Annotated in this window: 53 protein-coding genes (2 of these 53 running past the window's edge); 31 read left to right on the top strand and 22 right to left on the bottom strand. The window is 70.6% G+C overall.

Annotation, left to right across the window (positions count from 1 at the left end):
• Positions 1–668, top strand: partial view of a hypothetical protein gene (locus OG792_RS29585; RefSeq protein WP_329104411.1) — the 3' portion only. It extends 622 nt beyond the left edge of the window; the window shows 668 of its 1290 coding nt (coding positions 623–1290); its start codon lies off the left edge, out of view; the stop codon is at positions 666–668.
• Positions 669–721: 53 nt separating this feature from the next.
• Here the strand turns inward: OG792_RS29585 and OG792_RS29580 are convergent, their stop codons facing one another.
• Positions 722–2311: an acyl-CoA carboxylase subunit beta gene (locus OG792_RS29580; RefSeq protein WP_329104409.1), complete on the bottom strand. Its 1590-nt coding sequence runs from the start codon at positions 2309–2311 to the stop codon at positions 722–724.
• A gap of 293 nt (positions 2312–2604) precedes the next feature.
• Here OG792_RS29580 and OG792_RS29575 point away from each other — a divergent pair, with 293 nt between their 5' ends.
• Both OG792_RS29575 and OG792_RS29570 read left to right on the top strand, forming a co-directional pair.
• Positions 2605–3492, top strand: coding sequence for a biotin--[acetyl-CoA-carboxylase] ligase (locus tag OG792_RS29575; protein ID WP_329104407.1), 888 nt, complete (start codon positions 2605–2607; stop codon positions 3490–3492).
• Between the two features lie 139 nt (positions 3493–3631).
• Positions 3632–4201: a PH domain-containing protein gene (locus OG792_RS29570; protein ID WP_329104405.1), complete on the top strand. Its 570-nt coding sequence runs from the start codon at positions 3632–3634 to the stop codon at positions 4199–4201.
• A 35-nt stretch (positions 4202–4236) separates the two neighbouring features.
• Here OG792_RS29570 and OG792_RS29565 read toward each other — a convergent pair whose 3' ends face one another.
• The 3 genes from OG792_RS29565 to OG792_RS29555 all read right to left on the bottom strand — a co-directional run bounded on the left by OG792_RS29565 (position 4237) and on the right by OG792_RS29555 (position 6135).
• Positions 4237–4848 (bottom strand): MaoC/PaaZ C-terminal domain-containing protein, encoded by a 612-nt coding sequence (locus tag OG792_RS29565; RefSeq protein ID WP_329104403.1) that lies wholly within the window; start codon positions 4846–4848, stop codon positions 4237–4239.
• Entirely contained in the window at positions 4845–5525 is a 681-nt protein-coding gene (locus OG792_RS29560) for a GtrA family protein (RefSeq protein ID WP_329104401.1), read from the bottom strand. Before OG792_RS29560 ends, OG792_RS29565 begins: the two co-directional genes overlap by 4 nt.
• A 67-nt stretch (positions 5526–5592) precedes the next feature.
• Entirely contained in the window at positions 5593–6135 is a 543-nt protein-coding gene (locus tag OG792_RS29555; RefSeq protein WP_329104399.1) for a GtrA family protein, read from the bottom strand.
• A 476-nt stretch (positions 6136–6611) separates the two neighbouring features.
• Between OG792_RS29555 and OG792_RS29550 the strand changes: the two genes are divergently transcribed.
• The 3 genes from OG792_RS29550 (at position 6612) to OG792_RS29540 (ending at position 10624) form a co-directional block, all read left to right on the top strand.
• Positions 6612–8453: a phosphoenolpyruvate carboxykinase (GTP) gene (locus OG792_RS29550; protein WP_329104397.1), complete on the top strand. Its 1842-nt coding sequence runs from the start codon at positions 6612–6614 to the stop codon at positions 8451–8453.
• A 230-nt stretch (positions 8454–8683) separates the two neighbouring features.
• Complete coding sequence (locus OG792_RS29545; protein WP_329111509.1) at positions 8684–9805, top strand: NAD(P)/FAD-dependent oxidoreductase; 1122 nt, start codon at positions 8684–8686, stop codon at positions 9803–9805.
• Between the two features lie 48 nt (positions 9806–9853).
• Positions 9854–10624: an isoprenyl transferase gene (locus tag OG792_RS29540; RefSeq protein ID WP_329104395.1), complete on the top strand. Its 771-nt coding sequence runs from the start codon at positions 9854–9856 to the stop codon at positions 10622–10624.
• A gap of 470 nt (positions 10625–11094) precedes the next feature.
• Here the strand turns inward: OG792_RS29540 and otsB are convergent, their stop codons facing one another.
• The 3 genes from otsB to OG792_RS29525 all read right to left on the bottom strand — a co-directional run bounded on the left by otsB (position 11095) and on the right by OG792_RS29525 (position 12940).
• On the bottom strand, positions 11095–11919 hold the full coding sequence (gene otsB, locus OG792_RS29535) for a trehalose-phosphatase (RefSeq protein ID WP_329104393.1): 825 nt from the start codon (positions 11917–11919) through the stop codon (positions 11095–11097).
• Positions 11920–11972: 53 nt separating this feature from the next.
• Positions 11973–12338 (bottom strand): hypothetical protein, encoded by a 366-nt coding sequence (locus OG792_RS29530; protein WP_329104391.1) that lies wholly within the window; start codon positions 12336–12338, stop codon positions 11973–11975.
• A gap of 161 nt (positions 12339–12499) precedes the next feature.
• On the bottom strand, positions 12500–12940 hold the full coding sequence (locus OG792_RS29525; protein WP_329104390.1) for an XRE family transcriptional regulator: 441 nt from the start codon (positions 12938–12940) through the stop codon (positions 12500–12502).
• Between the two features lie 263 nt (positions 12941–13203).
• On the opposite strand from OG792_RS29525, the gene OG792_RS29520 reads away from it, so the two are divergent.
• From OG792_RS29520 to OG792_RS29495, 6 genes are all read left to right on the top strand, one after another.
• Positions 13204–13545: a hypothetical protein gene (locus OG792_RS29520; RefSeq protein WP_329104388.1), complete on the top strand. Its 342-nt coding sequence runs from the start codon at positions 13204–13206 to the stop codon at positions 13543–13545.
• 34 nt (positions 13546–13579) lie between these two features.
• Positions 13580–13918, top strand: coding sequence for a hypothetical protein (locus OG792_RS29515; protein ID WP_329104386.1), 339 nt, complete (start codon positions 13580–13582; stop codon positions 13916–13918).
• A gap of 433 nt (positions 13919–14351) precedes the next feature.
• Complete coding sequence (locus OG792_RS29510) at positions 14352–15764, top strand: PhoH family protein (RefSeq protein ID WP_329104384.1); 1413 nt, start codon at positions 14352–14354, stop codon at positions 15762–15764.
• A gap of 286 nt (positions 15765–16050) precedes the next feature.
• Positions 16051–16737, top strand: a complete 687-nt coding sequence (locus tag OG792_RS29505) for a lytic transglycosylase domain-containing protein (protein ID WP_329104382.1) — start codon at positions 16051–16053, stop codon at positions 16735–16737.
• A 98-nt stretch (positions 16738–16835) separates the two neighbouring features.
• A complete protein-coding gene (locus OG792_RS29500; RefSeq protein WP_329104380.1) occupies positions 16836–17486 on the top strand; it encodes a rhomboid family intramembrane serine protease in 651 nt (216 codons plus the stop codon).
• A gap of 126 nt (positions 17487–17612) precedes the next feature.
• Positions 17613–18581, top strand: a complete 969-nt coding sequence (locus OG792_RS29495; RefSeq protein WP_329104378.1) for an NAD(P)/FAD-dependent oxidoreductase — start codon at positions 17613–17615, stop codon at positions 18579–18581.
• Positions 18582–18603: 22 nt separating this feature from the next.
• Here the strand turns inward: OG792_RS29495 and OG792_RS29490 are convergent, their stop codons facing one another.
• Complete coding sequence (locus OG792_RS29490; protein WP_329104376.1) at positions 18604–19314, bottom strand: TetR/AcrR family transcriptional regulator; 711 nt, start codon at positions 19312–19314, stop codon at positions 18604–18606.
• Positions 19315–19456: 142 nt separating this feature from the next.
• Here OG792_RS29490 and OG792_RS29485 point away from each other — a divergent pair, with 142 nt between their 5' ends.
• On the top strand, positions 19457–20386 hold the full coding sequence (locus OG792_RS29485; RefSeq protein WP_329104374.1) for an NAD-dependent epimerase/dehydratase family protein: 930 nt from the start codon (positions 19457–19459) through the stop codon (positions 20384–20386).
• On the opposite strand, the gene OG792_RS29480 is transcribed toward OG792_RS29485, so the two are convergent.
• Positions 20383–21375, bottom strand: a complete 993-nt coding sequence (locus tag OG792_RS29480) for a DMT family transporter (RefSeq protein ID WP_329104372.1) — start codon at positions 21373–21375, stop codon at positions 20383–20385. The two genes, OG792_RS29485 and OG792_RS29480, sit on opposite strands and share 4 nt — an antisense overlap.
• Positions 21372–22403 carry a class II fructose-bisphosphatase gene (glpX, locus tag OG792_RS29475; protein ID WP_329104370.1) on the bottom strand — a complete coding sequence of 344 codons (1032 nt, stop codon included), beginning with the start codon at positions 22401–22403 and terminating at the stop codon, positions 21372–21374. The genes OG792_RS29480 and glpX overlap by 4 nt, the downstream gene beginning before the upstream one ends.
• Positions 22404–22562: 159 nt before the next feature.
• On the opposite strand from glpX, the gene OG792_RS29470 reads away from it, so the two are divergent.
• From OG792_RS29470 to OG792_RS29430, 9 genes are all read left to right on the top strand, one after another.
• Positions 22563–23240: a DUF4245 domain-containing protein gene (locus tag OG792_RS29470; protein WP_329104368.1), complete on the top strand. Its 678-nt coding sequence runs from the start codon at positions 22563–22565 to the stop codon at positions 23238–23240.
• A 139-nt stretch (positions 23241–23379) separates the two neighbouring features.
• A complete protein-coding gene (locus OG792_RS29465; RefSeq protein WP_329104366.1) occupies positions 23380–24045 on the top strand; it encodes a GntR family transcriptional regulator in 666 nt (221 codons plus the stop codon).
• A gap of 161 nt (positions 24046–24206) precedes the next feature.
• Entirely contained in the window at positions 24207–25493 is a 1287-nt protein-coding gene (locus OG792_RS29460; protein ID WP_329104363.1) for an allophanate hydrolase, read from the top strand.
• A 44-nt stretch (positions 25494–25537) separates the two neighbouring features.
• The gene (locus tag OG792_RS29455) at positions 25538–26413 is read left to right on the top strand and encodes an allophanate hydrolase-related protein (RefSeq protein ID WP_329104361.1); all 876 of its coding nucleotides are present in this window, start codon (positions 25538–25540) and stop codon (positions 26411–26413) included.
• Positions 26410–27099, top strand: a complete 690-nt coding sequence (gene biuH, locus OG792_RS29450; RefSeq protein WP_329104359.1) for a biuret amidohydrolase — start codon at positions 26410–26412, stop codon at positions 27097–27099. The genes OG792_RS29455 and biuH overlap by 4 nt, the downstream gene beginning before the upstream one ends.
• An 89-nt stretch (positions 27100–27188) precedes the next feature.
• Positions 27189–27875, top strand: coding sequence for a cysteine hydrolase family protein (locus OG792_RS29445; protein WP_329104357.1), 687 nt, complete (start codon positions 27189–27191; stop codon positions 27873–27875).
• A 12-nt stretch (positions 27876–27887) separates the two neighbouring features.
• On the top strand, positions 27888–29510 hold the full coding sequence (locus OG792_RS29440; protein ID WP_329104356.1) for a regulator: 1623 nt from the start codon (positions 27888–27890) through the stop codon (positions 29508–29510).
• Positions 29511–29651: 141 nt separating this feature from the next.
• On the top strand, positions 29652–30209 hold the full coding sequence (locus tag OG792_RS29435; protein WP_329104354.1) for an AtzH-like domain-containing protein: 558 nt from the start codon (positions 29652–29654) through the stop codon (positions 30207–30209).
• 147 nt (positions 30210–30356) lie between these two features.
• Positions 30357–31163 (top strand): hypothetical protein, encoded by an 807-nt coding sequence (locus tag OG792_RS29430; protein WP_329104352.1) that lies wholly within the window; start codon positions 30357–30359, stop codon positions 31161–31163.
• Positions 31164–31264: 101 nt separating this feature from the next.
• On the opposite strand, the gene OG792_RS29425 is transcribed toward OG792_RS29430, so the two are convergent.
• Positions 31265–31504, bottom strand: a complete 240-nt coding sequence (locus tag OG792_RS29425) for an exodeoxyribonuclease VII small subunit (protein ID WP_329104350.1) — start codon at positions 31502–31504, stop codon at positions 31265–31267.
• 159 nt (positions 31505–31663) lie between these two features.
• Positions 31664–32884 (bottom strand): exodeoxyribonuclease VII large subunit, encoded by a 1221-nt coding sequence (gene xseA, locus OG792_RS29420; protein ID WP_329104348.1) that lies wholly within the window; start codon positions 32882–32884, stop codon positions 31664–31666.
• A 122-nt stretch (positions 32885–33006) separates the two neighbouring features.
• Between xseA and OG792_RS29415 the strand changes: the two genes are divergently transcribed.
• Together OG792_RS29415 and OG792_RS29410 are read left to right on the top strand one after the other, a co-directional pair.
• Positions 33007–34035, top strand: a complete 1029-nt coding sequence (locus tag OG792_RS29415; RefSeq protein ID WP_329104346.1) for a 4-hydroxy-3-methylbut-2-enyl diphosphate reductase — start codon at positions 33007–33009, stop codon at positions 34033–34035.
• 125 nt (positions 34036–34160) lie between these two features.
• A complete protein-coding gene (locus OG792_RS29410) occupies positions 34161–34610 on the top strand; it encodes a hypothetical protein (RefSeq protein WP_329104344.1) in 450 nt (149 codons plus the stop codon).
• Between the two features lie 83 nt (positions 34611–34693).
• Here OG792_RS29410 and OG792_RS29405 read toward each other — a convergent pair whose 3' ends face one another.
• Positions 34694–37951, bottom strand: coding sequence for a S8 family serine peptidase (locus tag OG792_RS29405; protein WP_329104342.1), 3258 nt, complete (start codon positions 37949–37951; stop codon positions 34694–34696).
• Positions 37952–38106: 155 nt separating this feature from the next.
• A complete protein-coding gene (locus tag OG792_RS29400) occupies positions 38107–39282 on the bottom strand; it encodes a DNA recombination protein RmuC (protein WP_329111508.1) in 1176 nt (391 codons plus the stop codon).
• Between the two features lie 79 nt (positions 39283–39361).
• Here OG792_RS29400 and OG792_RS29395 point away from each other — a divergent pair, with 79 nt between their 5' ends.
• Both OG792_RS29395 and OG792_RS29390 read left to right on the top strand, forming a co-directional pair.
• Positions 39362–40231, top strand: a complete 870-nt coding sequence (locus OG792_RS29395; protein WP_329104341.1) for a hypothetical protein — start codon at positions 39362–39364, stop codon at positions 40229–40231.
• Positions 40232–40406: 175 nt separating this feature from the next.
• Entirely contained in the window at positions 40407–41057 is a 651-nt protein-coding gene (locus OG792_RS29390; protein WP_329104339.1) for a hypothetical protein, read from the top strand.
• Positions 41058–41101: 44 nt separating this feature from the next.
• On the opposite strand, the gene valS is transcribed toward OG792_RS29390, so the two are convergent.
• The 5 genes from valS to OG792_RS29365 all read right to left on the bottom strand — a co-directional run bounded on the left by valS (position 41102) and on the right by OG792_RS29365 (position 49512).
• A complete protein-coding gene (gene valS / locus OG792_RS29385; RefSeq protein ID WP_329104337.1) occupies positions 41102–43681 on the bottom strand; it encodes a valine--tRNA ligase in 2580 nt (859 codons plus the stop codon).
• A gap of 117 nt (positions 43682–43798) precedes the next feature.
• Positions 43799–45667: an ABC transporter ATP-binding protein gene (locus OG792_RS29380; protein ID WP_329104335.1), complete on the bottom strand. Its 1869-nt coding sequence runs from the start codon at positions 45665–45667 to the stop codon at positions 43799–43801.
• A complete protein-coding gene (locus tag OG792_RS29375; RefSeq protein ID WP_442932322.1) occupies positions 45664–47472 on the bottom strand; it encodes an ABC transporter ATP-binding protein in 1809 nt (602 codons plus the stop codon). Before OG792_RS29375 ends, OG792_RS29380 begins: the two co-directional genes overlap by 4 nt.
• 37 nt (positions 47473–47509) lie before the next feature.
• Positions 47510–48022, bottom strand: coding sequence for a methylated-DNA--[protein]-cysteine S-methyltransferase (locus OG792_RS29370; RefSeq protein ID WP_329104332.1), 513 nt, complete (start codon positions 48020–48022; stop codon positions 47510–47512).
• Complete coding sequence (locus OG792_RS29365) at positions 48019–49512, bottom strand: DNA-3-methyladenine glycosylase 2 family protein (protein ID WP_329104330.1); 1494 nt, start codon at positions 49510–49512, stop codon at positions 48019–48021. The genes OG792_RS29370 and OG792_RS29365 overlap by 4 nt, the downstream gene beginning before the upstream one ends.
• Before the next feature lie 106 nt (positions 49513–49618).
• Between OG792_RS29365 and ychF the strand changes: the two genes are divergently transcribed.
• On the top strand, positions 49619–50704 hold the full coding sequence (gene ychF / locus OG792_RS29360; RefSeq protein ID WP_329104328.1) for a redox-regulated ATPase YchF: 1086 nt from the start codon (positions 49619–49621) through the stop codon (positions 50702–50704).
• A 40-nt stretch (positions 50705–50744) separates the two neighbouring features.
• Here ychF and OG792_RS29355 read toward each other — a convergent pair whose 3' ends face one another.
• Positions 50745–51326, bottom strand: a complete 582-nt coding sequence (locus tag OG792_RS29355) for a Uma2 family endonuclease (protein WP_329104325.1) — start codon at positions 51324–51326, stop codon at positions 50745–50747.
• A gap of 999 nt (positions 51327–52325) precedes the next feature.
• Here OG792_RS29355 and OG792_RS29350 point away from each other — a divergent pair.
• Positions 52326–53513 (top strand): helix-turn-helix domain-containing protein, encoded by a 1188-nt coding sequence (locus OG792_RS29350; protein ID WP_329104323.1) that lies wholly within the window; start codon positions 52326–52328, stop codon positions 53511–53513.
• Between the two features lie 46 nt (positions 53514–53559).
• A complete protein-coding gene (locus OG792_RS29345) occupies positions 53560–54387 on the top strand; it encodes a class I SAM-dependent methyltransferase (protein WP_329104321.1) in 828 nt (275 codons plus the stop codon).
• A 650-nt stretch (positions 54388–55037) separates the two neighbouring features.
• Here the strand turns inward: OG792_RS29345 and OG792_RS29340 are convergent.
• Complete coding sequence (locus tag OG792_RS29340; RefSeq protein ID WP_329104320.1) at positions 55038–55403, bottom strand: PH domain-containing protein; 366 nt, start codon at positions 55401–55403, stop codon at positions 55038–55040.
• Positions 55404–55489: 86 nt separating this feature from the next.
• Here OG792_RS29340 and OG792_RS29335 point away from each other — a divergent pair, with 86 nt between their 5' ends.
• Positions 55490–56683, top strand: coding sequence for an FUSC family protein (locus tag OG792_RS29335; RefSeq protein ID WP_329104317.1), 1194 nt, complete (start codon positions 55490–55492; stop codon positions 56681–56683).
• Between the two features lie 20 nt (positions 56684–56703).
• On the opposite strand, the gene OG792_RS29330 is transcribed toward OG792_RS29335, so the two are convergent.
• Positions 56704–57018 carry a 4a-hydroxytetrahydrobiopterin dehydratase gene (locus OG792_RS29330; protein WP_329104315.1) on the bottom strand — a complete coding sequence of 105 codons (315 nt, stop codon included), beginning with the start codon at positions 57016–57018 and terminating at the stop codon, positions 56704–56706.
• Positions 57019–57200: 182 nt separating this feature from the next.
• Here OG792_RS29330 and OG792_RS29325 point away from each other — a divergent pair, with 182 nt between their 5' ends.
• Positions 57201–57510: the 5' portion of a (deoxy)nucleoside triphosphate pyrophosphohydrolase gene (locus tag OG792_RS29325; RefSeq protein ID WP_442932515.1), read on the top strand. The gene runs 167 nt beyond the window's last position; only the first 310 of its 477 coding nucleotides appear in the window; the start codon lies at positions 57201–57203; its stop codon lies off the right edge, out of view.

Below are 57510 nucleotides of genomic sequence, written 5' to 3'. Positions count from 1 at the left end.
GGCCGTTCCGGCTCGCCCAGAGCTGCCCGGCCTACGCCGGGCTGCGCCTGACCGGCTACCAGGATCACCGGTACAGCCGTGGGCGCACCGTTGGCGGCGACACCGAGGACGGCCGCTGGCAGTCACTGGCACAGCAGGTGACCCGGTACGCCGACGGCGCTGCCGCCCGGACCGTGGTGGACGACGTCCGTCGGGTGGTCGAGGCGTGCCGGACGTACGACGCCCCACCGACGGTCTCGACCCTCTACGCCACCCCGCCCCCCCCGGCCACCCCGACCGCGCCGGCTTCCCCGGCCGACCCGACCGCGCCGGCTTCACCGGGAAAGCCGACCGCGCCGGCCTTTCCGCCCGGTTCCACCCGCTCGGTCCCTCCCGGCGCCACGACGGGGCCGGCCGCCACGGGTGCCAACGCCACCCGGCACGCCTGGCGGGTGCTCGGCGACGGGTTCGCCGGCAACCAGTCGCTGCTGGTCCGGCAGGAGGTCAGCGCGCCGACGGGCCCGGTGGGCACGGGACCCGCCAGCGGCACCGTCACCCTCTACGCCGTGGTACGCGTCGGCGACCTGGTCGCCGTGCTGGAGTCGTACGACTACGACGACGCGCGGATGCGCCAGCTCGCCGACCGGGCCGCCGCCTGGCTCTGCCCATTCGCGAACCCGCGCTGCTGACCGGCCGACCCGCGCCGCTGACCGGCCGACCCGTGCTGAAAACCAACCGCGGGCTACAGCGGGATGTTGCCGTGCTTCTTCGGCGGCAGCGTCTCCCGCTTGGTCCGCAGCACCCGTAGCGCCCGGACGATCTGGGTACGCGTCTCGGCCGGTGCGATGACCGAGTCGACGTAGCCGCGCTCGGCGGCGACGTACGGGTTGGCCAGCGTCTCCTCGTACTCGGCGACCTTTGCGGCGCGGACGGCGGCCGGGTCCTCGGCGGCGCCCAGTTCGGCGCGGTAGAGGATGTTCACCGCGCCCTGGGCGCCCATCACCGCTATCTGTGCGGTCGGCCAGGCGAAGTTGAGGTCGGCGCCGAGGTGCTTGGAGCCCATCACGTCGTACGCTCCGCCGTAGGCCTTCCGGGTGATGACGGTGACCTTCGGGACGGTCGCCTCGGCGTAGGCGTAGATGAGCTTCGCGCCCCGGCGGATGATGCCGTCCCACTCCTGCCCGGTGCCGGGCAGGAATCCGGGTACGTCCACAAAGGTCAGTACGGGGATGTTGAACGCGTCGCAGGTGCGGACGAACCGGGCGGCCTTCTCCGAGGCGGCGATGTCCAGGGTGCCGGCGAAGTGCATCGGCTGGTTCGCCACCACGCCGACCGGGCGCCCCTCGACCCGGCCGAAGCCGACCACGATGTTCTGCGCGTAGAGCGGGTGGACCTCAAGGAACTCGCCGTCGTCGAGCACGTGCTCGATCACCGTGTGGATGTCGTACGGCTGGTTCGCCGAGTCCGGGATCAGGGTGTCCAGTTCCCGGTCGGCGTCGGTGATCTCCGGGTCGGCGTCGGTGGCGTACGTCGGCGGCTCGTCCAGGTTGTTCGCCGGCAGGTACGACAGCAGCGCCTTGACGTAGTCGATCGCGTCTTCCTCGTCGCTGGCGAGATAGTGCGCGTTGCCGCTGCGGGTGTTGTGCGTACGCGCCCCGCCGAGTTCCTCCATGCCGACGTCCTCGCCGGTCACCGTCTTGATCACGTCGGGTCCGGTGATGAACATGTGCGAGGTCTGGTCGACCATCACGGTGAAGTCGGTGACCGCGGGGGAGTAGACCGCGCCGCCCGCGCAGGGCCCCATCACCAGCGAGATCTGCGGGATCACGCCGGAGGCGCGGACGTTGCGGAAGAAGATCTCCCCGTAGAGGCCGAGGCTGACCACGCCCTCCTGGATCCGGGCGCCGCCGGAGTCGTTGATCCCCACCACCGGGCAGCCGATCTTCATGGCCAGGTCCATCACCTTGACGATCTTCTGGCCGAAGACCTCGCCGAGGGAACCGCCGAAGATGGTGAAGTCCTGGGCGAAGACGCAGACCTGCCGGCCGTCGACGGTGCCGTACCCGGTGACCACGCCGTCCCCGTACGGGCGGGTGCGGTCCAGCCCGAAGTTGGTGGACCGGTGCCGGGCCAGTCCGTCCAGCTCGACAAAGGAACCGGGGTCGAGCAGCAGTTCGATCCGCTCACGGGCGGTCTTCTTGCCCCGCGCGTGCTGCTTCTCCACCGCGCGGGCGGATCCGGCGTGCACCGCCTCGTCCACCCGCCGTTGCAGGTCCGCCAGTTTCCCGGCGGTGCTGCGGGTGTTGATCTCGACCTCGCTGCTCGCGCTCACGTTCGGTGCCTGCCTTTCCTCGCGACTGCGGGGCCAGCCTCGTTCGCTGCTCGCGCTCACGGTGCCCGTGCACGCCCGGCGCTTCCTGCACGCAGGCCCAGTCCTGGATCGTAACGATGCGCCCGCCCGGCCGTCGCCGACCGCCGGGGTGGGCTTGGCCTCACCGCTGTGACCGTGGCCGGTGAGCGGTGCTCGTCGGCGACCTGGTCGGCCGCTGCCTTGGCCGAGGTCGCGCTCCACCGGCTCGGCGGGCTCCGCCCCGGGCCCCGGTGTGGCGGCCGTAGGCTGGCCTGATGCCGGGCTCGCCGTACACCGATCTTGACCGTCCCCCGCTCGACGCCCGTGGGCTGCGGCGGGCGCTGATCGTCCCGGACGGCCTCTGGACCCGGCTGGACCTGCGCGCCGAGACCGGTTCCACCAATGCCGACGCGGTCGCCGCGGCCACCTCCGGCGAGCCGGAGGGGCTGGTGGTGGTCGCCGAGACACAGACCGCCGGGCGCGGTCGTCGGGGCCGTAGCTGGCAGTCGCCACCCCGGGCCGGGATCGCGGCCAGCGTCCTGCTCCGGCCGGGGGAGCAGGTCGAGGCCCGTGGCTGGCCGGGCGTGACCCCCGCGGCGTACGGCTGGCTGCCGCTGCTGGCCGGAGTCGCGCTGGTCGAGGCGGTGACCCGGATCGGGGAGCTGCCCGACGGGCTGGCGGTCGGCCTGAAGTGGCCGAACGACCTGCTGCTCGGCGCGGCGAAGGGTGCCGGCATCCTGGCCGAGGCGGTGCCGGCGGCCACGGTCGGCCGGCCGCCGGCGATCGTGGTCGGGATCGGGCTGAACGTGACCCTGCGGGCGGACGAGCTGCCAACCAACCCGACCGGCCTGGTGGCCACCTCGTTGCGGTTGGCCGGGGCGTCGGTGGTCGACCGCGATCCGCTGCTGCGGGCACTGCTGCGCGGCCTGGCCGACTGGTACGCGCGCTGGCGGCTGGCCGGCGGCGACGCCGAGGCGTCCGGCCTGCGCGCCGCCTACCTGCGGCACAGCGCGACGGTCGGCGAGCCGGTACGGGTGCTGCTGCCGGGCGGCGACGAGCTGGTCGGCTCGGCGAGCACGGTCGATCCGGAGGGCCGGTTGGTGGTCCGGGCAGCCGACGGTGAGCACCGGGTGGCCGCCGGTGACGTGCTGCACCTGCGCTGACGCCCGGATCCGAGTCGGACAGCGGGGGCGGAACAACCACGCTCGTCACGTCGGGGGAGTGTCGACGATCAGGTGACGCGCCCGGTAACCCGGAGCCGCTACGGTCAGCGCGAACACCGACGTATCCCAGGAGGTTTGCGTGGCTTTCCCCGAAGATGTGCTCACCGCGGACGAGCACGTCGTGCTGCATCTGCACCCGCACTGGAAGGCCCTGATCCGGCCGGTACTGGTGCTGGTGCTGGCCGTCGCCGCCGTGATCGTCGGGGCGGTGCTGCTGCCCGACGGCAATGCCGGCTCCATCGGCCTGTACGTGATCGCGGCGCTCGGCCTGGTGCTCGTACTGTGGCTCAGCCTCTGGCCGTTCCTGGTCTGGCGGGCCACCCACTACCTGTTCACCAACGAGCGGGTGGTGCTGCAACAGGGTGTCTTCCACCTGGACCGGCGGGACATCCCGCTCGGCCGGGTGAACGACCACACGATGAACCAGCACTTCGTCGAGCGGCTGCTCGGCTGCGGCACGCTGACCATCGAGTCGGCGGGCGAGCGGGGACAGACGGTGCTCACCGACATCCCGCACGTCAGCCAGGTGCAGACCCGGCTCTACGAGCTGGTCGAGGCCGACCACGACAAGCACTCGCTCGGTGAGGGCGAGCTGCGCGAGGTGCTCGCCGACGTCAGCGAGGGCAAGCCGCTGCGCGAGAAGCCCTGACAACTTCCGGCCGGCCGGATCGCCGGCACCGGGTGTCAGCGCCCGGTGCCGTCACCGTCAGCGTCACTGTCGCCGGATGTGGTCGTGGCCGGCTCGCGGAGCACGAACCAGCCCCGGAACCTGGTCCGTAGCACCTCCTGTTCCGGCTGGCCGTCAGCGTCCAGCCGGATCATGGTGGCGCTCAGGGTGACCGTGCCGAGTCCGGGTCGGGCGGTGGAGTGTTTGCGGCCGACCACGTCGAGTCGGGTGGCCAGCCGGTCACCGGCCCGGACCGGGGCGAGCCAGCGCAGTTCCTCCAGTCCGGGGGAGGCGTCGGCGGCGGCCCGGGACAGTACGTGGTCGACGTACGCGCGCATGAACAGGCTCACCGTGAAGAAGCCGCTGGCGATCATCCCGCCGTAGTGACTCTGCCGGGCGAGTTCCGGGTCGAGGTGGTACCACTGCGGGTCGAAGCGCTCGGCGAAGGCAACCATCTCGGCCTCGTCGACGGTGGTCACCCCGAGTTCGAAGGTCCGGCCGGGGCTCAGGTCCTCGAAGAAGAGGTCGGCCGGCGCGCCGGTGCCCGACCGGATCCCCGAGCCGGTCACCGGGCTGTCGGTCGACGGGCCGGAGGTCAACGGGCTGCCGGTCGATGGGCCGGAGGTCAACGGTTTGCGGGGCGTTGGGCGGTGGCCGCCCGTAGTTCGTCGGCGAACTCGGCCGTGAGATCGTCCCTGGCGGCCAGCAGGTTGTCGCCGGCCGCCGGGCGGTCGCCGTTGGTGCGGCCGTCCGGCGCGGACTGGGGCCGGTGGGACGCCTCCTCCAGCTCCGTGACCGCCTCGGCCAGTTCGGCCACCGGGTCGAGCTCGACCAGCCCGTCGGCGGCGTGCTCGTGCCCGTCGGCGTGGTTCGTGGCCGGCCGGAAGACGAACGTGCGGTACGACCAGAAGCGGAACACCGTGGCCAGGCCAACCCCGACGGTCTTGGCGACGTTCAGCGCGAGCAGGCCGTGGATGCCCAGGCCGTACTTTGCCGCGGCCAGCACACCGAGTTCGATGGCGAGCCCGGTGGTGTTGAACAGGAAAAACAGTAGATATTCGCGACGCATCGCTGATTTCGGGCGATCTCGGTACGTCCAGTACCGGTTCATCAGATACGAGCTGATCGCGGCGATAACGGTCGCGATGACCGTTGCCTTGAGCTGGCCGTTCTCGAAGACCGTCAGCGCCAGCGCGTTGAACACCGCATAGTTGATGACGGTGTTGACGCCGCCGACGATGCCGAATTTAGCGGCCTCGTGGGCGAACTTCTGCCAGCGGTCGGGGAGCAGCCGGACAAGACGCATTTGGTTACCTTAGGGCAGGACCACACCGACCGGGAGCGGCCGGCACGCAGGTGGGCGCCAGGTCACGCTACTGATCACTCTTGGTGATGACATCCGGGGCATCCTGTGCCGCCGCACCGACGAAGACAAACCGCCGATAGGACCAGAACCGGAACAGAGTGCCCAGTGCGGCACCGACCAGGTTGGCGGCGATGTTGTCGGCGAGCAGTGACTTGAACACGCCCGGCCAGACGCTGCCCAGGCCGTAGTGGCTGATGCCCAGGCAGGCCAGCGCGATGCCCAGGCCGACGGTGTTGAAGAAGAAGTAGAGCCCGTACTCGCGGGCCATCCCGGTGCGTTCGCGGTGCCGCCAGGTCCAGAACCGGTTGCCGACGAAGGCGATCGTCGCGGCGATGACGGTGGAGACCGTCTTCGCGCTGAGCGTCTCCATCTCCCAGCCCTCGCGGGCGACGTTGAACACCGCCAGGTCCACGGCGAACGCGACCCCACCGACCAGACCGAACTTGCCCAGCTCGCGGACGAGGTGGCCGAACCGGTTGAAGAGGGTGCGGAAGAAACCCTGCCGGGTGCCCGAGGGAGAGGGCTGATCGCCGGTAACGGTGGCTGACACAGGTCGAGCCTACCGGCTCCGGGGTCGCCGTGACTCCCGGCTACCGCGAGTCGTCGCCGGGCGCGCCGGTACGCGTGAAACCCCTGTAGGGCAAGGCGTCCACTGTCAACCAACGGTGACAACGGGACCACGGCGGACGCACGGTACGGCTGGGATCCAACCCCGTGCGCCGTACCCGGTTCTCGCACCCGCCGTGAATCGTCGCGGCGGCGCATCCGGCGGCACATCCGACCCCCACCCGTCGGAGGTGCTCGCAAAGATTTGCGTGAAACTGCGCGCGGAAGCGGGGGATTGCTCGCCTTACCGCAAAACCACGATATGTTGTGCAGTTCTTCACAACCGGTCTCGCTGCCCCGATCGGCAATTCGGTTTAGGCTGGTGGAAATCCCAGGCTTTTACACCGGCGAGCATCTCCAGCCCGTCGGGTGTCGCTCCACCCCTCATATCGGTCAGCGTCGACCACAAGGAGATTCGTCATGTCTGCTCCGGCAACCATCCGGGGGCTCGATCAAGCTCCGACCTCCCACTCGAAGATGCTCGCCTGGGTCAAGGAAGTCGCCGAGCTGACCCAACCCGAACGGGTGGTCTGGGCGGACGGCTCCGAGGCGGAATGGCAGCGGCTCACCGACGAGCTGGTGCAGGCCGGGACACTGGTCCGGCTCGATCCGGAGCTCAAGCCCAACTCCTTCTGGGCCCGTACGGATCCCTCGGACGTGGCGCGGGTCGAGGACCGCACCTACATCTGCTCGGTCGACGAGGCCGACGCCGGTCCCACCAACAACTGGATGGCGCCGGCCGAGATGAAGCGGACGATGACGGACCTCTACCGCGGATCAATGCGCGGACGCACCATGTACGTCATCCCGTTCTGCATGGGCCCGCTGGAGGCGGAAGACCCCATGTACGGTGTGGAAATCACCGACAGTGCGTACGTGGTCGCGTCCATGCGCATCATGACCCGGATGGGTGCGACGGTGCTCGACGCGATGGGCAAGAACGCGAACTTCGTGCCCGCACTGCACTCACTCGGCGCGCCGTTGGCGCCGGGCGAGCAGGACTCGTTCTGGCCGTGCAACGAGACCAAGTACATTTCGCACTTCCCCGAGAGCCGCGAGATCTGGTCGTACGGATCCGGTTATGGCGGCAACTCGTTGCTGGGCAAGAAGTGCTACTCGCTGCGGATCGCCAGCGTCATGGCCCGGGACGAGGGCTGGCTCGCCGAGCACATGCTGATCATGAAGGTCACCTCGCCGGAGGGGAAGGTGCACTACATCGCCGGTGCCTTCCCGTCGGCCTGCGGAAAGACCAACCTGGCCATGCTGGAGCCGACCATCCCGGGCTGGAAGGTCGAGACCATCGGTGACGACATCGCCTGGATGCGGTTCGGCGAAGACGGCCGGCTGTACGCGGTCAACCCGGAGTTCGGCCTGTTCGGGGTGGCGCCGGGCACCGACTGGAAGACCAACCCGAACGCGATGCGCACGCTCGACCGGGGCAACTCCATCTTCACCAACGTCGGCCTCACCGACGATGGTGATGTCTGGTGGGAGGGGATGGGCGAGCCGCCGGCGCACCTCACCGACTGGAAGGGCAACGACTGGACGCCGGACAACGGCGAACTGAGCTCGCACCCCAACTCGCGGTTCTGCACCCCGTTGGCCCAGTGCCCGATCCTGGCCGACGAGTTCAACGACCCGAACGGGGTCCCGATCGACGCGATCCTCTTCGGTGGCCGGCGCAAGGACACGATTCCGCTGATCACCGAGGCCCGGGACTGGGTGCACGGGGTCTACATGGGAGCGACGCTCTCCTCGGAGACCACCGCGGCGGCGGCCGGCAAGGTCGGCGTGGTGCGGCGGGACCCGATGGCGATGCTGCCGTTCATCGGCTACAACGCCGGTGACTACTTCGGACACTGGATCGAGATGGGCAAGGGCACCGACGGGGACGCGGACAAGCTGCCGAAGGTGTACTACGTCAACTGGTTCCGCAAGGACCAGGACGGCAACTTCCTCTGGCCCGGCTTCGGCGAGAACTCTCGGGTGATCAAGTGGATCGTCGAGCGGTTGGAGGGGCGCGGCGCCGCCGTCGAAACCCCGATCGGGATGGTGCCGGCGCAGGACGCGCTCGACGTCGAGGGGCTGGGGCTCACCCCGGAGGATGTCCGGATCGCGCTGAAGGTCGACGTTGACGAATGGCGCGACGAGCTGCCCCTGATCAACGAATGGTTCGAGAAGTTCGGCGACAAGCTGCCGGCCGTGCTCTGGGCCGAGCTGGACGCGCTACGCGCCCGGCTGGACGCCGAGCAACCCGCCTGAGAAGCCGAGCAGTTCGCGCCTGAGAGGCCGAGCAGCCCACCTCGGTCGACGGCGGGACACGCCCGGCGTGACGGGACAAGCTATCCGTCCCGCCCCGAACCGGGCATTATCAGCAGCATGACAACGGCCGTCGGGACCCATGCCCGGCGGCCGTTCTGCTGCCCACCCGCCACACCGCCGACGGCCGGACCGGTCGAGCTCGTGTCGACCGGCGGACCGGACCGGTGACCATGGACTCCTACGACGTCGCCGTGATCGGCGCCGGTCCGGCCGGTGCGAGCGCCGCGCTGGCCGCCCGCCGAGCCGGGGCGAGCGTGCTCCTGCTGGACCGGTCCGACTTCCCCCGGGACAAGGCGTGCGGCGACGGCATCGCCGCACACACCCTCGACGTACTCGCCGAGCTCGGGGTCCGGGACGCGGTGAGCGGGTTCGCGCCGGTGCCCGCGCTGCGCCTGGTCGCACCCGGCGGGGGCCAGGTCACCCGGGCACTGCCCCGGCCCGCGTACACGGTCCCCCGGAAGGTCTTCGACGCCCGTCTGGTCGCCGCGGCGGTCGCCGCCGGTGCCGACCTGCGCCGGCACACCGTACGCCGGATCGAAAGCCGGCCGGACCGGGTGGTGCTCGACCGGATGCTGTCGGCGCGGGCGGTGGTCGGCGCCGACGGCGCCGGCTCCGTAGTCCGCCGGGCGCTCGGCCACGGCAACAACCCCGACGGACACCTCGCCATCGCCATCCGGGGCTACGCACCCGCCGGCAACGGCCCGGTCCAGCAGCAGATCATCACCTCCGGCAGTGGGTGGCCGGCCTACGCCTGGTCGTTCCCGATCGGCGACGGCCGGGCCAACATCGGGTACGGCGAAGTCCTGCGCGGCACCCCGGTCAGCCGATCCCGCCTGCTCGACGGCCTGCACACCCTGCTGCCCGAACTGGCCGCCGACACCGTGACCGACCTGCGCGCCCACCACCTGCCGCTGTCCACCAGCCGACCGGCGCCCGGCCGGAACCGGATAGTGCTCGCCGGTGACGCGCTCTCCCTGATCAACCCGTTCACCGGGGAGGGCATCTTCTACGCCGTCCTCTCCGGCGCCCTCGCCGGTACGGCCGCGGCCACCTCCCCCCACCGCGCCGCCGACCGGTACGCCCACGCACTGCGCCGCCGACTCGGCCGCCACCTGCGGCACAGTTCGGCGGTCGCCCGGCTCGCCCGGCGCCCGGTCATGGTCGACGCGGCCATCCGAGCGGCCCAATCCGACCAGCGGGTCTTCGGCGTGATGGTGGAACTGGGCCTCGGCGACGGCCTGCTCGACCTACGCACCCTGCGGAAGATCGGGCGCGGACTAGTTGTCCGCTGATGGGCGCCCCCGGCTCGCCCCACGATTTAGGTCGCTAGTCTGCAAGGGATGACTCTGCGGGACCTGGTCTACTCAGCGTACGAACGGCGGTTGGCGGCGAAGCTGGCCGGTAAGCCCGTGCCACAACACGTCGGCGTGATGTGCGACGGCAACCGAAGATGGGCCCGCGAGATGGGCTACGTCGACCCCAACGACGGCCACCGGGTCGGCGCCGCCAAGATCAAACACGTCCTGGAGTGGTGCGACCAGGCCGACATCGGGCACGTCACGCTCTACCTTCTCGCCACCGACAACCTGCGCCGGCCCGCCAGCGAACTGGACCCGCTGCTCCAGATCATCGAAGACCTCGCCGTCGAACTCGCCGAAGAAGGCAACCCCTGGCGACTGCGGATGGTCGGCGCACTCGACCTGCTACCGGCACAAACCGCTACCGCGCTCAAGGCCGCCGAGGAACGTACCCAGGAACGAGCCGGCGGCGCCCAGGTCAACATCGCCGTCGGGTACGGCGGCCGCCGCGAGATCGCCGACGCCGTACGCTCCCTGCTCTACGAACACGCCGCCGGCGGCGGAACCATCGAGGAACTCGCCGAGGTCCTCGACGTCGAACACATCGCCGAACACCTCTACACCCGCGGCCAGCCCGACCCCGACCTGGTCATCCGCACCAGCGGCGAACAGCGCCTCTCCGGCTTCCTGCTCTGGCAGTCCGCCCACTCCGAGTTCTACTTCTGCGACGCCAACTGGCCCGACTTCCGCCACGTCGACTTCCTCCGCGCCCTCCGCTCCTACGCCAGCCGCCAACGCCGATACGGCGCTTGATTCGACCTCCCTCCCCTCCCCTCCCCCTCCCCTCCCCTCCCCCCTCCCCCTCCCCCCGAGTAGCGCGGCGATCTTGCAGTTGTGGTTGCTCATGAATCGGGGCGAGTGTTGTAATTCGGGCGCCACAAGTGCAAGATCGCCGACGGGATCGGTGGGGAGGGCATCGGCGAGGGTAGGGGCTGGTTTTCTGGGCGTGGTGGGGCGGGGTGGGGCTGGGTGGGGCGAGGCGCAACGGCTGCTGGCGTACCCGGGCAGCAAGCCGGACCAGCGACCAGAGCAACCGGCCGGCGAAGAAAGCGAAAGTCTGTAGTAACCGTAACGAAGGTCGCGAGTCGACCGAGCGCCGCCGCGGTGACTTCGTCCGAGGACGGCGCGGCGAAGCCGTCGCCGCCCGCAGGGCGAAGTCACCGCATTGGGCGGCGCGAAGCGGAGCGAGCCAGCGACGGCGAAGCCGTCGCCAGCCAGCACAGTCAGTTAAACCTGTGCACCGCTTCGGTCAGGAAGTCGCCCAGGGCTTCGGGGGAGTCGATGGTGAGGTCGGCCGCGGTGGCGACTTCTTCGCCGGTTTCGGGGTTGGCGACGGCGACGCAGACGCCGAAGAAGTCGGGGTGGGTCTCTTCGCGGGCGCGTAGCGCGGCGAAGGCCTTGATGTCGGAGACGTCGTCGCCGAAGTACCAGGCGCAGCCGGCGCCCTGTACGGCTTCGCCGATGACCATGCCCTTGTCGCGGTCGACCGGGGGCTTGATCTCGATGACCATCCGTCCGATCTGTACGCGCAGGCCGCGTCGTTCGGCCTGGTCGCGGCCCCAGGATTCGATGGTCTTGGCGAGTTGTGGGGCGGTGCGGTAGTGCAGGGCGACGGAGAGTCGCTTGTATTCGACGAGGGTGCCCTCGGGTAGTTCGTCGCGGGCCTGTTGGGCCAGCTCGGCCATGGTGGGCACCCATGGCAGTGCGGTCGGCTCGGTCACCGTCTCGCCGGATCCGTGGCTGTGTTCCAGTCCATAGAGTCCATAGAGGTCGACGTCGGTCAGCCCGGTGAAGTGGTCGCGGAGGAACTCGACCGGGCGGGCCGAGACGATCGCCACCCGCTGGACGACGCTGGCGAGGGCGTCGAGGGCCGCGAGGACCTTCGGTGCCGGTTGCACAGCGGTGGGGTCGTCGTGGACCGGGGCGAGCGTGCCGTCGAAGTCGAAAAAGAGCACGCACTGCCCGGCCCGGCCAGTGGTGGCCTGCCAGGCCTGTTCCGCTGTCAGGGGTCGGGTCGGGCGCTGATTGCCCGTGTTGATCGGCCGCACGGGCGTCAGCGTACCCCGGTCGTTACGGTCTTAGATGGCGTCCAGCTGAACCTTCAGTCGTCGCCGCCGAGCATGACCCGGCGACCGTGCATCCGTGGGCCGATCGGTACCACCGCCGGGTCGGGGTGGCTGAGCAGGTAACCCTCGACAAATCCGGTGTTGCGGTCGCCCGCGTGGCTGTCGAGTTCGTTCAGGCGGGCGATGAGGAATTCGGTGAGCGCGGTGACCCGCTCGTTGAGTCGTTCGTGCAGATCGGCGACCACGGCGAGAACGGTCGCGACCCCGGTGGCGGTGATGGCGATCATGTTCACCACGACCGGAAGTTCCGCTCCGTTGACGGTGCCGAGCACCACGTTGGCGGTCACGCACAGTGTCACTGACACGGCCGCGACCATGACTGCCGTCCATTTCAGGGTCATGGCTAGACCCCTCCTTCTGTCCCGCAGGGCTGGGTTCGGCTTTGTCCCGTCCCCCCGCCGACGACGAGCCCAAGCAGTACGAAAAGGCACGTTAGCGCGCGTATTAGGGTGCTGGTGCGGTACGCATGTGAAGCATGGTGATTCTTGCGCTATTTGAGGAACTAGCCTGCTCGTTTACTACCTTTTCGGACATCTCCCGGCAAGGTGGGCCGGTATGCCAGATATCTGATTGTCTCCCTGATGTGAAATTTCTCCGCCTCGGAGACATTCGGATCCACCAGTCGGCGGAGCAGCGCCTCGACGTCCGGGTCCATCGGTGGAGCGCTCGGAGTGGGTCGCGCGGAGGTGGCCCGGTCCCAGCCGAGCACCCCGAAGGCGGTGGTCGGGCTGATGTTGAGCCCCTCACAGAACGCAACGACGCGTTCGGCCTCGGGGTCGCTGGCCCACTCGCCGCGGACCCAGCGGTTGATGGTCTGGCGGGAGACGCCGGTACGCCGGGAGACCTCCGTGCCCGACCACGCGCGGGTGGCGCGGGCGTCATCGAGGGCCTTGCGTACGAAGGCGGCGAAGGCGATCTTGCGCCCGTGGGCACTGTCCGGCACCCGGTGACGGTACGGCCAGTCGTCGGATTCCGCCGGGGCCGGTGTGCTTCCGTGCCGTGCACGTGACACTTGGGTGGGGATTCCGGTAAACGACTTCGTGCTCGTGTTGAGGGGTATCACGTGGTCAGACTAGTGGTACGCAGGTCTGGGGGTAATCAGACGAAAAGGTGATACTGTCACGTACGTGGGACGATCTAACGTGTGTCACGTGCTTGAGACCATCGGTGCTCACGCGGGTCACTTCTCGTGACAGGAGGGATCCGGTGACCGAACTCGCAACCCGTGCCCAGGCATTCGGGTTGATCGCCGACGGGGTGGCCGCCGGGCTCAGCGCCCCGTGGCGCCTCTATCTGGCCCGGGGTTGTCGCTACCTGTCGCTGAACGTCGGCGACCGGGCCGAGTGGAACTCGTGGCGGACCCACCTGGGCTGCCCCGAGCTGAGCGTGCGGGTCTACGACGCGGGCGGGGAGATCCGCCGGGCCTCCGTGGCCGAGGTCGTGCTCGACGGCTGCCGGATCAGTGTCGAGCTGGTCGAAGAGGTGAGCACGGACGATCTCGATCGGCTGCTCATCGCCGATCCCGCCCCGACCGAGTCGGAGGACTGATGAACGGGCGACACGTACCGGCCGGGGTGGTCCGATGAGCCCCTTCTTCGCGGTCTTCCTCGTACTCCTGCTTGGTTCGTCCAGCTATGCCGCGGGCCGGCTGCACGGCCAGCTCAGTTACCGGGTCGGTTACCGGTTCGGCTACCGCCAGGGCTACTTCGACGGCGACCGGGGGGCCTGGAACCGCCGTCGGCGGGAGGCCCAGGCCGCCATCGCCTCCGTGTTGTCCGGGCCACCGGCCGGCGCGACCGACACCGCCCCGGATTCCGTGGCCGGGGACCAGGGCACGACGTACACGGGTTCTTCTTTCGCGGGGACCGCGACCAACGGCGGACGGCACTCCACCGACGCGTACGCCGGCCGGAACGCTTAGCCGGTGGCGCGGTGGGGTGAGCGGTCACCCGCGATCACGGTGCGTCGTCCGCGGCGGACACGCACCGGCGGGATCACGTCAGACCGGTGACGGTGATCCCACCGGCCGGGGTGCGCGCAGGGGGCATGCATCCCGGCCGGTCTCCGTACCGTCGGGCCGGGGGTCGATCGGACCCCCGGCCCGACGGGGTTTGGATCTCGCCCGTCACCGGCGCCAACGGGACGGGCGGGCTATGGCGAGTTGCATTCGGCATGCCCTAGCCGCGTCGCCGTCGGGCGGCTAGCGTCAAGGCATGGCGAGGGGTCCTCCCACGCCAGCCGGCCGGCCCGGACTCTGCGTACTGATCCATGGGGCCCGCATCCGACCCCGTGGTTCCGGGCACCGGACGAGGCGGAACGCGGGTGGACCGGGTGCACACCCGCCGGAGCAGCCTGTGACCACTCGCCGTACCAACTCCAGGGCCGACCAGGACCCGGGCGCGACTGTCGCGACCGGCCGTGCAAAGGGCGGACGGAGGGCCACCACGGCCCCGGCCGCCGGTCTGGAGCCCGCACCAACCGGCCGTGCCTACGTTCTGGACACCTCGGTGTTGCTCTCCGACCCGGCCGCGTTCCACCGGTTCGCCGAACACGAGGTCGTGCTTCCGCTCGTGGTGATCTCCGAGCTGGAGGGGAAACGACACCATCCGGAGCTGGGCTGGTTCGCCCGCCAGGCCCTGCGCATGCTCGACGAACTGCGGATCAAGCACGGCCGGCTGGACCAGCCGGTGCCGACCAACGACGTCGGCGGCACGCTGCGGGTGGAGCTCAACCACGCCGACGACTCGGTGCTCCCGCCCGGTTTCCGCAACGAGTCCAACGACACCCGGATCCTCTCGGTGGCGCTCAACCTGGCCGCCGAGGGCCGCGAGGTCGTCCTGGTCAGCAAGGACATGCCGCTGCGGGTCAAGGCCGCCTCGGTCGGCCTCACCGCCGACGAGTACCGGCACGGCCAGGCCAGCGACCCGACCTGGACCGGCATGGCCGAACTGGAGCTGGGGGAGGAGCAGATAAACCAGCTGTACGGCGGTGAGCCGCTGGACCTGGACGAGGCGGCCGGCATGCCGTGCCACACCGGCCTGGTGCTGCACTCGCCCCGGGGCTCGGCACTGGGCCGAACCGCCCCGGACAAGACCGTACGGCTGGTCCGCGGTGACCGGGAGGCGTTCGGGCTGCGCGGCCGCTCGGCGGAGCAGCGGATCGCCCTGGACCTGCTACTGGACGAGTCGATCGGGATCATCTCGCTCGGTGGCCGGGCCGGCACCGGAAAGTCCGCCCTGGCGCTCTGCGCCGGGCTGGAGGCGGTGATGGAGCGCCGCCGGCACAAGAAGGTGATCGTGTTCCGCCCGCTCTACGCGGTCGGTGGCCAGGAGTTGGGCTACCTGCCGGGGTCGGAGTCGGAGAAGATGTCGCCGTGGGCGCAGGCGGTCTTCGACACCCTCGGCGCGGTGGTGCACGACAACGTGATGGACGAGGTGCTCGCCCGCGGGATGCTGGAGGTGCTCCCGCTCACCCACATCCGTGGTCGCAGCCTGCACGACGCCTTCGTCATCGTGGACGAGGCGCAGTCGCTGGAGCGCGGGGTGTTGCTCACCGTGCTGTCGCGGGTGGGTCAGGGGTCCAGGGTGGTGCTCACCCACGACGTCGCCCAGCGCGACAACCTGCGGGTCGGCCGGCACGACGGGGTGACCGCGGTGATCGAGGCGCTCAAGGGGCATCCGCTCTTCGCGCACGTCACGCTGACCCGGTCGGAGCGGTCGCCGATCGCCGAGGTGGTCACCGATCTGTTGGAGGACATCCCGCTGTAGCGGCGACGTGCTGGGGTTTTTGGCCTGGTTTAGAGTGATAATTTGAGTGGCCCAGGTCACAATCGTGGTTGTTGGTTTCCCAGCCGGCTCACTGTGCGCGATGGTGTGCTTCGAGCAACTCCAGTCCCAGGGGCATCGGTAATGGTCGGTGTTCCGGGGGCAAACGGGACGGATGACCACGAGTCGCCCGGCCCGGAGATCCGGTGGATCTGGGATGCTCGTGGCGCGCGGACGCCGGCTCCGGCCGGTTCGCGCCGGACCTTGTCCCCGACGAAGGGATCACTTCGTGAGTCGGCTGTGGACCCGCTTCGGTGTCCGGACACTCGCGGTTGCACTGCTGGTGACGGGTGTCACCGGTGGATATTTCCTCGGCCAGGACCGGGAAACCCAACAGGTCGCGATCAACGCCCAACTCGTCGCCGACGCCGAGCGCGCGGAGTTCGAGTTGCTGCGTGAGCGCAACGCCGCGCACAAGCTGGCGATGGCGGCCCAGTTGGCCGCCGAACGGGAGGCCGCCCGCAAGGCGGCGGAGACCGCGAAGGCGGCGGCCGAGCGGGCGCGCAAGGCCGACGCGGCGGCGGACCGCAAGAAGCGGGAAACCAAGGCGGCCAATGCGGCGGCCAACGCGCCGGCCAAGCCGTACGACGGGCCGATCCCGGACTCCTGCAACGAGTACAGCGGCAACCGGGCGGTCGGCTGCGCGCTGATGCTTCAGGCCGGCTTCCCGCTGGCCGAGATGCCCTGCCTGGAGAAGCTCTGGACCAAGGAGAGCGGCTGGAACCCCAAGGCGAGCAACCCCTCGGGCGCGTACGGCATCCCGCAGGCCAAGCCCGGCAGCAAGATGAGCAGTGCCGGCTCGGACTGGCAGAACAGCGCTGCCACCCAGATCAAGTGGGGGCTGGGCTACATCAAGGGGCGGTACAACACGCCCTGCGGTGCGTGGTCGTACTTCCAGAGCAAGGGCTACTACTGACCGGTGGCGACGTCGAAGGGGTACGGACTGCGAGAGTCCGTACCCCTTTCGTCTGAGTCGGGTGGCGGTTGCCGGCGATAGCTGATAGCTAGTTGAGGGTGACATTCGATTCCCGTAGCGGCGGCGACCCGTACCTGTTCGGCACCGACGCCTTCTACGCGTCCCTCGGTCGCGCGTTCGTGGCCATGTGCGCGGTCGTGCCGGTGCTCTTCGCCATCGAGGGGATCGACTACTGGCTGGGCATGGGGCTGGACGCGACGGCCGGGATCATCCCGCACCGGATCGACGGCCTGGACGGCGTCTTCTTCTCGCCGTTCCTGCACCACGGCTTCAACCACCTCTACAGCAACAGCGTGCCGCTGATCCTGCTCGGTACGTTCGTGCTCGCCGCCGGGTCGCGTCGGTTCCTCTACTCCACCCTGGTGATCATTCTGGTCAGCGGGCTCGGGGTGTGGTTCACCGGCTCGGCGAACTCGGTGGTGGTCGGCGCCAGCGGCGTCATCTTCGGTTACCTGGGGCTGCTGATCATGCGCGGCATCGTCGAGCGGAGCTGGTGGAACTTCGCGGTGGTGCTGCTGGTCGGGCTGCTCTACGGCGGGCAGTTGTTCGGCGTACTGCCGACCGACGAGCCGATCTCCTGGCAGGGTCACCTGTTCGGTCTGATCGGCGGACTGGTGGCGGCGATCCTGTTCCGCCGCCGCCCGCAGCGCGATCCCTACTCGGCCGAGTCGACGCTGAGTTTTCCCTGATCAGTGACCTGTTCGGCCGGCGGCCGGCCGGATTCGGAATGGGATGTGTCTTGCCTCGGGCTCACCCGGCGCCCTACGGTCGAATCAGCAGATGTTGATCCGTAGGCGGAAGACGACGGTGAGTACATGCGTGAGGTCGATGTCGCCATAATCGGGGCCGGTCCGACCGGCCTCTTCGCCGCCTACTACGCCGGCTTCCGGGGCCTGTCCGTCGCGCTCGTCGACGCGTTGCCCGAGCCCGGTGGTCAGGTCACCGCGATGTACCCGGAGAAGGTCATCTACGACGTGGCGGGCTTTCCAGCGATCAAGGGTCGGGACCTGGTGGCCAATCTGGTGGTGCAGGCCGCCGCGTTCGAGCCCGAATACCTGCTCGGCGTACGGGCCGAGAAGCTCTCGTACCAGGCGGAGCGGCCGGTGCTGGGCCTGAGCGACGGAACCTCGCTGCACTGCGGGTCGGTGCTGATCACCGGTGGGCTGGGCAGCTTCACGCCCCGGCCGCTGCCGGCCGCGGACAGCTTCGTCGGGGACGGCATCGTCTTCTTCGTACCGCACCTGGCCGACCTGGCCGGCCACGACGTGTTGATCATCGGCGGCGGGGACTCGGCCTTCGACTGGGCGCTGGCGCTGGCACCACTGGCCGAGTCGATCACCCTCGTGCACCGCCGGGAGAAGTTCCGGGCGCACGCCGCGACCGTGGAGCGGGTACGCAAGCTGCCGGTGCGGATCGTCACCAACGCCGAGGTAACCAAGATCCACGGCGACGGTACGGTCACCGGCGCGGACATCGTGGTCAAGGGCGGGACGGCCGAGACGGTGCCGGTCAACACGGTGGTGGCCGCGCTCGGCTTCACCGCCGACCTCGGTCCGCTGGCCGAGTGGGGACTGACCCTGGACAAGCGGCACATCCTGGTCGACAGCACCATGCTGACCAACCTGCCGAGGGTCTTCGCCGCCGGTGACATCACCGAATATCCGGGCAAGGTCCGGCTGATCGCCACCGGCTTCGGCGAGGCGGCCACCGCGGTCAACAACGCCGCCGTGGTGATCGACCCGGCCGCCCACCTGTTCCCCGGCCACTCCTCCGACGCCGGCTGACACCCCGAACCCCGATCGGCGGTCAGGGGAGACCGGCGAAATCGGCGGTCAGTCGTATCTGGTGGTCGAAGTAGGGCTCGCACCGCTCGACGACCTGTTCCAGGCGGCCGAAGATCTCGAAGCTGACCAGGCCGAAGAGCTGGCTCCAGCCGGCCAGACCACGGGCGAGTTGCTCCTCGGTGAGGGCGCCGGCCGGCTCGTCGCGAGGTTCGATACGGGACGCGATCAGGCGGGCCAGGTCGGCGCGTACCGGGGGTGGGGGTGCCGAGGCGGGCGGCGGGGTGAGCCGGCCGGCGCGAGCCGCGTCGGTCAGGATGCCGGTCAGGGTCAGTGCCACCCGCTGGGCGAGCGCGGTGGTGTCCGCCGGGGCGGCGTACCCGGGCACCGGACTGCCGTACAGCAGGGTGTACTCGGCCGGGTGGCGCAGGGCCCACTGCCGGACGGCGTGGCAGACGGCGAGCCAACGTCCGCGCAGGTCGGTGTCGGTCACGGCGGCGTCGGCGTCCTCGGCGGCGTCGCCCAGGGCCCGGTACGCGTCCAGGATCAGTGCGGTGAGCAGCTCGTCCCGGCTGGCGAAGTAGCGGTAGAGCGCGGAGGAGGCCAGTCCCAGGTCCCGGGCGACGGCGCGGAGCGACAGGTTGGCGCCCTCGGTGGCCAGGTGTCGCCGGGCCACCGACTTGATCTCCTCGGTGAGTTCCGCGCGTACCCGGGCGCGGATCGACGGTGCGGTCATGGTGCCAGCCTGCCACATTAGAGAGCGGCTATCAAAAGCGAGAGCACTGCTCTTGACTGTGGTGTCGGATCCGTGCCAGGCTGCGTCGAGCAACGAGAGCACTGCTCTCGAAATGAACGCATGATCTGGAAGGCGGGCAAGCATGTCCCTGCACGTTATCGTCGGCGCCGGTCCGGTCGGCTCCGCCACCGCCACCCTGCTCGCCGAGCGGGGCGACCGGGTCCGCCTGGTCACCCGTCGCGGCTCCGGCCCCGAACACCCCGCCATCGAACGGATCGCCGCCGACGCGAGCGACCCCGACCGGCTGACCCGGCTGGCGGCCGGCGCGACCGCGCTCTACAACTGCGCCAACCCGGCCTACCACCGCTGGCCCACCGACTGGCCGCCGCTGGCGCACGCGTTGCTCCGGGCGGCGGAACACTCCGGTGCCGTGCTCGCCACCGTCGGCAACCTCTACGGCTACGGCCCGGTGGACGCCCCGATGACCGAGGCCACCCCGTTGCGGCCGAACAGCGTCAAGGGCGGCGTACGGGTCCGGATGTGGCAGGACGCGCTGGCCGCGCACCGGGCCGGCCGGATCCGGGCCACCGAGGTACGCGGCTCCGACTACCTCGGCGCCGGCGCCCAGACCACCCTCACCCTGCTGGTGCTGCCGAAGCTGCTGGCCGGGCGGCGTGCGGTCGTACCGGCTGACCTCGACGCCCCGCACACCTGGACGTACGTCGGTGACGTCGCCCGTACGCTGGTCGCCGCCGCCGGGAACGAGCGTGCCTGGGGTGGGGCCTGGCACGTGCCGAGCCTGCCCGCCGAGTCGATCCGGCAGGTCGCCGCCCGGATCGCGGCACTCGCCCAAGCCCCCGCCCCACGGCTGACCCGGATGCCGGCCCCGGTGCTCTGGCTCGGTGGCGTGTTCGACCCGACCGTACGCGAACTGCGCGAGGTCGCGTACCAGTTCAACGCCCCGTTCGTGCTGGACTCGTCGGCCGCCACCGCGCTGTTCGGCATCGAGCCCACCCCGCTGGACGACGCGCTGCGGGAGACGATCGCAGCGGCGACCGCCGGTCCGGCCTAACCGTTCGGAGCGGCCCGTGCGGTCCGGCCCCGGCGGCCGGCGACCACCACCGCGACCAGCGTCAGCACCGCGCCGAGCACGGTGAACGGCCCCGGCCGGGCGGCACCGCCGGGGGCGGCCAGGTCGATCAGCACCGCGCCCACCACCTGCCCGGCGATCGTGGCCAGGCTGAGCAGCAGGACCCCGGTGAACCGGACCAGGGCGGCGGCGACCGCGATGAACATGATCCCGATCGGGCCACCGAGATAGAGCCACGGCTGCGTCGGCAGCGCGCCGGACGGCCAACCACGGAAGGCGAGGCTGATCGCGAAGGCGGCCAGCAGCGCCGTCGCGCCGACCGCGAAGTTGACGAACGTCGCGGTCAGCACGCTGCCCGAGGCGGCCCGTACCCGGCCGTTGACCGCCTGCTGCCAGGCCAGGCCGAGCCCGGCGAGCAGCGGCAGCAGGGCCAGGACCAGACTGGTCGGATCGTCCGGGCGGTCACCGACAGCGAGGAACACCGCCGGTACGGTGAGTGCCGCCCCGGCGAGCCGGGCCGGGGTGACCCGTTGCCGGCCGCCCGGGCCGATCCCCGCCCGGTCGACCACCAGGCTGCTCGCCGACTGCCCGGCGACCACCGCGACGGTGAACACCGCCACCCCCAGCCGGCCGACGGTGAGCCCCTGGTTGGCCACCATGAACGCACCGCAGGCGCCGCCGAGGCACTGCCACGGCCGCAGCGTGCCGTCCCGCAGGGCGGAGCGGAACACGTTGAGGTGCCGGCGCCCGGCGCGACTGCCGGAGACCAGCACGGTGAGCACGACCAGGCCGAGACCGAACGAGACCACCGCGGCGGCGATGCCGTCGTGCAGCCGTACGCCGAGCTCGCCGTTGATCCGCGACTGCACCGCGACCGCGCTGCCGGAGACGACGGCGAGCCCGACGGCGCCGGCCCGGCAGCGGGTGTTCGGTACGGGTGGTGCGGCGGTACGCGTGTCGAGCAGGCTCATTCCTGCTCGGCCAGCGGACGGCCGTCGTAGTCGACGGCCGAGTAGAGGTTGAGCTTCTCCAACCGGTGGTAGGAGTCGATCACGCGGATCGTGCCGCTCTTGGACCGCATCACGATCGACTGCGTGTACGCCCCGCCGGAGCGGTAGCTGACCCCGCGCAGCAGGTCACCGGAGGTGACCCCGGTCGCCACGAAGAAGCAGTTGTCCCCGGTGACCAGGTCGTCGGTGAACAGCACCCGGTCGAGGTCGTGCCCGGCGGCCAGCGCCTTGGCCCGCTCTTCGTCGTCGCGCGGCCAGAGCTTCGCCTGCATCGCCCCGCCCATGCACTTGAGCGCGCAGGCGGCGGTGATGCCCTCGGGGGTGCCGCCGATACCCATCAGCACGTCGACGCCGGACTCGCCGCGGGCGGCGGCGATGGCACCGGCGATGTCGCCGTCGGAGATGAACCGGATCCCCGCTCCGATCCGGCGGATCTCCCGAATCAGCCCGTCGTGCCGGGGCCGGTCGAGTACGCAGACCGTGACGTCGGACACTTCGGTGTCCTTGATCTCGGCGATCCGGCGCAGGTTGTCGGCCACCCCGGCGTTGATGTCGATCACGTCGGCGTACGCCGGGCCGACCGCGATCTTCTCCATGTAGAAGACCGCGCTCGGGTCGAACATGGCTCCCCGTTCGGCCACCGCGAGTACGGCGAGCGCGTTCGGCATGCCCTTGCTCATCAGCGTGGTGCCGTCCACCGGGTCGACCGCCACGTCGACCTCGGGACCGGTCCCGTCGCCGACCACCTCGCCGTTGAACAGCATCGGCGCGTTGTCCTTCTCGCCCTCACCGATCACCACCACCCCGCGCATCGGGATCGAGTTGATCAGCTTGCGCATGGCGTCGACGGCGGCGCCGTCGCCGCCCTCCTTGTCGCCCCGGCCGACCCAGCGGCCGGCGGCCATCGCCGCGGCCTCGGTCACCCGGACCAGGTCCAGTGCGAGGTTACGGTCCAGGTCCTGGGGGATTCGAGTCCTGGTGACGGTCATGGCGGGGCTCCTCCTCGCGACGGTGCGGGGTGAACCGGCAGCAGGCCGAGCCTTGCCGCCGGCCATGTCATAGATCCTGGCACGGTTCCGAACGTTGATCAGGTCCGGGGCGCGGGTGGTCCGGGTCGCGGCAGCCGGAGCGGCTGCCAAGATGGGTACGTGGACTCCGCTGCGCCTACCGACCGTGACTCGTTCGACGGCACCCCGACCGACCGTACCCAGAGTGACCGCGCGCCGGGCGGGCTCGGGTCAAGTGACCGCACTCCGAGTGACCAGTATCGGGCCGATCCGGACGACGTCGCCACGGAAGAGGTTGTGGCGGCCGCCACCCGCTCCGAGCGTTCACCGAAGGACATGGCGACCTCGCTGCTCGTACTCCTGATCCCGATCGCGTTGCTGATCGGGTTCTACCGGGTGTTCCTCGGTGGTGACCAGGCGGCCGAGATCGACCCGTCGCCGACCGTCGCGCAGGCCCGCTCGATCAACGCGTTCCCGGTCGGCGAGCCGACCGGACTGGCCGACGGCTGGCGCAGCGTGACCGCCACCCTCCAGCGGCCGGACGGCGCGGTGACCCTGCGGCTGGGCTACCTGAGCCCGGACGGCGGCGGTGTCCAGCTCGTGCAGAGCAACGTGCCGGCCGAGCGGCTGTTGCCGACGGAGCTGACCGAGAAGGGGCAGCCGCAGGGCCCGACCGAGGTCGCCGGGCGTAGCTGGCAGACGTACACGGCACGGGCGGGGGAGCGGGCGCTGGTGCTGATGGAGCCGGGACGTACGGTGATCGTGGTCGGTTCGGCCCGCGAGAGTGAGCTGCGCGACCTGGCCGGTTCACTGCGCTAGGACCGAGCCGGTCCGCCGCGCCGAGGCTCGTCCGGTTCACCGAGCCGGGGGTCCGGTTCCTCGCGCCGCAACCGGGTCCGAAATCGCCGCCGGCGGCGGGCCGGGGGTAGATCGGGCGTGGAATGGCAGACTCGTCCATGTGAGCGACGTGGCCGCATCGCCGGTGGATGGTGAGCTGGAAAGCTTCAGCCTGGTGGAGTTGGCCGTGCTGCGGCTGAGCCGAGAGATCCTGAGCGGCAAGAGTGATCCGGGCCAGCGACTGGTCGAGGAGCAGCTGACCCGCCGGCTGGGGATCAGCCGGGCACCGCTGCGGGAGGCGCTGCGGCTGCTGGCCCAGCAGGGGCTGGTCGAGCACGTGCCGCGCCGGGGAGCCAGGGTGGCCACCCTCTCCGACCGGGACGTGGCGGAGCTGTACGCCGTACGGGACGTGCTGGAACGGTTTGCGGTCACCTCGGCGCTGCCGGTCGCCCGAGACACCGACCTGACCGGGCTGCGGGACGCGATCGAGCGGATGCGTACGGCGACCGGGGCCGGGGACCGGCTGGGCGTGGCCGAGGCGCACCGGGCGTTCCACGTGGCGGTGGTGGCGTTGGCCGGCAACCGGCAGCTCACCGTGATCTACGAGTCGATCCTGGTTCGGTTGCAGCTCTACATGGCGGTCAACCTGCGCCGCGAATCCGAGAACGCGCAGCCGTCGGACGCCGTACGCCGACACGAACGGCTGCTCAAGGTGGTTGCGGCGGGGGGGCCGGCAGCCGTGATCGCCGAGTTGGGGGCGCACGGGGGTCGTTCGTACCTCGACTGAGCGGTGGACGCCGACCATGTGCTCGGCATCGATGGGGCGTCGCCCCGAGCTCGGCCGGTTGACCGGACCGGCCGGGGTGGTCGGCGACCGGAGTGATCCGCGACACATTCTCGTTACGTTTCCCGCCGTTGCCGGAAACAGAACTGTCGACAATCGACCGTATGGCAGCCCAGACATCCCCGCTGACCGACCTGCGGCAGGCGTACACCACCGGCCGGCGGACCACCGCCGACACGGTGGAGCAGGTCCTGACCGAACTGGCCGGCGGGGACGACCGCCACGTCTGGATCAGCACCGTCGCCGAGGCCGACCTGCGGGCCCGCGCGGCGCAACTGCACGGCGTACGGGACCGAATCGACCGGCTGCCGCTGTACGGGGTGCCGTTCGCCGTCAAGGACAACATCGACGTGACCGGGCTGCCCACCACCGCCGGCTGCCCCGAGTACGCCTACCGGCCCGAGCGGACCGCCCCGGTCGTCGCGCGCCTGCTCGACGCCGGAGCGATCCTGGTCGGCAAGACCAACCTCGACCAGTTCGCCACCGGACTGACCGGATCGCGCTCGCCGTACGGCAGCGTCGAGAGCGTCCTCGGCGGCGGTCTCGTCGCCGGCGGCTCCAGCTCCGGATCGGCCGTCGCGGTCGCCGCCGGCTCGGTCGCCTTCTCCCTCGGTACGGACACCGCCGGCTCCGGCCGGGTGCCGGCCGCGCTCAACGGCATCGTCGGCCTCAAACCCACCCGCGGCCTGCTGAGTACGACCGGCGTGGTGCCGGCCTGCCGGTCGCTGGACTGCGTCTCGATCTTCACCGCCGACGTGACCGACGCCGCCACCGTGCTGGGCGTCGCCCACGGTGTCTGCCCGGACGACCCGTGGAGCCGCCCGCTGCCGGCACACCTGGTCGAGCCGCGCGACCCGGCGACGCTCCGGCTCGGTGTGCCGCCCGCCGGACAACTCGACTTCTTCGGCGACTCCGGCCAGGCCGACCGGTACACCCTCGGCGTGGCCGAGGTGACCCGAGCCGTCGCCGGCACGCTCCCGATCGAGCCGGGGCCGCTGCTCGAAGCCGGCGACCTGCTCTACCAGGGGCCCTGGGTCGCCGAACGACTGGCCACCCTCGACGAGTTCCTCCGGGCGCGGCCGGACGCGTTCCTGCCGGTCACCCGTACCGTGCTGGAGAGCGGCCGGCGGTTCGACGCGGTCGACACCTTCCGGGCCCTGCACCGGCTGCGCGAACTGCGCGCGTGGACCGACCGGCTCTGGGACCGGGTCGACGTGCTGGTGCTGCCGACCATCGGGACCACGTTCACCCTCGCCGAGATCGCCGAGGAACCGATCGCCCGCAACCTGGTGCTCGGCCGGTACACCCAGTTCGTCAACCTGCTCGACCTGGCCGCGGTGACCATCCCGAACGGCTCACCCCGGACGGCCGCCCGGCCAGCCTCACCCTGATCGGCCCGGCGTTCAGCGACACCACCCTCGCCCGACTGGCCGCCGTGGTCACCGCGCCGAACCGGCCGGCGGCCGTGGTCACCGCGCCGAACCGGCCGGCGGCCGTGGTCACCGCGCCGAACCGGCCGGCGGCCGTGGTCACCGCGCCGAACCGGCCGGCGGCCGTGGTCACCGCGCCGAACCGGCCGGCGGCCGTGGTCACCGCGCCGAACCGGCCGGCGGCCGTGGTCACCGCGCCGAACCGGCCGGCGGCCGTGGTCACCGCGCCGAACCGGCCGGCGGCCGTGGTCACCGCGCCGAACCGGCCGGCGGCCGTGGTCACCGCGCCGAACCGGCCGGCGGCCGTGGTCACCGCGCCGAACCGGCCGGCGGCCGTGGTCACCGCGCCGAGCCAGCCGGCGGCCGTGGTCAGCGCACCGGAGCGGTCGGCGGGGCTTGCCGTGCAGCCCCGGTCCGGTGGGGTGGACGGGGGCGACCGCGACGCCGAACCCGCGCTGCTGGTCGCCGTGGTCGGTCGACACCTGACCGGGGAGTCGCACAACGGTGAGCTGGTCGAACGCGGAGCGGTGCTGGCCGGTACGGCGTACACGGCGCCGCTGTACCGGCTCTACCGGCTGCCCACGCCCGACGACAGCGGGCTGCCCGGCCTGGTCCGGGTGAGCGCCGCCGACCACACCGGCATCGGGGCGTCGATCGAGGTGGAGCTCTGGCGACTGCCGCCCGCCGCGCTCGGCGGCCTGCTGGCCGGGGTGCCCGCCCCGCTCGGCCTGGGCTGGCTCCGGCTGGCCGACGGGCGGGAGGTGCTCGGCTTCCTCTGCGAGGCGTACGCCGCCGGACCCGAGACCGAGGACATCAGCGCGACCGGCGGCTGGCGGGCCTACCGCCAGACGGTCGCGGCGACGACGAGGAGGACCACATGACGAGCATCGGGCCGGTCAAGGCCGACCCCTACCCCTGGCCGTACGACGGTTCGGCTCCGGTCGAGCGCACCGCACTGCTCTGCATCGACTGGCAGACCGACTTCTGCGGGCCGGGCGGCTATGTCGACGCGATGGGCTACGACATCGGCCTCACCCGAGCCGGCCTGCCGGCCACCGCCCGGCTGCTCGCCCACGTCCGGGCGCTCGGCATGCTGGTCGTACACACCCGGGAGGGGCACGACCCGGACCTGTCCGACCTGCCGGCCAACAAGCGCTGGCGGTCGGCCCAGATCGGGGCCGAAATCGGCGCGCCCGGCCCGCGCGGGCGGATCCTGGTCCGGGGCGAGCCCGGCTGGGAGATCGTGCCCGAGGTCGCACCGGCGCCGGGCGAGGTCATCGTCGACAAGCCCGGCAAGGGCGCGTTCTACGCGACCAACCTCGACCTGGTGCTGCGTACGCGCGGCATCACGCACCTGATCCTCACCGGCATCACCACCGACGTGTGTGTGCACACCACGATGCGGGAGGCCAACGACCGGGGCTACGAATGCCTCATCCTCGCCGACTGCACCGGGGCCACCGACCCGACCAACCACGCCGCCGCGCTGCACATGGTCACCATGCAGGGCGGCGTCTTCGGTGCCGTCGCCACCGCCGACGACGTCATCAACGCCACCACGGCCTGAACTGCGCCCCTACGGCCTGAACTGCGCCCCTACGGCCTGATCCGCGCCATTACGAGCTGATCCGCGCCACCACGAGTCGAGGAGTGGTCATGCCCAGCGTCGACGCGCGCCCTTCCCCGTACACCTTCGACCCCGCGACCACCGCGCTGCTGGTGATCGACATGCAGCGCGACTTCCTGGAACCCGGCGGCTTCGGCGAGAGCCTCGGCAACGACGTCGCCGAACTCCGGCGCACCATCGCGCCGCTGGCCGCGCTGCTGACCGACGTCCGGGCGGCCGGGCTGACCGTGATCCACACCCGCGAGGGCCACCGGCCCGACCTGTCCGACTGCCCACCGGCGAAGCTGCACCGGGGCGCACCGAGCAAGCGGATCGGCGACCCCGGACCGAACGGCCGCATCCTGATCCGCGGCGAGTACGGCCACGACATCATCGACGAACTCACCCCCGCCGCCGGAGAACCGGTGATCGACAAGCCCGGCAAGGGCGCCTTCTACGCCACCGAACTCGAACCCCTGCTCGCCGAGCGGGGCATCCGCAGCCTGCTGGTGACGGGGGTGACCACCGAGGTCTGCGTACACACCACGGTCCGGGAAGCCAACGACCGAGGGTACGAGTGCCTCGTGCTCGCCGACTGCGTCGGGTCCTACTTTCCCGAGTTCCAACGGGTCGGACTCGACATGATCGCCGCCCAGGGCGGCATCTTCGGCTGGGTCGCGGACTCCGCCGACCTGCGCCACGCACTGCGCACCACGTCCGTGTTGCAAACCTCCTGACCGGGAGCAGTCATGGTCAAGACCTCCTCACCTGCCGTCCCGCTGCCGTACTGGGTGCGCGGCGACACCAACGCATTCTTCGGCTTCGGCGTCAACGTCCTGGTCAACGTACTCACGTTGACCGGGCTCTGCCTCGGAGTGATCAAACTCGGCTCCGGCGACGTGTTCGGCACGATCCTGCCCGCGCTGGGCATCGCCCTCGTCGCCGGCAACGTCTACTACACCCTGCTCGCCCGCCGGCTGGCCCGCCGGGAGAACCGGACCGACGTCACCGCACTGCCGTACGGGCCGAGTGTGCCGCACATGTTCATCGTCATCTTCGTCATCATGTTGCCGATCTACCTGCGTACGCAGGACCCCCGGCAAGCCTGGCAGGCCGGTGTGGCCTGGGCGTTCATCATCGGCGTGATCGTGCTGATCGGCGCGTTCGTCGGCCCCTACATCCGCCGGTACGCGCCCCGCGCGGCACTGCTCGGCACCCTGGCCGGCATCTCCATCACCTTCATCTCGATGAACCCGGCCGGTCAGATGTGGCGGATGGCCTGGATCGCCCTGCCGGTGCTGGCGCTGCTGCTGATCGGCCTGCTCACCGACGTCAAACTCCCCGGCAACATCCCGATCGGCCTCGCCGCCCTGCTGGTCGGTACGGCCATCGGCTGGATCGGCGGGGCGATGTCGGTGCCGGACGTGAGCGCGGCCGCGCGGGACATCGCGCTCGCCGTACCGTCGTTCGAGTTCGGGCTGCTGGTTGACGGGCTCACCGACATGGCGCCGCTGCTCGCCACCGCCATCCCGCTCGGGGTCTACAACTTCACCGAGGGCATGACGAACGTGGAGAGCGCCGCCACCGCCGGTGACAACTACAACCTGCGCAGCGTACTGCTCGCCGACGGTGCCGGTGCGGTGGTCGGTGCGGCGCTCGGCTCCCCGTTCCCGCCGGCGGTCTACGTCGGGCACCCGGGCTGGAAGGCGGCCGGCGGCCGGAGCGGCTACTCGATGGCCACCGGAGTGGTGATCGCCCTGCTCTGCTTCCTGGGCATGTTCGGGTTGCTGGCCACCATCTTCCCGACCGCGGCGATCGTACCGATCCTGCTCTACATCGGACTGCTGATCGGTGCCCAGGCGTTCCAGGCGACCCCGAGGGCGCACGCGGCGGCGGTGGTCGCGGCGCTGATCCCGAACATCGCCGCGTGGGCCACCGGCCAGATGGACAACGCCCTCGCCGCCGCCGGTACGAGCGCGGCCGAGGTCGGCGACGCCGCGCTGGCCGGCGCCGGGGTGGTGTACGACGGCCTGCTGGTGCTGGGTCAGGGTGCCATCCTCGCCGGGCTGGTGCTGGGCGCGCTGGTCGCGTTCATCATCGACAAGCGTTTCTGGCAGGCGACGATCACCGCCGCAACGGGCTCGGTCCTCTCCTTCATCGGGCTGATCCACGGCGCCCAGATCGAGTGGAACGCCAACGGCCAGGTCGCCCTCGGCTACCTCTTCGTAGCACTCATCTGCACCCCCTTCGCCCTAGCCAAAATCCCCCCACGCACCCCCACCCCCGAAGACCACCCCTCAGACCTCCCACCCCCCACCCCAGAACCCACCCCCACCCCTCCCCCTCCCCCCACCCCTGCCTCGTCGATCTAGGGCAAATACGTGCTTGTTGATCTCCAATCACCCCCATATGCCCTAGATCGACGAGGCGGGGGGCGGGGGCGGGGCGGGGTGGCGGGGGGAGGGGCGGGGGTGGGGAGAGGTAGAGGGAGAGAGGGAGAGAGGGAGGAAGGGATGGGTGTGGATGTGGGGGTTGGGTTGGTGGTGGATCGGGGGGAGGTGGTGGCCGAGGTGAGGGCGGCGTTTCTCGGGTACGAGGAGGCGCTGGTGGCGGGCGACCCGGAGCGGATCGTCGGGTACTTCTGGGATGCGCCGCAGACGGTGCGGTTCGGTGTCGCCGACCACCAGCACGGCATCGAGGAGCAGCGGGCCTGGCGGGCCGCCCAGCAGCCGTTGCCACCGGGCCGGTGGCTGCGGGGGACGCGGGTCACCACGTTCGGTGCCGACCTCGCCGTGGTGACCACGTTCTTCGGGTACGCCGACACGGACGCGACCGGACGTCAGTCCCAGACCTGGGTACGCCTTCCGGTCGGTTGGCGGATCGTCAGCGCGCACGTCTCCGAGCCGCAGCCGGGATCGCATTCGGGACCACAGCTGGAATCGCGTCCGCAGTCGAGGCTGGAATCCCGGCCGGAGTCGAAACCCGATTCACGGCTCGAATCGCAGCCCGGATCGGAACCCGGTCCACAGCCCGGATCGGAACCCGGATCGGAACCGGATCCCAGTCGGTAGGAGGGTGGTGATTGGCGGATTTATGGTAGACCTGGGCTAGGTTTATGTAATACTTAAGGGTTCTCTGTCGGAGATGTCTAGGCGTTAGGCTACGGCGTTCAACCGGCGTCGTAATTGACGCCGGAGACATCCTGAAGGGGATTTCACGTGAGAATTCGGCGCTCAAGCGTCATCGTTCTCGTCAGCGCGGTCCTGTTCGTCCCCGGGCTCGCCGCGTGCGAGCCGGGGGGCGTCAAGACTGCCGCGTCGCAGAGCCCGGCCACCTCCACCGACCCCAAGCAGGCCCTGCTCGCCTCCACCCTGGAGATCGCGAAGGGCAACTTCAGCTTCGCCATGAGGGGTGACGGCCTCGCGGGCGAGGGGGTGGTGCACCTGCCCAGCAACGGTGCGCGGGTGCAGTTGACCACCGGCGACGCCGGCAGTGCGGACTCCGTCCTGGCGATGGACATGATCTATCTCGGGTCGGACAGCTGGATCAAGATCAAGGGAGCGGGACTGGAGAGCGTGCCGGGGCTCGGGCAGCTCGCCACCGGCAAGTACCACCATCTCGACAAGACCAAGATCAAGGGGATCGCGGCGCTGGACTTCGACTTCCAGGATGTCGACCCGGCGGGTGCCGCGCAGCTCACCCAGGCCGTCGTCGACGTGCAGAAGACCACCGCCGACACCTTCACCGGCAACATCGACCTGACCAAGGCGACCGATTCGCGGCTGGTCGAGCAGTCGGTCATCGAGAATCTCGGCGCGCAGGCGACCAAGCTGCCCTTCGAGGCGAAGGTCGACCCGCAGGGCCGCCTGGTCCAGCTGACCGTCAAGGTGCCGGCGGTCGGCCAGACCGCCGCACAGGACCTTCAGGTCACCTACTCCGACTACGGTTCGGCCGCTCCGCCGGTCGCCCCGCCGGCCAGCGAGGTCGTCGAGACGCCGGCCTCGGTGTACGACCTGTTCAAGTAAGCCCGCCTCTGCACTAGGCAAATTCTGAGCGTTCCGCCCGACGAGGGGGCGGCGCGACGCGACGGGGGCGGCCAGGTGCCGCCCCCGTCGCGTACCGGGGGTCAGGCGGGGGTGTTGCTCTCCCGGGCCCGGCGGGCGGCGTCGATCCGGTCCCGGGCACCGTCCAGCCAGCGCTGGCAGATCTCGGCCAGCCGTTCGCCGCGCTCCCAGAGCGCCAACGACTCCTCCAGCGACGTACCGCCGGTCTCCAGGCGCTCGACCACCGACGCCAGTTCGGCCCGGGCCTGCTCGTAACTGAGCCGCTCGTCCGGCGCGGCGGTCCGCTTCTTCTCGTCAGTCATGATTTCCCATCTCGGCAGGAGTACGGCTCGGCAGGAGTACGGCCGGTCACGGCACGCAAATGGCTCTGGGGCGGTACGACGGCGGCGTCAGCGCTGTCGCACCGGGGGTGGACATCACGGCACGGCAGGGCGGGCCACGGCAGTTCGCGGGAGCACCGGTCAGCCGTTCACGGTGGCGGACAGCTCGCCCTCGGCGAGGCGGATCCGGAGCGGGTCGCCGTCGGCCACCTCGCCCGCCGCGCGTACGACCCGGCTGTCGGCGCGCTGCACGATGGCGTACCCGCGCTCCAGGGTCGCGGCGGGGGAGAGAGCCCGCAGCCGCGCCACGGTCTGGCGCAGCTCGCCGGTCGCGGTCCCGAGCCGGTGGTCCAGGCAGCGGCCGGCGCGGTCGCGCAGCGCGCCGAGGTCGGCCGCACGCTGGTCGAGCATGACCTCCGGCCGGGCCAGCACCGGTCGGGAGCGCAGACCGTCGAGCCGGTGCGCCTCCCGGTCGAGCAGCCCGCGTACGGCGCGGTCCAGCCGGTGCCGGGCCTGGCCGATCAGCCGCTGCTCCTCGGCCAGGTCGGGCACGATCCGCTTGGCGGCGTCGGTCGGCGTGGACGCCCGCAGGTCGGCGACGTAGTCGACCAGGGGCGCGTCGCTCTCGTGCCCGATCGCGCTGACCACCGGCGTACGGCAGCCGAAGACCGCCCGGCACAGCGCCTCGTCGGAGAAGGGGAGCAGGTCCTCCACCCCACCGCCGCCCCGGGCCAGCACGATCACGTCCACGCTCTCGTCCGCGTCCAGGACCCGCAGCGCGTCGAGGATCTGCGGCACCGCCGTCGGCCCCTGGACGGCCACGTTGATGGTCCGGAACTCCACCGCCGGCCAGCGGCGCTGGGTGTTGAGCAGGACGTCCCGTTCCGCCGCCGACGCCCGTCCGGTGATCAACCCGATCCGGTTCGGCAGGAACGGCAGGCGCCGCTTGCGGGCGCGGTCGAAGAGCCCCTCGGCGGCGAGCAGCTTCTTCAGCTTCTCCAGCCGGGCCAGCAGCTCACCGAGCCCCACCTGGCGGATCTCGTCGGCGCGCAGGCTGAGCGTGCCGCGCCCGGCGTAGAACTCCGGTTTCGCGTGCAGGATCACCCGGGCACCCTCGGCGAGTTCGGGTGCCCCGGTGTCGAGCACGTCCCGGCTGGCGGTGACGGTGAGGCTGAGGTCGGCCGACGGGTCGCGCAGGGTGAGGAAGACGGTGGCGGCGCCGGGGCGACGGCTGATCTGGGCGATCTGCCCGTCGACCCAGACCCAGCCCAGTTTGGCGATCCAGGCGCTCACCTTCTGGCTGACCACCCGGACCGGCCACGGCTCTTCGGGGGTGCTGCGTCCAGCGCCGGCCTCGGTCATCCGGTCAGCCTACGGCCGGCCGGACCGAGTCCCGGCCCGCCCCGCCCGATCGCCGGGGCCGCGCCGGGGGGCGCTGCGGCGGCCCGCTGCCCCGAGCCGGATGGGCACGTAGACTGACCCCTGTGATCGAGGCTGAGGCGACTCCCCAGACCCGCAAGCGTGTGCTGCTGGCCAAGCCGCGCGGCTACTGCGCCGGCGTCGACCGGGCGGTGCAGACCGTCGAGGAGGCGCTGAAGCTCTACGGCGCGCCGATCTACGTACGCAAGCAGATCGTGCACAACAAGCACGTGGTCTCGACCCTGGAGCGGCAGGGCGCGATCTTCGTCGAGGAGAACGACGAGGTGCCCGAGGGCGCAACCGTGATCTTCTCCGCCCACGGGGTCGCCCCGGAGGTGTACCAGCAGGCCAAGGACCGCTCGCTGCGGGCGATCGACGCCACCTGCCCGCTGGTCACCAAGGTGCACCACGAGGCGCGGCGGTTCGCCGCCGACGACTACGACATCCTGCTGATCGGCCACGAGGGTCACGAGGAGGTCGTCGGTACGGCCGGCGAGGCGCCCGCGCACGTCCAGCTCGTCGACGGGCCGGACGGCGCCGACCGGGTGACCGTACGGGACCCGTCGAAGGTGGTCTGGCTCTCCCAGACCACGCTGTCGGTGGACGAGACGATGGAGACGGTGGCCCGGCTGAAGGCCCGGCTGCCGCTGTTGCAGTCGCCGCCCAGCGACGACATCTGCTACGCCACCTCGAACCGTCAGCACGTGGTCAAGCAGATCGCCGCCGACTGCGACGTGGTGATCGTGGTCGGTTCGCGCAACTCGTCCAACTCGATCCGGCTGGTCGAGGTGGCCGTCGGCGCCGGTGCCCGCGCGGGTTACCTGGTCGACTACGCCTCGGAGATCTCCGACGAGTGGTTGACCGGCGCCACCACGGTGGGGCTGACCTCCGGTGCCAGCGTCCCGGACGACCTGGTCATGGAGGTGCTCGACCACCTCGCCGAGCGGGGCTTCACCGACGTGGCCGAGATCACCACCGCCGACGAGCGGCTCACCTTCTCCCTGCCGCAGGATCTGAAGCGCGACATGAAGGCCGCCGCGGCGGCCCGGTCCGTCGAGGCCGCCGCGCTCGCCGCCAGCGCCGGCAACGGCTGACCGGGTACGCGGTGCCGGCCGACGGGTGTCCGACGGGGACCGCACCGGGTCCCGCCGCGTACGCGGTGCGGGCCGGATCGTCGCGCCGGTGGAACGGGTCGGGACCGGGCGCCGTCCCATCCCACATGAAGTCGATCCGGATCGGATTCCTCGCGGTCGCCGCCTGCCTGGTCCTCGGCGCCTGCGGGGAGTCCGGCAACGCCCCCTCGGTCAACCCGTCAGGAGGACCGTCGTTGTCATCCGTGAAGCCCAGTGACCCCAACGCCGAGCCGCCGGTGCCGCCGGCCAACTCGACCGCCCCGGCCAGCCCGACCCGGTCCGCGCCGAGAGGTCCCGGTCCGAGCAAATCGCCGGGTGCGCCCGCCTCGGCCGGTGCGCTGACCCTCACCGGTGTGATCGTGGCCGGGGTGGAGCCCAACTGCCTGCTGCTCGACGGCTACCTGCTGTTGAGCGGCCCGCGCGACCAGCTGCGCGGCGGTGCGCGGGTGACGGTGACCGGCCGGGTGCAGCCCGGCATGATGACCACCTGCCAGCAGGGCACCCCGTTCGTGGTGGAGAGCGTCAAGCCGGCCTGACCGCCCCCGCCGACAATCGAGGCGTACGCGTAGAGCCCGCCCCCTGCCGGGGACGGGCTCTACGTCTTACAGCGGTACGACGGTCAGCTGACCGAGCCGATCGCCACGTTGCCGCGGCCGACGACCGCGCCCTCGACGGTCTCGACCAGCAGCTCACCGAAGAGCTCCCGACCGGCGGCCGGTGCGCTCAGGGCGGTCACCGAGCCGGTGATACCGGCGGTGGCGCCGGTCTTGGGCAGGGTCACCTGCGCCTCGGAGGCCGAGACGCTGCCCAGCGCGGGCGAGTAGAACACGTCCCGGTAGTCGTACGCGGTCGTGCCGGCGGGTACGGCGTACCCGTCGATCTCGATCGTGTAGACCCCGGCGGCCGGGTTGACCAGCGACACCGATTCCTCGGAGTCACCATCGGCTTCCTGGCCGACGAGGACGCCGTTGCGGTAGACGAACAGGTCCAGGTCGGCGCCCGGATCGCTGGTGTTGCCGATCACGGCGTCGAACCGGGTGGCACCGGCCGGCACCGTCACCTCGAAGCTCTGCACCTCGTGGTTGGCGATGGTCGGACGCTCGGACACGGCGCTACCGAGCGGACCGCCCCGGCCGGCGACGGTGACCGGGCCGTAGGTGTTGGTCAGCGACCAGGTGACCGGGCTCGGCTGTCCGGCGGTGACGCTGGGCAGTTCGACCACGGCCGGCTGCACCGCGACACCCTGGATCCGGGCCTGCAACGCGAACGGGTTCTCCAGCAGCGGAGACGTACGGCGGGACTCCACCTCGAACTCCCAGACACCCGGCAGCGGGTTCTGGTACGACCGCTCGCTCGACTTGCAGGACGCCTCGTCCGAGAAGTTGCTGAAGCACACCAGGCTTGAGGTGCTCTCCACCGGAAGGCCGTACGGGTTGATCGAGATGAACCGGGTCTGCGAGCCCGGGGCGATCCCGCTCAGGTTGACCTGCAACGCCGGCGCGCCCTCGGGCACGGTGACGAAGAAGGACTTGGTCAGGTTGCGGTCGACCGTGCCGCTGGTGGCGAAGTCGAAGGTCGGCTTCGCCGGCGTGTTGGGGACAACCACCGTGTTGAGGAAGGCGAAGTCGACGATCGGCGTCGCCGGGTCGTCCACCTGCATGATCGCGCTGTGCGTGCCGAAGTCGGCGCGCGCCTCGATCGTGAAGGTCACGGTCTTGTTCAGCGGGAGGATCAGGTTCTTCGGCGCGTTACGGAAGGTGCCGTCGTTGCCGACCCAGCGGACCGTGTGCTTGATGTCCTTCTTGGCCCCGGTGGTACGGGTGACCTTGACGGTGTAGTTCTTCGCCACGTTCGGCCGCTGACCGCCCTCGGACACCGCGCACCGGTTGTAGATCCCCAGACCCTTGTCCGGCGTCGCCAGGAAGTCGGACAGCGGGCTGCACACCGGAGCGCTGGCCTCGTAGCCGCGGACCTCGAAGCTACCCGCGAGCAGGTCCCAGGCACCCGGCACGTTGAACTTGCCGTGGCCCTGGCCCTGCGCGCTGATCCCGTCGATCCAGGTCGCGGAGGAGTAGATCGCCTTGCGGAGCTTGGCCGGGGAGGCGTCCTTGCCGGTGGCCTTGGCCGCCGAGAGCAGCAGCGCGGCCGCGCCGGTGGCCTGCGGCGAGGACATCGAGGTGCCGTTGAGCATCTGGATGCCCGGCGGGAGCGGGTAGCCGGCCTCGGCCACCGGGCCACCCGGCTGCCACACCGGCGTGGTCGACAGCGCCGACCCCGGTGCGGTGATTTCCGGCTTGAGTGCGCCGTCCTCACGCGGTCCACGCGAGGAGAAGTAGAACAGCTGGTACGGCGTACGGGTCTCCGAGCCGTAGTTGGCCAGGTAGGTCTCCTGGCTGATGCCGGCCGCCACGCTGACCACGTCGGTCGCGGTGGACGGGTCGCCGAGGGTGTTCACGCCCGGGCCGTCGTTGCCGGCCGAGATGAACAACTGCACGCCGTAGTCCTGGATCAGCCGGGTGTAGAGCTGAGCGCGGGCGTTGTTGCCGTCGTTCAGGGCCGGCAGGCCGCCGATCGACATGTTGACCACGTCGACGCCGCGGTTGACGACCAGGTCGACCATGCCGTCGGTGAGCGCGGCGGCGGTGCAGCCACCGCCCCAGGAGCAGGCGCGGGCGGAAACCAGCTTGGCGCCGGGGGCGGCGCCGTCGAAGTTGGCGTAGCCGAGCATGTCGTTGGCTGCGGTGATGCCGGCGACGTGCGAGCCGTGCGCGCTCTCGATGATGCCGATGTTGACGAAGTCGGCGACACCGGGCAGCCCGGCGGGGGTGACGTCGACGTCCTCGCGGAACTCGACCACGAACGGGATCTGGTCCCGTACGGCGGTCGCGGGGTTGTCGGTACCGAAGTGACCGACGTCGTAGCGCTCGCCGTACGGGCGCATGACCGCGTCGTCGTTGAAGTCGCGGTTCTGGTTGACGTCGACCCGGATGTCGTTGCTCACCGGGTCGTAGAGGACACCGAACGCGTCGGTGGTGTCGCCGTCGCGGTTGATGTCACCGCCGGGGGAACTGGCCGCGGTGATGTTCTCCGAGAACCGGTTGATCTTGTACGTGCCGGCCGGCGCGGTCCAGCTCGTCCCGCCGTAGTTGAAGGCCGGGCCGGTCACGTCGGTCAGCATGGCCCGCCAGGTGCCGTCAGCGTCGAACAGCGGGTCGGTGGCGGTGAACCAGTCGACGATCTTGCGTTCGCCGGTGGAGGTGGTCTGGAGCGCCGGGTTGTCCAGGTCGACGCCGGAGTCCATGATGCCGATGGTCACCCCGCGGCCGTCCCACTCGGGGTGTGCCTGCTTGAAGGCGACCGCGCCGGTCTCGCTGGTCGGCATGTACGGGTTGACCGCGGCGATGTCCGGGCCCGGCCCGCTCGCCGTCACGGCCGCCTCGGTGCCTGCCTTGACCGGCTCCGGCTTGGGGAGCTGGACGGTCTCGTTCAGGTCCAGTGCGGCGACGCCGGGCAGCTTGGCTGCCTTGAGTACGGCGCTGGTGGGGATGCGGGCGCGGACGTAGCCGACGCCGTCCACCTGCTTGCCGATGACGCCGCCGAGCTTCTTCAGCTCTGCCGCGACGTCCTTGGCCTCGCCCTTGTCCGTCGCCACGATGACCGTGACGTCCTGCTCACGCTTGGCCTCGGCGGTAGCGAGCAATTCAAGATCATGGGAACCCAACGTGTCCGTGGGGGTCCCCTTGAGAACGTCGGCTTCGGTCGACGGGTTGGCGCTGGCGGTGGTGACACCACCCGTCAATGTCATGGCGCCCGCCGCCACAACTGACGCGAGGAGGCCGGCAGAGGTACGCCGACTCCAGGTGCGGGGTTTACTCACGTTCTCTTCCTCCAGAGAACAGGGCCCTTAGAAACAGGGCACGTGTGAGCGCATCCTTCGCGTCAGCTCGGATCCTGTCACTACCCCTGAGATCGTTGTGACCAGCCCGTGATATTGACAAACTCGTATTCGAATATTCATATGTTACTATTCCGCTACTCTCTGTGAATCTCGTACTGGCCGTTATCGGTCAGCTCCGGCGCTTGCAATTGGCGCGTGGTCAGCTCGACCTGTGTCGGCACGGCCAACTCCTCACCGGACACCCCAAGGTCGGCCAGCTTTCGCGCACTGACCAACACCCGTGACTCCAACGAACCAACGGCACGGTTGTAAGCGGTCACCGCCCCACCGAGCGAGTTACCGAGTTTGGCGACGTGTTCACCCAGAGTGGACAGTCGTCCGTAGAGTTCCCTGGCCAACTCGTGCACGGCCACCGCGTTGCGGGCGAGCGCCTCCTGTCGCCAGGCGTAGGCCACCGTACGGAGCAGGGCGACCAGGGTTGCCGGTGTGGCCAACACGATGTTGCGGGTGAAGGCGTGCTCCAACAGCGTCGGATCCCGTTGCAGCGCGACGTCCAGGAACGGGTCGGCCGGCACGAACAGGACCACGAACTCCGGTGTCTGTGCGAACGCCGACCAGTACGCCTTCGCCGACAGCGCGTCCACGTGCGCCCGCAGGTGCCGGGCGTGGTTGTCCAGGTGCGTGTCCCGCCCCCGCTCGTCGCGCGCCTCCATCGCGGTCAGGTACGCGTCGAACGGCGCCTTCGCGTCAACCACCACCGACCGGCCACCGTGCAGCCGAACCACCAGATCCGGGCGGACCACCCGACCCTCGACGGTCGAGGTGACCTGCTCGGCGAAGTCGCAGTGCTCCAGCAGACCGGCCGCCTCGACGATCCGACGCAACTGGTGCTCGCCCCACCTGCCCCGGACCTGGGGTGCCCGCAGCGCCGCCACCAACTGCTTGGTCTCGGTACGCAGCTCGCCGGAGACCGCGCCCATCGAGCGCACCTGCTCGCGCAGCTCGGCGTACGCGTCGACCCGGTCGCGCTCCAGCTCGTTCACCTGGGACTCGTAGCGGCGCAGCGTCTCGTGCAGCGGCGCCACCGCGCGGGCCACCGCCTCCTGGGACTGGGCGGTGGCCTCGTAGGAGAGCGCCCGCATCGACTGCTCCAGCCGCTGCTCCCCGTCCCGGGTCGCCCGCAGGGTGGCGTCCAGTCGGGCGATGTCGGCCGCCGAGCGGGCGCGGGCGGCGAGCCAGCCCAACGCTCCACCGGCGCCGAGACAGACGATCACCACGAGCACCGTCGAGACTCCCACGCCGCTGAGCATGCCAAACGCGTACGACACCGGTGTGACCTGGATCGCCGGGAAGGCGGGCGGGTTGGCGGACGGCGCTACCGTCGTACCCATGGTATGGGTCCTGATTCTGCTGGTTCTGCTGGTCGGCGGCGTCACCTGGTGGCGGCGGGAGACCGGTGCCCGACAGGCGCGCGAGCTGGCCGACGCGCGGGCCGAGGCACTGCGCTGGTACGAGCGCCTGGGCGGACAGGTGCTGGCACTGCGGGGCGACGAGCCGGCGGTCCGGCAGGCGCTCAGTGACGCCGGGGAGCGTTACAACGCGGCCGGCGGTCAGCTGGAGCAGGCCCGCAGCACGAAGCAGTACGCGCTGGCCCGGGAGACCGCGCTGGAGGGGCTGGCGTACGTCCGCGCGGCCCGGACCGCGCTCGGTCTCGACCCCGGCCCGGAACTGCCGCCGCTGGCCGCCGCCCGGGGCGCCGGAACGCTCACCCGTGAGCGCGAGGTCGACGTCCAGGGGCAGACCTTCCGGGCCGGCCCGCAGCCGGGCGCCGGCACGCCGTACTACTACCCCGGCGGTCGCTACCAGGGCCGTCCGGTGCCGTCGGGCTGGTACTCGACGCCCTGGTGGAAGACCGGCCTGGCGGCCGGCGCCGGGGTGATCGGTGGCATGTTGATCGCCGACGCACTCTTCTCGCCCGCGTTCGCCGACCCGGGTTACGGCTACGACGCCGGCTACCAGGAGGGTTTCACCGACGGCGCGGACTACGGCGACGGCGCCGACCCCGGTGCCGGCGGCGATGGCGGTGCCGGTGACCCCGGCTACACCGACGTCGGCTACACCGGCGGCACCGACTACAGCGGCGCCGACTACTCCGCCGACTCCGGCTTCGGCGGCGCCGACTCCTCCGACTGGTCCACCGGCGGCGACTTCGGCGGCGGCGACTGGTCCGGCGGCGACTTCGGCGGCGGCGACTTCTAACCCCCACCCCCACCCCCACCCCCCACCCCTTGTTGATCATGAAGTTAGCGACCGATTTTCGCGCTCGGCGGGTTGTTAACTTCATGATCAACGGGCGAGGTGGGGGTTAGCCCGTCCGGGGATGGTAGGGGTGGCGGGATGGTTTGGGGGGCGGTTAGCGGGCAGAGTCGGTGGGGTGAGTACAGACATCCGTACCGTGACGTCGGGTCGGCCGGGGACGGCGGCAAGCTGGCTGGGCAGCCTGGCTGTTGCCGCGCTTGCCGTGGTGGCGGTCACCGTGAGCGCCCAGTCGGTCGATCGGTTCCACTGGTGGGCCGGCTTCGTGCTGGTGCCCGGAGCACTGATCGCCGCCAGCGGTGGACCGCTGCTGCTGCGCGGCGGCGGACGGGCGTTCGCCGGCTACCTGGTCGCGTGTGTCGGCGTACTGGTGTTCACGGTGGGGGCGCTGCTCATGTTCGGCGCGATGGGGCGGGGCTGGCCGTTGATGATCATCCTGCCGTCGTTCGCCGTCGCCGGCACGTACGGCTGGCACCCGGTGCACCCGTTGGCCCGCGGCGCTCACCGTACGGTCGCCATGCTGGCCCTCGGTGCAGTGGCGCTCGGAGTCACGTTCCTGCTGATCCGGGCCGATTGGGTCGACTTCGGCGGGACCGACTGGTGGGGCGGCTTCATGATGCTGGCCGCCGTGATCGTCTTCGTGAACGCGGCCGAACTGACCCGACACCGGATCCCGTACCGGTTGCAGGCGATCACCCTGCTGCTCGGGCCCGCGGTGATCACGTTCCTGCTCGGCCTGCGCTTCCTGCGCGGCGACTGGCCCTACTGACCCCCCCATCACGGTCGGCGGGGTCGGTAGGGCCGGTCGCACGCTCAGAAGGCGCAGGCGATCACCAGTTCGGAAGCGCGATCGGGCAGGAAGTCGAGCTTCGCGATCCGACCGGCCGCCCGCAGGTCGTCGGCGACCAGGGCCAACCGCTCCAACACCTCGGCCGGGCCGAGCGCCTCGGCCAGCGGCACGTCGGTCCGCATCGACAGCTTCCGGTCCGACTTGGCCCGGCGTACCTGGGTCAGCGCCGCCCCGGCGAGCCGGAGCAACTCCGGATCACCCGTCTGCGCCACCGCGTCCAGCTCGTACGTCGTCGGCCACGGCGCCTGGTGCACCGAGCCGTACCGCCACCAGGACCAGACCTCCTCGGTCACGTACGGCAGGAACGGGGCGAACAGGCGCAGTTGGACCGAGAGTGCGGTGGCCAGGGCCGCCCGTGCCGAGTCGGCGGCCGGCCCGGTGCCGTACGCGCGTTCCTTCACCAACTCGATGTAGTCGTCGCAGAAGGTCCAGAAGAAGGACTCGGTGGCCTGGAGAGCGGCCGTGTGGTCGTACGCGTCGAAAGCGGACGTGGCGGTGCCGACCACCGTGCGCATCCCGGCCAGCGTGGCCCGGTCCAGCGGCTCGGTGACCTCGGCCCGCAGCGCGTCGGCGGCGCCCAGCCCGAGCGCGAACTTGGACGCGTTGAGCAGCTTCGTGGCCAACCGCCGGCCGACCTTGATCTGGGCCGGGTCGAACGCCAGGTCGGTGCCGGGACGCCCGTTCGCCGCCCAGTACCGGACCGCGTCGGCGCCGCTTTCCTGAAGCAGCGCCATCGGGGTGACCACGTTCCCCTTCGACTTGGACATCTTCTTCCGGTCCGGGTCGAGGATCCAGCCGGAGAGCACCGCGTCCCGCCAGGGCAGCACGCCGTGCTCCAGGTGCGCGCGGACCACCGAGGAGAACAACCAGGTACGGATGATCTCCTGCCCCTGCGGACGCAGGTCCATCGGGAAGACCCGGTCGAACAGGTCCGGATCGGTCTCCCAGCCGCCGACGATCTGCGGGGTCAGCGAGGAGGTGGCCCAGGTGTCCATGACGTCCGGATCTGCGGTGAAACCGCCCGGCTGGCCGCGCTGCGCCTCGTCGTAGCCGGCGGGTGTGTCGCTGGATGGGTCGATAGGGAGCGCGGACTCGTCCGGCGTGAGAGGGTGGCGGTAGTCCGGCTCGCCAGCGTCGTCGAGCCGGTACCAGACCGGGATCGGCACCCCGAAGAAGCGCTGCCGGCTGACCAGCCAGTCGCCGGTGAGGCCGCCCACCCAGTGCTCGTACCGGTGCCGCATGTGTTCCGGCACCCAGTGCAGCTCCCCGCCCCGGGCCAGCAGCTCGGCCCGCAGCTCGGGGTCCCGGCCACCGTTGCGCAGATACCACTGCCGGCTGGAAATGATCTCCAACGGGCTGTCGCCGCGCTCGTAGAACTTCACCGGGTGGGTGACCGGCCTCGGCTCGCCGACCAGGTCACCGGAGGCGGTGAGCAGGGCGACCAACTCGCGCCGGGCCGCGTTCACCGTCCGACCGGCCAATGGCAGGTAGTGCACCGGGTCGACGCCGTCCGGCGGTTCGGGCAGCAGCCGGCCGGTCCGCCCGATCACCACCCGGGTGTCCAGGTGCAGGTCCCGCCACCAGGTCACGTCGGTCAGGTCGCCGAACGTGCAGACCATCACCAGACCGGTGCCCTTGGCCGGATCGGCCAGCGAATGCGCGTGCACCGGCACCTCGACCCCGAAGATCGGAGACCGTACGGTGCCGCCGACCAGGTGCGCGTACCGCTCGTCGTCCGGGTGGCAGACCAGCGCCACGCAGGCCGGCAGCAGCTCGGGTCGGGTGGTGTCGATCTCCACGTACCCGTCGGCGGGCCCGGTGCCGTCGGCCGCGACCGTGAAGCGGAGCCGGTGGTACGCCCCCGGCCGCTCCCGATCCTCCAACTCCGCCTGGGCGACCGCGGTGGCGAAGCCGACGTCCCAGAGCGTCGGCGCCTCGGCCTGGTACGCCTCACCCCGGGCCAGGTTGCGCAGGAACGCCCGCTGCGAGGTGGCACGGGCGTGCGCGCCGATCGTCGTGTACGTCAGCGACCAGTCCACCGACAATCCCAGCCGCCGCCACAGCGCCTCGAAGACCTGCTCGTCCTCGCCGGTGAGCTGCTCGCACAACTCCACGAAGTTGCGGCGGGAGATCGGAATCGGGTTCTTCCGCGCGTCGGCGGTGATCGGTGGCTGCGGCGGCTGCCAGTCCGGGTCGTACGGCAGTGTCGGCTCGCAGCGGACGCCGTACACGTTCTGCACCCGGCGCTCGGTCGGCAGGCCGTTGTCATCCCAACCCATCGGGTAGAAGACGGTCCGGCCGCGCATCCGCTGGAACCGGGCCACCGTGTCGGTGTGGGTGTACGAGAAGACGTGACCAATGTGCAGTTCGCCGGATACGGTCGGTGGCGGAGTGTCGATGGCATATACGCTCGCCCGCTCCCTTGAGCGGTCGAACGCGTACGTGCCCTCCTCCTGCCAACGGCGCGACCAGGTGTCCTCAAGTCCGTCCAGGGTGGGACGCTCGGGGACACCGGCGCGCTGGTTCCTCGCCGTATCCGTCATAACCTCGATGCTACCGAGCCGGCGGATCCCTCCGTGGGCGTCAATACCGACATCCGGGACGACAATCGGTCACCGACGGTGACCACCAGTGGTCGCCCGTGGAGCGCCCCGGCCCGTTCAGATCAGGGAGTCGCGCCACTGGTGGTGCAGGACGGCGTACCGGCCACCGGCCCGGATCAGGCCGGCCGGTGGGCCGTCCTCGACGATCCGCCCGGCGTCCACCACCAGCACCCGGTCGGCGATCTCCACCGTGGAGAGCCGGTGCGCGATCACCAGGGCGGTCCGGCCGCGCAGGATGGTCCGCAGCGCCCGCTGCACCAGCCGCTCGCTCGGCACGTCCAGCGACGAGGTCGCCTCGTCCAGGATCAACACGGTCGGGTCGGCGAGGAAGGCTCGGGCGAACGCCACCAGTTGGCGCTGCCCGGCGGAGAGCCGCCCGCCGCGCCGGTGCACGTCGGTGTCGTACCCGTCCGGCAGGGCGGTGATGAAGTCGTGCGCGCCGATCGCCCGCGCCGCCGCCTCGACCTCCGCTGCTGCGGCGCCGGGGCGGCCGAACCGGATGTTGTCGGCGATCGAGCCGCCGAACAGGTGGTTCTCCTGGGTCACCATCACCACCGCCCGGCGCAACCGTTCGTCGTCGATCTGCCGCAGGTCGACCCCGTCCAGGCTGACCGTGCCGGCGCTCGGGTCGTAGAAGCGGGCGACCAGCTTGGCCACCGTGGACTTGCCGGCCCCGGTAGCACCGACCAGCGCCACTATCTGCCCCGCCGGGATTCGCAGGGTCAGCTCCGGCAGCACCGGGGCCCCGTCCCGGTAGCCGAAGGTCACCCCGCGGAAGTCGATCGCCCCGCCGCCGGCCGGCAGCACCGCCGGCTTCTTCGGTTCCGGTACGCCGGGCTGCTCGTCGAGCACCCCGGAGAGCTTCTCCAGTGCCGCGGTGGCCGACTGGAGCGCGTTGTAGAACTGGCTCAGCTCCTGCATCGGCTCGAAGAACCGGCGCAGATAAAGCAGGAACGCCGCCAGTACGCCGATCTCCGCGTCGCCGCCCAGCACCCGCCAGCCGCCGTAGGTCAGCACCACCGCCACGGTCACGTTGCCGATCACCTTGATGCCGGGCGAGTAGGTGGCGATCAGCCGGAAGGCGCGCAGGTTCGCCCGCCGGTACTCGTCGTTGACGGTGGCGAAGATGTCCTGGTTGCGCGGCTCGCGGCGGAACGCCTGCACCGCCCGGATCCCGCCGAGCGACTCCACGAAGTGCACGATCACCAGGGCGACCGCCTCCCGCGTACGGCGGTAGGCGAGCCCGGAGGCGCGGGCGAACCAGCGGGAGATGATCAGCAGGAACGGGAAGGCGAGCAGGGTCACCGCGGCCAGTGGCGGGTCGAGCCAGAGCAGGACCCCGGCGACCGAGACGATGGAGAGCCCGGCCAGCACCAGGTCGTCGATGCCGCCGTCGACCAGTTCCGCTATCGAGTCCATGTCGCTGGTCAGCCGGGAGATCACCCGGCCGGAGGTGTACCGCTCGTGGAAGCCGACCGACAGACGCAGGAAGTGGTCGTACACCCGCTGGCGCAGGTCGATCAGGACGGCCTGGCCGATCCGGGAGGAGAGGGTGAGGAAACCGCGCTTACCCGCGTACTCGCCGGCGGTCGCGGCGACGAACGCGATAGCGATCCCGACCAGCAGCATCGGGTCGCCCTCGCGCAACGGGTCGATGGCCCGGTCGATGCCGAGCATCACCAGGTACGGGCCGGCCATGCCGGCGGCGTTCTGGAGCAGGAGCAGCAGCACCGCCACCCCGATCAGCCGACGGTGCGGCCGGAGCAGGGAGCCGAGCAGCGCCCGGCTGCGGGACCGGAGCCGGGCGAGCGCGCGGGAACCGCCGTGTTCGGCGGTGGTCCGCTCGGCATCCGGGTCGGTGGCGATGCCCCGCCAGTCGGCCAGCCCGCCGTCCGGGTCGGGAATCGGCGTGGTCGCGGCGGTCACGAGTGGACCAGGCCGGAGTCGTCGGGCTCCCCGGCGGCGGAGAGGACCGCCCGGTAGTCCGGCACGGTGGCGAGCAATTCCGAGTGGGTGCCGACGGCGGTGATCCGGCCGTCGGCGAGCAACGCCACCCGGTCGGCCAACGCCACGGTCGACGGCCGGTGCACCACCAGCAGTGCGGTGGTGTTCCGCAGTACCCGCGACAGGGCCGCCTCCACCAGTGCCTCGGTGTGTACGTCGAGCGCGGACAGCGGATCGTCGAGCACCAGCACCCCCGGTCGGCCGAGTACGGCGCGGGCCAGGGCGAGTCGCTGCCGCTGCCCGCCGGAGAGGGAGAGCCCCTGTTCGCCGACCCTGGTGGCCAGTCCCCACGGCAGGTCGTACACAAAATCGGCCTGGGCCACCGCGAGCGCGTCGCGGACCTCGTCGTCGGTGGCGTCGGGCCGGCCCAGGGTGAGGTTCTCCCGGACCGACATGGAGAACAGCGTCGGTTCCTCGAACGCCACCCCGACGACCCGACGCAGGCTGGTGAGCCGAACGTCCCGGATGTCCCGTCCATCCAGGGTGACCCGGCCGGCGGTGACGTCGTAGAGCCGGGGCACCAGGGACAGCAGGGTGGTCTTGCCGGATCCGGTGGCGCCGACGATCGCCATCGTCTCGCCCGGCTCCACCTCCAGGGTGACGTCGCGCAGCACCGGGCGGGTCACCCCGGGGTAGCCGAAGCCGACTCCTTCGAACCGGAGCCGGCCACGGACCATCGGCGGGTGCAAGGCGACCGCGTGTGGGCGGTCCACGATCGTCGGGGCGGTGTCGAGCACCTCGTGGATCCGGTCGGCGGCGGTGATCGCCTCCTGCCCGTTCGCGATGATCCAGCCGAGTGACTCGATCGGCCAGATCAGCATCAGTTGCAGCGTGACGAAGGCGACCAGCTCGCCGATGGTCAGCGCGTCCCGGGCCACCGCGACCGCCCCGGCGACCAGCACCACCGCCAGGGTCAGGTTCGGCACCAGGTCGAACTCCGCCGACGTACGGGCGAGCAGCCGGCCCTTGCCGGTGGCGGTGTCGTGCAACTGCTGCGCCCGTACGGCGAACCGGTGCGCCATCTCCGGCCGCCGCCCGAACGACTTGATCGTGCGCAGCCCCTGGGTCGACTCCTCGACCAGGGTGGCCAGGTCGCCCTGCTCGTCCTGTAGTTGCCGGGAGGCGGCCAGGTAGGAGCGGGTGAACCGGCGACTGATCAGGAACAGCGGCACCGCACTCGCCGCGACCAGCAGCCCGAGCGGCCAGTGCAGGTGGATCAGGAGCACCACCACGGCGAGGTAGGTGCCGGTGTTGACGATCAGGAAGAGCAGCCCGAAGGAGAGGAACCGCCGGATCACCGAGAGGTCGGTGGTGACCCGGGAGAGCAGTTGGCCGGACTGCCAGCGGTCGTGGAAGCCCACCTGGAGTTGTTGCAGGTGGGCATAGATGTCGTTGCGGATGGCGGACTCGATGCCGAGCGCCGTGGACGACTGCACCCAGCGCCGTACGAAGATCAGCACGGCCTCGGCCAGGCCGAACAGCAGGGCCAGGGCGCCGAGCCGGAACAGGCCGGCGGGGTCCTGCCGCGCGATCGGGCCGTCGACCACCTCCCGGATGACCAGCGGTACGGCGAGGCTGGCCCCGGTGGCCGCGAACGCGGCGATCAGCAGCCAGCCGAGCTGTCCGGCGTACGGGCGGACGTAGCGGCGCAGGCGCCACAGGTTGCGCGGGAAGTGCGGACTGGTGCCCGCTCGGGAAGTGGAGCCACGATCACTGTCCGGAGGCACTACTGAACGGTATCGGTAACTGCCGATTTGGTGGGAGTCAGCTTTTCGTCAACTGCCGCTCATGACCGAGCAGCCACTTCTTCACCTCCAACCCCCAGCGGAACCCGCCCAGGCCGCCGTCGGTGCGCAGCACCCGGTGGCACGGGACGAAGAGCGCGGCGGCGTTGCGGGCGCAGGCCGCCGCGGCCGCGCGAACCGCCCGTGGTCGGCCGGCCAGTTCGGCAAACCCGGTGTACGTCACCGGCTCACCCGGCTTGACCTCGCGCAGGGTCTGCCAGGCGTGGGTCATGAACTCCCCGCCGGTGTACTGCTCCACCGGCACCTCGTCGATCGCCGTCAGCTCACCGTCCAGATAGGAGCGGACCGCGACGGTCACCGCCCCGAGGTCGGCGCGGGGCCGGACCGGGGCGCGCAAACTCGGGTGTACGACCGCCAGCAGCGGCTCGATGTCGGCGGTGAAACCGGCCGCGCGTACCCGCCCGTCGGGGCCGGTGAGGATGGTCAGTGGACCGGTCGGGGTGGCCAGGGTGCTGCTGTTCAGCTCGTTCATGCTGCTCTCCAGAGTCGGATAGTGGCGTAGGAGCGCCAGGGACGCCACCGGGTGGCGTACTCGGCGAGGGTCGATGGTGTGTCGGGCAGGCCGAGCGCGGTCGCGCCGTGCCGTACGCCGAGGTCGGTGGGGAGGAACACGTCCGGGTCGCCGACCGCGCGCAGCAGGACGTACGCGGCGGTCCACGGGCCGATGCCGGGCAGGTCGGTCAGTTGGGCGGTGAGCTGCTCCCGGTCCGCCCCCGGATCGAGGTCGAGGGTGCCGTCGGCGACCGCTCGGGCCACCGTACGGATCGTCTCCCGACGGGCGGCCGGCATGCCGTACGCGGAGTCCGGCAGGGCGAGCAGGTCCGCCGCCGACGGAAACGCCCGCAGACCCGGTTCGCCGCCGCCGGTGCCGCTGTCCGGTTCGGCGGGTTCGGCTGGCCGGACGGGCTCGGTGGGCTCCCGCTCGGTCGGAGTGGCGCCGATCAGCCGGCCGAGCACGGTTCGGGCACCGGCGACGGAGACCTGCTGGCCGACGATCGCCCGGACGGCCATCTCGAAACCGTCGACGGCACGCGGTACCCGTACGCCGGGTTCCTTCGCGACCGAGGCGGTGAGCGCGGGGTCGGCGGCCAGGGTGCCGTCCACCGCCTCCGGGTCGGCGTCCAGGTCGAGCAGCCGGCGGCAGCGGGCCACCGCGGGCGCCAGATCGCGTACGTCGGCAAGGCGCAGGGTCGCCGCCACGTACCCCGGCTGTGGGGTCAGGGTCGCCTCGGCCGGGCCGTGCGGGAGCCGCAGCGCACGGGCGTACGACCCGTCGCCGACCCGTTCCACCCCCGGCAGGGCCCGCAGGGCGAAGAAGTCGAGCAGCGCGTCGACATGCAACGGCGCCCGGTACGCCAGCCGCAGCGAGACCGTGCCCGCCCCGGTACCGGACGGCCGATGCCGGGCGGTCGCCCGAAGCTGCGACGGGACGGCGGCGTACACCTCCCGGATCGTGTCGTTGAACTGCCGTACGCTGCCGAAACCGGCGGCGAACGCGATCTCGGCCAGGCCGAGGTCGGTGGTCTCGATCAGGATCCGGGCGGTCTGCGCGCGTTGGGCGCGGGCCAGGGCCAGCGGCCCGGCGCCGACCTGGGCGGTGAGCATCCGGTGCAGGTGACGTTCGGTGTAGCCGAGCCGGGCGGCCAGCCCCGGTACGCCGTCCCGGTCGACCACCCCGTCGGCGATCAGTCGCATCGCCCGGCCGACCACGTCGGCCCGCACGTCCCAGTCGGGTGAGCCGGGTGCCGCGTCCGGCCGGCACCGGCGGCAGGCCCGCAGCCCGGTCCGCTGTGCGGCGGCGGCCGACGGGAAGAAGTCGACGTTCTCCCGCTTGGGCGTGACAGCTGGGCAGGACGGCCGGCAGTAGATGCCGGTGGTCCGTACGCCGGTATAGAACCAGCCGTCGAACCGCTGGTCACGGCTGTCGACCGCCCGGTAGCACCGCTCGAAGTCCAACTCCATGTCACCGATCGTGCCCCGTGATCCGACCCCGTGCTAGCGGGATTCGGACGTCACCGTGCAGCCGTCCCGGCGGGGGTACCGGGGCCCTTGCGTATGCTGGTCTGTCGTGGCTATCTCGCTAGGTATCGTCGGCCTGCCCAACGTCGGCAAGAGCACGCTCTTCAACGCCCTGACCAAGAACGACGTGCTGGCCGCGAACTACCCGTTCGCGACGATCGAGCCCAACACGGGCGTGGTCGGGCTGCCGGACGAGCGGTTGGACAAGCTCGCCGAGATCCACGGCTCGCAGAAGATCCTTCCCGCGCCGGTGACCTTCGTCGACATCGCCGGCCTGGTCCGGGGCGCCTCCAAGGGGCAGGGCCGGGGCAACGCGTTCCTCGCCAACATCCGCGAGGCGGCGGCGATCTGCCAGGTGGTCCGGGCCTTCTCCGACCCGAACGTGGTGCACGTCGACGGCAAGGTCTCACCGGCCGACGACATCGAGACGATCAACACCGAGCTGATTCTCGCCGATTTGCAGACGCTGGAGAAGGCGCTGCCCCGGCTGGAGAAGGAAGCCCGGATGCGCAAGGACCGGGCGGCGGCGGTCGAGGCGGCCAAGAAGGCGTCCGAGCTGCTCAACACCGGCGTGACCCTCTACTCCGGTGCGGCCCGCGCCGGCATCGAGGTGGAGCACCTGCGCGAGCTGCACCTGCTGACAGCCAAGCCCTTCCTGTACGTCTTCAACGTCGACGAGGCCGAACTCGGCAACGCCGATTTTCTCGACGAGTTGCGCCTGCTGGTCGCGCCGGCCGAGGCGGTGTTCATGGACGCCAAGGTCGAGTCGGAGCTGATCGACCTGCCGGCGGAGGAGGCCCGCGAGCTGCTGGAGTCGATCGGGCAGCCGGAGCCGGGGCTGGACCAGCTCATCCGGGTCGGCTTCCGTACGCTCGGGCTCCAGACGTACCTGACCGCCGGGCCGAAGGAGGCGCGTGCCTGGACCATCCCGGTCGGGGCGACCGCACCCGAGGCAGCCGGGGTGATCCACACCGACTTCCAGCGCGGCTTCATCAAGGCCGAGATCGTCTCGTACGAGGATCTGGTCACCGCCGGCTCGATGGCGGCGGCGAAGGCGGCCGGCCGGGTCCGGCTGGAGGGCAAGGACTACGTCATGCAGGACGGCGACGTGGTCGAGTTCCGGTTCAACGTGTAGTGACGTTCCGGTTCAACCTCTGACGGAGTCGGCGCCCGGCTCAGCCCTTGCGTCCGGGCGCCAGCCCATTCAGATCGAGGGTGATCGTGAACGGTGTCGTGGTGCGCAGCTCGCTTCGATGAATTGCGGTCGGCACATACGACCGGGTGGGCACGTCGAGTTCATAGGCGTGGACCACAGGTGATCCATCCTCCTCCTCGATGCGCCAGTAGTTGGCGATGCCGGCTTCCGCGTATTTGCGCAGCTTGACCGTACGATCGCGGTGGGCTGACTCGGGGGAGACCACCTCCACGACCAGAAGAGTCTCCTCAGGCGTGTAGAACGTTCGGGACGGATCGTAGGATGCTGCTGCGGCCAAGAGGTCGGGCTCGGGACGATTCCATCTGTCGAGTCGGATCGTGATCTCCCGGTCGACCTCGACGCCTGGCGGTGCCTGGTCAGTGATGCTGTTCACCAGCGCGGTCACCACCCGTGCGTGCCAGACCCGCTGGGGAGACATCATGAAGACGAGGGCTCCATCGATCAGTTCGGTATGACGGGGTGCTTCGGCGAGTTTGTCAAGATCGTCGGCGTACCACCCCTCGGGGCGAGGCGGCCGCATCCACTCGGGCACCGCAGTCATGCCGTCACGGTAGCATTCGGTAGTCACGGCTCCGGCCCGCTGAGCTCGACCATCCCGGTGTTGCACGGCGACGGAATCCGGTCGAGTCCAGGTTCAACGTCTGGGCACGGCGAAGCAGTCGCGTTCTCGGCAAGCGGACGGGCCCTCCGACGAGCGCCGAGCATCGCCGCTGGCGGGATGGACGCACAAATTGCCCCTTCGTCAGTCCCTAGATCTGCTGCCTGTTGGCCATGCCCCGAGCGTCAGTGTGATGAACTCGCCTGGCTGGCCAGGAGAGCCGGTCCACGATGGGCCGCCATCGGCCCGAACCCGTTTCGGCCACCTGACGCCGAACACGACAGAGCCCCGGCGTGTCGCCGAGGTTCGGTCGTGCCGGGAGCTGTTCGGGTCAGCCTCGGCAGTCGTCCGACTCGCACTCGTACAGCGCTGTCACACCCTGCCCCCGGTCGCGATCGGAGAGAGTCAGCCGCTTCGCGGCAACCATGGCCCGCTGTCCCACCGAGCCGCTACCGGAGTCGAACCACACCTCGACCAGTTCGCTACGAGGTAGTTCATGCGGACCCACCGCAAGGATCGTCACGAGTTCGGCCTCCCGTTCGAACTGGTTGGATCGAATCGGGCCAGCACGGGGACCACCGTCTGCTCCGCGAGCGCATCCGCCGGATTGTTCGCGACGGGCACCACCCGTAACAGCTCGGTAGCCTCCGTTGCCGGGTCACCCTTCTGTTCGGTCTTCTGAGCCGCCGCAGCATCGAGCGCCGTCTGTCGGTGCCGCTTGGACCACCCGGTCAGTAGCCAGCTCCGCCGCTGGTGTCGTATCACGGTTCCGCCTCCCTCGATCATCGGGACAGCGGTTGATGCCTAAGAGTTGAGTCGCTGTCTCCAGGTGTAGCCTCGCGCTTACGCACGGGAAGCAGCAGGGGCGCCACGTTGCCACCACGCCGTTGCCAGAGCTGGCAACGCGCGGCGCTGGGGAGGCCCACGTTCGGGGAGCGGGCGATGGAGACGTTCGGACAGGCGGTGCGGCGGCTCCGTGGCGAGCTGGCCTTGCGCGAAGTCGCCCGGCTCGCTCACCTCGACCCCGGTCACCTCTCCCGTGTCGAACGCGGGAAGAGGCCCCCGAACGCGGATCTCGCGCGTGCTCTCGACCAGGCGCTCGGCACCGGCGGTGAGCTGGCCCAGATCGTGGCTGAGGCACAGTCGAGGCGATGGGACCTCGATCAATCCCGCCCGTGGCAGACCGTCGAGCTGTTGCAGCGGATGCGAGCGGGTGCCGTCACGCCCGGGACCGCCGAGTCCATCCAGGCCGCCGCATTCGAGCTGTGCTGTGAGTACCCCGTCCGCGAGGCAGCCACCTTGCGGAGGAAAGCGCATGGCTGGCTGGGGGAGGTGACAAGGCTCCTCCACCAACCCGTTGGGCTGGCCACACACAAGGAACTTCTCACGGCGGCGGGCTGGCTGACCCTGCTCACCGCCTGCCTCGAATACGACATGGGGATGCGGGTCGGTGCGGAAGCGACCCGGCTGGGCGCGCTGGAGCTGGGCAGGGAAGGCGGAAACCCGGAGATCGTCGGCTGGGCGTATGAGATGGCCGCGTGGTTCGCGCTCACCCAGTCCCGGTACCGGGATGTGCTCGATGCGGCCGAGACCGGCCAGGCCGCCGCGCCAAACGGGTCCGCAGCCGTCCAACTCGCCGGACAAAAGGCAAAGGCGTACGCCCGGCTCCGGGACACCGGAGCCGTTCGCGACATCCTCGAATGGGGCCGGGAGCGCCTGGCCGACATGCCGTACCCGAGCCGCACGGATCACCACTTCGTGGTTGACCCAGACAAGTGGGACTTCTACGCGATGGACGCCTACCGCCTCGCCCGCGACGACGAGCGCGCGGCACACCATGCGCAAACGGTGCTCGAACTCGGCACCGGACCCGATGGGGAACGCCCGCCCATGCGAATGGCCGAGGCCCGGCTGACGCTCGCGGCCGTGGCGGCCCGGGACGGGGAGCTGGAGCAGGCGGTCGCGACCGGGATCGGCGCTCTGGGCGGGACGAGGAAGTCCCTGCCGTCCCTCCTGATGGTCGCCGGGGAACTCGACGGCGAGCTGAGCAGGCGCTACCCCGGGGAGACCGAGGCCGCCGACTTCCGCGAAGTGCTCGACATGGTGCGAGGTGGGCACCAGCCGGCATGATTGCGTCGATTGGTCGAGTTCCAGTTCACCGTCTGAGGAGTCCCGGATGCCCGTTGGCTGGGAGTGGGACGAGTCCCTGTTCCGGGGCAGCGCGCCCTACTACGAGGCGGGCCGGCTGCCGTACGCTCCCGGGTTTGTCGATGCGCTGACCGATGCGCTGGCGCTCGACGGCACCGGTCGCCTGCTAGATGTCGGCTGCGGGCCCGGCACCGCCACCCTGCCGCTGGCCGGCTCGTTCGAGCAGGCCGTGGGAATCGACCCGGACACCGACATGCTCACCGAGGCCCGGCGGCGTGCCGAGCGCGACGGCATCGGCAACGTCAGCTGGGTACGCGCCCGCGCCGAGGACCTGCCCGCCGGACTCGGCACCTTCCGGCTGGCGTTGTTCGCGCAGTCCTTCCACTGGATGGAGCGCGACCGGGTGGCCGCGACGATCCGCGGCATGCTGCAACCGGGTGGCGCCTTCGTCCAGATGAGCGACGCCAAGGAGCCGGTGCCGACCAGCGACCTTCCGTTCCCGGTGCCGCCGTACGCCGCCATCGCGGAACTGGTCAGCGACTACCTGGGGCCGGTACGCCGAGCCGGTAAGGGTGTGCTGCGGCATGGGACACCGGGCGACGAGGCGGACGTGCTGAGCCGAGCGGGCTTTGCCGCCCCGCAGCGGTTGCGGGTGCCGGCCGGAGCCGTCCTGGAGCGTACGGTCGACGACGTGGTGGCCACGGTCTACTCACTGTCGTTCTCGGCGCCGCACCTGTTCGGTGAGCGCCGGGGTCGGTTCGAGGACGATCTGCGCGGCCTGCTGCACCGGTCGGCCGACCACGGAATCTTCGCCGAGCGGGTGCCCGACACCGAGCTGTTCCTCTGGCGCGGCTGACCGTAGGGGCCGGGGGAATGGTTCCGGCACCTGCGGTCAGCCGTCGGAACCAATCACCCCTCGTGGCCGGTGCTTGGACCCATCAGCACCACAGCCCGGCACCCGGTCGGGCCGCCCCGCGCCCCGCCGGGAACATGTGTCGGGTAACGACCCCTACCGGACCGATGTCGCCTCGGTGCTCACCGCCGGTGAGTACGTCGCGCTGCTGCGAGAGGTCCGGGAACAGTCTGGCCTGACCTACCGGGAGATCGAGCGCCCGCTCCGCCGCAGCCGGTCTCTGGTCACCCCGCAGCACGCTGGCCACCATGCTCGGCCGGGCCACCCTGCCCCGTGAGGATCCGGTTGTCGCGCTGCTGACCGTCTGCGGCGGAGGCAGCGGACCCTGCGGGAGGCGTTCCCGGAGGATCCGGCGGGAGCCGTACAGCTTGCCACCTGTCTGTCACAGCTGGATCCGTACTGGATCACGGGTGCCCCGGACGGATCGCGCCGGTGGGGTCTCTTCCAGTTCTCCGACCGGGAACTGATCGCGCTCGGGGTCGAGTCACGTGTCGCGCTGGACCTGCCGTGGAACGTACGGGCCGCCCGGACCGTCTGGAGCCGTACCGGGGACTTCCGCCACTGGGCGTGCGCCGCTCCGATCTGAGTCGGCCCTACGAGATGAAGTGCAGGATCACGTTGTGTACGTGGTGGCTCTTCTGGTCGCCACGGAACTCGACCTCGTAGGTGTGCGTACCGACGTGGATGGCGATCGCGCCGGTGGAGAAGAACGAGCCGCCCCAGGACTTGTTGCTCACCACGCTGACGCTGGTGATCTTCGAGTACGGAATGCTGGTGATGGCGAACTTCTTTCCCACGAACGACTTGTCCTGGATGATCACGCGGCGGTTGGTGAGCCCGACGAAACCGGTGCCGGCGCCGATCGCGTCGTAGACCGCGATGATCTCTTCGCCGTCGAGCAGTCCGCTCTGGATCTGCTGGAACTGCTCGCGCCGGTCATACGTGACGTTGTTGGCCATACCGTCGAGGGTAGGAGCGGTGCGCCACCCGCCACCCACGACGACGGCAACGGGTTCGTCCCGGTCCGCAGCGGGTAATTCCCGCCGTGATCTCGGTCCGGATCGGCTCCACCCGGCAGCGCCTCCCCGCGCTGCCGGCCGACTCGATCACGAAACGCGTCGACGCGATCCTCAGCGGATGGGCCGCGGCCAGCCGGGTGAAGGTCCGTGACCGGTTCCGCCAGATCGAGATCAACATCATGGTCGCGGTCCAGGCCGGAGTCGCGGCGGCGCTCTCCTGGGGGATCGCGCACGAGATCCTGAACACCCCGCAACCGGTGTTCGCGCCGGCCGCGGCGGTGGGCACGATCGCCTCGTCGGTCGGGCAGCGACTGCACCGCACCATCGCGCTGATCCTCGGGGTCGCCGTGGGCATCGGGATCGGTGACGTGCTGATGCTGTTCGCCGGTAACGGCCCGTGGCAGTTGGGGCTGATCGTCGGGCTCGCCGTGATCGGGGCGATCCTGCTCAGCGGCCGGGGCGTGCTGGTCGCCCAGGCGGGCGGTACGGCGGTGCTGATCGCCGCCCTGTCTCCGGAGGTGGGCGAACTTGAGTATCCGCGGTTCGTGGACGCGCTCATCGGCGGTGGGGTGGGGTTGGTGGTGGTACTGCTGCTCCTGCCGCTGAATCCGCGTCGGGTGGTGCAGCGGGCGGCCAGTTATCCGATTGAGGAACTGGCCCGGCAGTTGAAGGCGACCGGGCAGGCCATGGCCGCCCGGGACAGCGCCCGGCTGAGTCGCGCCGTGGAGGGTCTGATAGCGATCGAATCCGACCTGGAGAACCTCAAGACGGCGGTGGAGGGCGCGAAGGAGGTCGTACAGCTGTCTCCCGCCCGCTGGCATCGACGGCAGACCCTGGCGCTGTTCGCCCAGGGTGCCGAGCACATGGACCACGCGGTCTGGAGCAGCCGGGGGCTGGCCCGGCGCGCCGTCGGCCTGGTCGAGGACGACGAGCCGCTGCCCGCGGGTCTGCCGATCGCGGTCGACCGGCTGTCCGAGGCGGTGCTGATGCTGCACGACGAGTTCCGCCACGGTCGGGTCCCGGAGGAGGCGCGCAGGCGGGTGCTCCGCGCGGTGCACGAGGCGACGCTGGGCTACGAGGAGGGGGTCGGCCTGTCGGGCGCGGCGGTCGTGGCGCAGATCAGATCTGCGGCGATCGACCTGCTGAGGGCCACCGGGATCGAACGGGACGATGCCAACCGGCTGACCCACGAGGCCGCCGAGGCCGCCACCGAGCGGTGAGCGCGGTCGGCTCGCCGGGGTCAGTCGCTGCTGGTCAGGCTGCGGTAGACATCCTCGATCCGGGCAGCGAGGGTGACCACGTTCTCGGTGATCGTGTCCTCGTCCGGTGCACCGATCTTGATCTGGGTGTGGCCGTCGAGCCGTCGCATCTCCGGCCGGATGTGTACCGCGTCTGCGGCGATCTTGATGCGTTCGGTCAGCGCCGCGTGCTGGGTATCGTCGATAATGAGGGTGCGCTTGAGTTGGCGTCCCTCGCGAAGCCAGCCGGGCAGTAGGGTGAGCGCGTCCGTCAGGTAGTCACGCTGGGATCGGTTGCGCCAGAGCGCACGCTTCACGATGCCTCCCAAGCGTCGTTGCCGGCTTGTGGCCAAATCGTCGCTATCCCGTGTCCTAGTCGGTGTCCCCTAGTCTGTCGCCCGGCCGGCTGGTGTGTCCACGTCCACAGTTCCGTGTTCTTTTGCCCTACGGTCTACCCACGGCACCCGAATCGCCGATTGATCTGGCACCGTTGATGCCCGTGCAGACCGAACGGGCGAGTGAGGACAACGGCGCCGGCTACATTACCGAGCCGACTGATCACACAGTGCGAAGAATCAGGGTGATTGTCGGGGCCGCCATCATCGAGGAGGGCCGGGTGCTCGGCTGTGCCCGAGCGAAGCCGCCGGAGGCAGCCGGGAAATGGGAGTTTCCCGGCGGGAAGGTCGAACCGGGCGAAACCGAGATCGCCGCCCTGGTACGCGAGTGCGCCGAGGAACTGGCCGTCCGGATCGAGGTCGGCGACCGCGTGGGTACGGACGTACCGCTCGCCCACGGTCGGGCGGTGCTCC

Origin of the sequence: Micromonospora sp. NBC_01699 (genome assembly GCF_036250065.1) — a bacterium.
GTDB lineage: Bacteria > Actinomycetota > Actinomycetes > Mycobacteriales > Micromonosporaceae > Micromonospora_G.
The sequence above is the reverse complement of the archived record's forward strand: the minus strand, read 5'-3'. Positions and strand labels throughout refer to the sequence as shown.

Bases quoted from the DNA above. Each gene is read 5' to 3' on its own strand.
- OG792_RS29425 (WP_329104350.1), bottom strand. From the start codon at position 31,504: ATGACTGACGAGAAGAAGCGGACCGCCGCGCCGGACGAGCGGCTCAGT.
- OG792_RS29545 (WP_329111509.1), top strand. From the start codon at position 8,684: ATGGACTCCTACGACGTCGCCGTGATCGGCGCCGGTCCGGCCGGTGCG.
- OG792_RS29410 (WP_329104344.1), top strand. From the start codon at position 34,161: ATGAAGTCGATCCGGATCGGATTCCTCGCGGTCGCCGCCTGCCTGGTC.
- biuH (WP_329104359.1), top strand. From the start codon at position 26,410: ATGACGAGCATCGGGCCGGTCAAGGCCGACCCCTACCCCTGGCCGTAC.
- OG792_RS29370 (WP_329104332.1), bottom strand. From the start codon at position 48,022: ATGAACGAGCTGAACAGCAGCACCCTGGCCACCCCGACCGGTCCACTG.
- xseA (WP_329104348.1), bottom strand. From the start codon at position 32,884: ATGACCGAGGCCGGCGCTGGACGCAGCACCCCCGAAGAGCCGTGGCCG.
- OG792_RS29480 (WP_329104372.1), bottom strand. From the start codon at position 21,375: ATGAGCCTGCTCGACACGCGTACCGCCGCACCACCCGTACCGAACACC.
- OG792_RS29445 (WP_329104357.1), top strand. From the start codon at position 27,189: ATGCCCAGCGTCGACGCGCGCCCTTCCCCGTACACCTTCGACCCCGCG.
- OG792_RS29490 (WP_329104376.1), bottom strand. From the start codon at position 19,314: ATGACCGCACCGTCGATCCGCGCCCGGGTACGCGCGGAACTCACCGAG.
- OG792_RS29515 (WP_329104386.1), top strand. From the start codon at position 13,580: ATGAGCCCCTTCTTCGCGGTCTTCCTCGTACTCCTGCTTGGTTCGTCC.
- valS (WP_329104337.1), bottom strand. From the start codon at position 43,681: ATGACGGATACGGCGAGGAACCAGCGCGCCGGTGTCCCCGAGCGTCCC.
- OG792_RS29440 (WP_329104356.1), top strand. From the start codon at position 27,888: ATGGTCAAGACCTCCTCACCTGCCGTCCCGCTGCCGTACTGGGTGCGC.
- OG792_RS29395 (WP_329104341.1), top strand. From the start codon at position 39,362: ATGGTATGGGTCCTGATTCTGCTGGTTCTGCTGGTCGGCGGCGTCACC.
- OG792_RS29575 (WP_329104407.1), top strand. From the start codon at position 2,605: ATGCCGGGCTCGCCGTACACCGATCTTGACCGTCCCCCGCTCGACGCC.
- OG792_RS29550 (WP_329104397.1), top strand. From the start codon at position 6,612: ATGTCTGCTCCGGCAACCATCCGGGGGCTCGATCAAGCTCCGACCTCC.
- glpX (WP_329104370.1), bottom strand. From the start codon at position 22,403: ATGACCGTCACCAGGACTCGAATCCCCCAGGACCTGGACCGTAACCTC.
- OG792_RS29350 (WP_329104323.1), top strand. From the start codon at position 52,326: ATGGAGACGTTCGGACAGGCGGTGCGGCGGCTCCGTGGCGAGCTGGCC.
- OG792_RS29345 (WP_329104321.1), top strand. From the start codon at position 53,560: ATGCCCGTTGGCTGGGAGTGGGACGAGTCCCTGTTCCGGGGCAGCGCG.
- OG792_RS29530 (WP_329104391.1), bottom strand. From the start codon at position 12,338: ATGACCCTGAAATGGACGGCAGTCATGGTCGCGGCCGTGTCAGTGACA.
- OG792_RS29400 (WP_329111508.1), bottom strand. From the start codon at position 39,282: ATGCTCAGCGGCGTGGGAGTCTCGACGGTGCTCGTGGTGATCGTCTGT.
- OG792_RS29365 (WP_329104330.1), bottom strand. From the start codon at position 49,512: ATGGAGTTGGACTTCGAGCGGTGCTACCGGGCGGTCGACAGCCGTGAC.
- OG792_RS29460 (WP_329104363.1), top strand. From the start codon at position 24,207: ATGGCAGCCCAGACATCCCCGCTGACCGACCTGCGGCAGGCGTACACC.
- OG792_RS29485 (WP_329104374.1), top strand. From the start codon at position 19,457: ATGTCCCTGCACGTTATCGTCGGCGCCGGTCCGGTCGGCTCCGCCACC.
- OG792_RS29340 (WP_329104320.1), bottom strand. From the start codon at position 55,403: ATGGCCAACAACGTCACGTATGACCGGCGCGAGCAGTTCCAGCAGATC.
- OG792_RS29540 (WP_329104395.1), top strand. From the start codon at position 9,854: ATGACTCTGCGGGACCTGGTCTACTCAGCGTACGAACGGCGGTTGGCG.
- OG792_RS29495 (WP_329104378.1), top strand. From the start codon at position 17,613: ATGCGTGAGGTCGATGTCGCCATAATCGGGGCCGGTCCGACCGGCCTC.
- OG792_RS29560 (WP_329104401.1), bottom strand. From the start codon at position 5,525: ATGCGTCTTGTCCGGCTGCTCCCCGACCGCTGGCAGAAGTTCGCCCAC.
- OG792_RS29435 (WP_329104354.1), top strand. From the start codon at position 29,652: ATGGGTGTGGATGTGGGGGTTGGGTTGGTGGTGGATCGGGGGGAGGTG.
- OG792_RS29355 (WP_329104325.1), bottom strand. From the start codon at position 51,326: ATGACTGCGGTGCCCGAGTGGATGCGGCCGCCTCGCCCCGAGGGGTGG.